Genomic DNA, 41,163 nt, shown 5'->3' on the forward strand with positions numbered 1-41,163 from the left:
GTAGACATGAGTCCTGGACGATCGATATTTTTGATACGACCCACAATGAAGAATCCTGCAGCCAACAAGGCACCTGTATTCCCAGCTGAGAGGACAGCGTCTGCCTCTCCTTCTTTGACTGCCTTAGCCGCTAATACCATACTGGCATTTTTCTTCTTACGAATAGCTTTTGTAGGTTCATCATCAAAATCAATCTTCTCATCCGTATGGATAATGCTGACACGTTCTGTCCCTGTTAGATATTGCTTGATTTTGCTTTCGTCTCCATAGAGTTGAACCTCAATATCTGAAAAGTTAGCCAGGGCTTGATTGACACCCTCAACGATAGCTTGAGGTGCATAATCGCCCCCCATAGCATCTACTGCGATTTTTTTCATTTGTCTTCCTCTTTTAGTAATTGTCCCCAGTCTGCTAGGGAATCAATAAATTTCTTTGATTTTAGGTGAATTCCAACATACTCTTCGTAGATTTGGTCTATAAACTTGCGCAAGTCTTGCTTGATTTCGGGCTTGAGCGAAATGGTCTCTAAGGTCTCAAAATCAATGGCTTGAAATTGATTGAGTAGATAAGGGATATTGGGATTGAGATGGCAACGTCTCTCATCTTCATGATAATGCTCTGGGCAGAGGCAGGCTCCATATTTGAAAGAAAAGTCAAAAGCCTGACCGATCCGATGGCAAAAGACACACTCATTAAAATTGAGACTAATTCCAAATCGGGTCAAGATTTGAATTTCAAAAATATTGGTCAAAACCTGATAATCCAAACCCTCTTCCATCAACTCCAAAGTCTTTTGCAAAAAAGTAAACAAGGGAGCATCCTGCTGGTTATCCTGCAAACTAGCATCTGCAAGAGCAGCAACATAGGTCGCATAAGCCATGACAAAGAGATCACTATTAATCTTAGGAAAGGTCATCACCTCATGGTAGTCCTCGATATAGCTGAGCCCATCATCATTGATTCGTAAGAGAAATCGCGCCAACACCAAGGGCTGAATAACCGGAGCTAGTTTGGACTGACCAGCGTGTTTGACGAAAAACATGCGCTTGCCAGCCTGCTCGGTAAAAATCTTGACTAACTTGTCATCCTCACGAAAATTACGATTGTAGAGCACCAAGCCTTGACTCGTGATAGACTGAATCATGCTTCTCTCATGTACTCCTCAAGTCGTTTCATGGCTTCTTTGATAGTCTCCATGCTAGCTGCATAAGATAGGCGAACATGGCCTTCTCCGTAGCGTCCAAAGGCGGCACCAGGGATAAAGGCAACAGCCTTCTTCTGAGCAAAATCCTTCAGAAAAGTAAAGGAATCTTGATTGTAGCCAGCAGGAATCTTAGCAAAGATATAGAAGGCACCGTCTGGTTTAATAATCTCAAAACCAAGAGCAGTCATTTTCTCGATAATATAATCACGACGCTGGATGTATTCCTTCTTCATAGGCTCCGCATCGTTTTTACCCGCCGTCAAAGCTTCTACCGCAGCATGTTGCGCCATAGTATTTGCGGCAGTAACCAAGTACTGGTGACTCTTGATTAACTGAGCTGTAAAGGCTGCAGGAGCAAAGATAAAGCCTAAACGCCAACCTGTCATAGCATGAGACTTAGATAAACCATTGATAATAATAGCCTGGTCTCTCAGCATAGTTCCCAAAGATACATGGGCTTCGCCTGTATAGGTTAATTCTGAGTAAACCTCATCACAGACAACGAAAATCTCATACTTGCGTAAAACGTCCGCCAAGGCTTCCAACTGCTCCCGACTATAGGTAATTCCTGTCGGATTGGCTGGATAGTTGAGAATGACCGCCTTGAGCTTGTCGCCTTGCTCCAAAATGGCCTTTTCCAACATCTCAGGAGTCAAGACAAAACCATTTTCAATTGTATCAATCTCGACAACCTCTGCCCCAACTAGATTGACAATTGGCTCATAACCTGGATAGGCAGGAGCTGGCAAGAGCACCTTATCTCCTTCTTCCAAAATAGCTGTCAAAGTAGCAGATAAAGCCTCTGTCGCCCCAATTGTAACCAAGATTTCATTTTCAGGATTGTAATCTAGCTGGTATTTTTCTTTTACAAAATCACTGGCTGCCTGACGTAATGTTAACAGACCACTCATCCCTGTATAGTAGGATTGGTTCTGGTCGATGGCTCGCTTAGCCGCTTCCTTAACATGATCTGGCGTTGTAAAATCAGGTTCTCCCAAGGTCAAACGCAAGACCCCAGGAATCTCCGAAATAGCCTGGTCAAACTGACGAATCAACGAAACTTGAATCTTATCTAATTGTTTATTAAAGCGCTTAGTTAAGTCCATAGATATCCCCCTTGCTTACAGAACATAGTACTATTATACTACAAAAGCTCCCTGACCGCAAAATCCATCTGAACCCCGCATTTTTCACTTTCTGTTTTACTTTTCTTCTCGACAGGACTATAATAATAAGTGCTTATTTTCGGAGGTTTATATGTCATTTTTATCAAAAAATGGAGCAGGAATCTTGGCCTGCCTTCTCATTTCTATCGTATCTTGGTTCCTGGGAGGATTTTTCCCCGTCGTGGGTGCACCTGTCTTTGCAATTTTTGCTGGAATGCTCCTCCACCCCTGGCTCTCACCCTACAAACAACTAGATGCAGGTTTGACCTTTAGTTCAAAGAAATTGCTCCAGTATGCCGTTATCTTACTCGGTTTTGGTCTCAATATCTCGCAAGTCTTCGCAGTTGGACAATCTTCACTCCCCGTCATCCTTTCCACCATTTCGATTTCCTTGATTGTTGCCTACCTCTTCCAGCGTTTCTTTGCGCTAGACACAAAACTGGCTACCTTGATTGGAGTGGGGTCTTCTATCTGTGGTGGCTCTGCCATTGCTGCGACAGCGCCCGTTATCCATGCCAAGGAAAAAGAAGTTGCCCAAGCCATCTCCGTTATCTTTTTCTTCAATGTCTTAGCAGCACTTATCTTTCCAACGCTAGGAACATGGCTTCACCTATCCAATGAAGGTTTTGCCCTCTTTGCGGGTACTGCGGTCAACGATACTTCTTCTGTAACGGCCACAGCTAGCGCCTGGGACAGTCTTTACCAAACCAATACCCTTGAGTCCGCAACCATTGTTAAACTCACGCGCACCTTAGCGATCATTCCCATCACTCTCTTTCTCTCCTACTGGCAAAGTCGCCAGCAAGAAAATAAACAAGGCGTACAACTGAAAAAAGTTTTCCCACTTTTTATCCTTTATTTTATCCTGGCCTCCCTCTTAACGACTCTCCTTACCTCTTTCGGTGTGCCCAGTAGCTTCTTTACCCCTCTCAAACAACTCTCTAAATTCTTTATCATCATGGCCATGAGTGCCATCGGTCTCAAAACCAATCTGATTGCCATGGTTAGATCCAGTGGTAAATCTATCGTCCTCGGAGCCCTTTGCTGGATTGCCATCATCCTCACCAGTCTTGGCATGCAAGCATTGATTGGTACTTTATAACACAAAAAAGGTAGCCCATGGCTACCTTTTTATTGCTCAAGAATTAAGCGAGTATGTTCTCTCTTGATACAGCGATTCATCACAATGTCATCGCATCCCCCAGCACGCAGGATTTCTTCCGCTTCTAGATTTTCTAGCCCTAGTTGTGCCCAAAAAATCCTGGCATCAGCCTTGAGAAAATCACGCGCCACATCTGGTAAAAACTCGCTACGTCGGTAAACATTGACAATATCCACAGGAAAAGGAATCTCAGCTAGGCTTGCATAGGCCTTTTCTCCCAAGATTTCACCACCTGCAGCTTTGGGATTGACTGGAATGATTTTGTAGCCTCGAGCCTGCATTTCCTTAGTCACTCGATTGCTAGTTGTTTCTTCACGATCGGACAAGCCTACTACCGCTAACGTTTTACTGGTTGCAAGATATTGACGGACCACACCATCACTTGGATTGATAAATTCTTGGCTCATAGAAATCCTCCTTTTTCATCAGTATAGCATATTTTACTAATATTGACTATATTTTACAATTCATCATATAAAAAACTTCTTAAATCTGTTTAAAGGATTTAAGAAGTTAAAAAATTATTTCTTTTTATTTTAGTTTATCTTGTTGCTTTATATGCAAGTTGATCACCATGTTGCTTCACAAACTCATTGATCTCTGAATCAGGAATTTGGCGAAGGTAAAGATTGGCACGAATAGTATCATCCTCTTCACGACAAGTTGAGAGGACAAGATACTTATCTGTAGCAGATACTTTTACATTTGGTTTCTTAACCTCTGCTGTATCATAAATTGTAGTTAACTGCTTTTCAAAATCTTTATCATCTTCAAAACTGGTACGATAGAAGGCTGTTTCTTCTGGTACAATAATCATCGCAACAGCTTCGTAGTAATACTTTCTATCGGGTGTTTCTATAACAACATAGGGGTGCTCATTAAAATATTCTTGACGACTATAGTAGTTCACATCGTTAAACATACGATGATCACCAACCTTACTACCTCTAGCATGACCAAATAGCCAAGTTAAATGATCACTAAAATCTTTCTTATTATCAGCATCCATGAAAACCGCACCTAAATAAGGCACCTGTTCACCTTCAAAGGTCTTATTTAGATAAGTCTCATTGTCCTTTGTTTGAACAACAGGCTCGTCTAACTGTGTACCAGGAGCATAAACATAAGCAATTGTTTCAGAATTAGTTGCAGTTAAGCCCTTAAATCTATTTGAAAGATATTCTTTTTCTTCTGCACTAACAACATAGGCCGGTTTCGATGCTTCCTGAGTAACTTCTGGTTCGTTAGTTGTTCCCTTTGGAGTTGTATAACTATTAAATACAAAATAGCCACCTATTGCAACAAGCGCTACTGTAAGCACGGAGAGAATAATTTTCCAAATGGATGCTTTGGTTTTTTTAGAACGTTTACTCATTTTTTCCCCTTCAACTATTCTACTATTATCAAAAAAATCACTGAAACAAAGTTTCAGTGATAGGATACTTCACCAAATAAATGAATTATTTAGCAGCGTGTGTTTTTGGAAGAGCTTTTTGACCAGCTTTTGCATCTACACCAGCTTTTTTAGCTGCTTCAGCAGATTTTTTAGCTTGATCAGCTACACCTGGTTTACCTTCTTCAGGTTTAGCTGATGGCTTATCAGCTGCTGCTTGACCAGGTGCTGCTTGACCAGGTGCTGCTTGATCAGCTGCTGCTTTACCATGTTCTTTCTCGTAACGAGCATTCTTTTGTTCTGGAGTTTCGTTCAAGATGTAGTAATTACCTTCAGCTTTCTTCGCTGAATTTTGAACTTCTTGGAATTTTTGTACGTACTCATTACGTACATTCAAGAATGCAGTATTGTAAGCTGCCTCATAAGCTGCTTTCTTTTCACCATAAAGGTGTGATCCGCCTTCGACAGCATCAAATTCTTTTTTAGCTGCTACAACTGCTGGATCAGCTGCTGCTTGAGCTTTGATTTCTGCTGCATGATTGTTAAGGTACTCTTCAACTGTACGAGCACTTACAAATTCAGATTGGTTTTCATATGCTTCACGTGAATCATATGCTCCAGGAGTGTTAGCTCCACCATTGATATCTGCAAACGCTGGGGCTGCTGCAGAAAATACTGCAAGAGCTACTACTGATGACAATAAAACTTTTTTCATTGTTTTATCTCCTCTTTAATTTCTTATTTAATTTATAAGGTCTTGCCTTATTACCTAAAGTATATCATATATATTGTGATTGTCAAGTATTTTTTTAATTTTTTTTAAAAAAATCTAATAAAGCAAGTAAGAATTTCGTTACATAAAATAAGAAAGCGTTTTTAATCTATGTCAACTAATAGATTATACGCAAAAAACGAACAATATATCCCGGAACTTCTTTAGATCTATGCATTTATTAAATCTCTGTTTAGAATCTCTTAAAATATATTATAAAATAAAGTTTTCATTATTATTAGATTCTCTACCATTATAACTCACATATTTTCAGTTGTAAGTTTTAAATCTTTTTCTCAATACAAAACAGGGGAGAAAGAGGACGTTTTTCTTGGATACGAATAATAGCATCTCCCAGAAGATGAGCAATCGAAATTTGTTCAATCTTATCAATCAAACGCTCTTCTGGTAGGTAGATAGTATCCAAAACAACCAATTTCTTAATAGCTGATTTTTGGATATTGTCCATAGCTGGCCCAGAAAGAACTGGGTGCGTACAGCTTGCGTAAACTTCAACAGCACCTGCTTCAGCAAGAGCGTCCGCTGCATGACAAATAGTTCCAGCTGTATCGATCATATCGTCAATCAAGATACAAGTCTTACCTTCTACCTTACCAATGATGTTCATCACTTCACTGGTATTCATCTTGTCTACACTACGGCGTTTATCAATAATCGCAATCGGAGTTTTCAAAAACTCCGCCAATTTACGAGCACGAGTCACCCCACCATGGTCTGGGCTGACAACCACATAGTCAGAGCCAACCATGCCACGGCGTTCAAAATAGTCCGCAATCAATGGAGCACCCATCAAGTGATCTACGGGAATATCAAAGAATCCCTGAATCTGTGCAGCGTGCAAATCAATCGTCAACAAACGATCCACACCAGCCACTTCTAGCATATTTGCCACAAGTTTTGCAGTGATTGGCTCACGCGCTCTCGCTTTTCTATCCTGACGTGCGTAACCATAGTAAGGCATGACAACGTTGACAGATTCTGCACTAGCCCGCTTCAAGGCATCTACCATGATCAAAATTTCGAGCAGATTGTCATTTACAGGTGAGCTCGTTGATTGTAAGATAAAGACGTGTTTTCCACGGATTGATTCTTCGATGTTGACCTGAATCTCTCCATCTGAAAATTGGCGAACAGTCGATTTCCCCAACTCTATCCCAATCTCTTGTGCCACACGCTCTGCCAATTCTCTATTAGAAGAAAGGGCAAACAGCTTTAAATCAGAAAAAGACATGATTTCCTCCGGTATTTATGTATCACTTGTTTTTCACAACATTTTCCATCTACCATTGTAGCGCTTTTCCCTTTATTTTTCAATCAAAAATAAAACAAGAGCAAACATTTATACCCTTGTTTTTTTGCTACTTTATATTAGCTACATTAAAATTAAAATTGCTACATTTGAAGTAGCAATCTTATGCTAGGATTAGAAATTCTGCGAGATAAAGTTAGTATACTTCTCTCATACTCCCTGTATCCACATCATAGACAGCACCTGAAATAACCACATCATCAGGAATCAGTGGAGATTCTCGAAGCAATTGCATATCCTCTCTCACACTCTCTTCAACATCCTGGAATGGTAAAAAATCTTGATCAAACACATCAACCCCGAGTTCGTGCTTCAAATGCTCTTGAAAAGCCTCATTTTGAAAGGTCTGAGCTCCACAGTCTGTATGGTGAAGCACCACAATTTCACGTGTGCCCATTTGTTGCTGAGAGATCACCAGAGAACGAATCATGTCCTCAGTTACTCGACCACCCGCATTCCGCAAGATATGAGCATCCCCAAGGGCCAAACCAAGAGCATGGGCAACGTGTAGACGCGAGTCCATGCAGGTCACGATCGCTACTCTGGTTTTGGGTTTAAGTGGCAAATTTAACTGCCCATGTAGGGCAACATAAGCCTGATTGGCTTTCATAAACTGTTCAAAATACGACACGTTTTCCCCCTTAAAAATTTGATAATCAAATATTTCTCCTATCTTATCATTTTTAAGAGGATTTGTCACGGATTATGCAAAGACCTTTTTCAAAACTTCCTGAATAGTCGTCACACCAATGACCTCAATTTCCTTGGGTGGAGTGATTCCTGTCAAGGAATTCTTGGGTACATAAATCTTGGTAAAGCCCAATTTTGCCGCTTCATTGATACGTTGTTCGATACGATTCACGCGTCGAATTTCTCCGGTCAAGCCCAGTTCACCCACAAAACATTCCTGAGGATTGGTTGGCTTGTCTTTATAGCTCGAAGCAATAGCAACCGCAACTGCTAAATCAATGGCAGGTTCATCCAATTTGACACCACCAGCAGATTTGAGATAGGCATCCTGATTTTGCAAGAGAAGCCCTGCACGTTTTTCCAAAACAGCCATAATCAAACTAGCACGATTGAAATCAAGCCCTGTCGTCGTGCGCTTGGCATTCCCAAACATAGTCGGTGTCACCAAGGCTTGCACTTCAGCAAGAATTGGACGTGTCCCTTCCATAGTTACCACGATGGATGAACCAGTCGCCCCGTCCAAACGCTCTTCTAGGAAAACTTGACTCGGATTGAGCACCTCAACCAACCCACCTGACTGCATCTCAAAGATGCCAATCTCATTAGTGGAACCAAAGCGGTTTTTGACTGCTCTCAAGATGCGGAAGGTATGGTGGCGTTCCCCTTCAAAGTAAAGCACTGTATCTACCATATGCTCCAACATACGCGGGCCGGCCAGAGTACCTTCCTTTGTCACATGCCCTACGATAAAGATAGCGATGTTATTGGTCTTAGCCAACTGCATGAGCTCAGCTGTCACCTCACGCACCTGAGAAACAGACCCCTGTACCCCTGAAATCTCAGGAGACATAATAGTCTGGATAGAGTCGATAATAAGAAAGTCTGGTTGGATGCGCTCCACCTCTGCACGAACACTCTGCATATTGGTCTCTGCATAGAGATAAAACTCGCTATCAATATCCCCCAAGCGCTCTGCCCGTAGCTTAATCTGTTGGGCAGACTCCTCCCCACTGACGTATAGAACCGTACCCACTTGAGATAACTGGGTTGAAACTTGTAGGAGAAGAGTTGATTTTCCGATTCCAGGATCTCCCCCAATTAGGACGAGACTTCCTGGAACCACTCCGCCTCCAAGGACACGGTTGAATTCCTCCATCTCCGTCTTGGTTCGATTGACATTGATTGAAGTTACCTCAGCCAGTTTCATAGGCTTGGTTTTATCACCTGCCAAGGACACACGCGCATTCTTGACCTCTGCAATCTCTACCTCTTCTACAAAAGAAGACCAAGATCCACAGTTGGGACAGCGCCCTAGATACTTAGGTGAATTATACCCACAATTTTGACATACAAATGTCGCTTTTTTCTTAGCTATAATAATTCTCCTTTTACGGTTACTCCGAAAGAATGCCACTTATACAATGTATTTTGAAATTTATTCTGGTTGGCAACTCCGACAGCAGACAAATCGACAGAAACCTGATAATTCTCCTTGACAGCTGCCAAGACGGAAGCCTTGACACAGAAATTGCCATCTACCCCTATAAACTCTAAGCTCTTAGCACCATTTCCCTCTAAAAAATCTTTTAAATCTGGATTAGTAAAGCAAGAAGCTCGACACTTCTCAAAGATACGAGAAGATACAACTAACAAGTTGGTCGCAAATTTCTTCTTTCTATCTTTTCTCTCCCAGAAAAAACGATTGAGAATATAGATAACTCGGTCGCTGGGATAAGTAGCAATTTTGTCATTTACAGCTGCAGTCAGTTCTTCATGATATACTTTTCCTACAGCAACATAATCTGACTGCATGTCTACAACTAATAAATAGTCTGCCATTTTATCCCTCTATTTCCCTGTCGATCCAAATCCACCTGTTCGAACACCATCCGCCTCATCTCCATCTGCAATTAAGAAAGGCGCAAAGACAGCCTGAACTACACGTTCGCCAACTTCAAGAACAACTTCCTGGTGAGTAATATTTTTCATCTGAGCAAAGATATGTCCTTCATTCCCTGGATTGCCATAATAGTCTCCGTCAATGACACCCACAGAGTTAATCAAGACCAAGCCCTTTTTACGAGGATTTGAAGAACGGTCATAGAGATAGAGCACTTCTGTCGGTTGCATATAAGCCTTGACCCCAGTTGGAACGAGGACAATCTCCCCTGGAGCAATCACTGTTCGTTCGGCAACCTTTAAATCATAGCCAGCTGCATGAGCTGTCTCACGCTTAGGCAACAAATTTTCATCTGTAAAACTCGAAACCAATTCAAAACCACGAATTTTCATATTTTTCTCTTTTCTATTATCATTTATTCTAGGCTATTTTATCTTATTTATTCGAAAAAAGCACGAAAAAAGAGCACACAATTCACACTCGCTTAGGGCTGCTGGATTCCTCCCCTGACCCGCTTCACGCAGAACTGTTGCTCCACTGTTTATTATACCACATTCCCCTCTGTTTTTAAAGAGAAATTATTTTTTCCGTCGATTTCGGAAAAAATCCTGCATAATTGCTGCACACTCACTCTCCAAAACTCCCGTTTCAACCTCTACACGATGATTGAGACGCTCATCTGTCAAAATATCGTACAAGCTTCCAGCTGCACCAAATTTCTGATTCTTAGCCCCGTAGACTACCTTTGGAATACGGGCAAGCCCGATTGCCCCACTACACATCACACAGGGCTCAATGGTCACAAAAAGGGTACAATCCAGCAGACGCCAACTTTCTTCACTCGCGTTCGCATTCTCTATGGCCATGATTTCTGCATGCATAACCGCCCGTTGCAACTCTTCGCGTGCATTATGCCCCCTACCAATGATTTCTCCATCCTTGACAATCACACAGCCAATTGGAATTTCATCGTGTTCTAGAGCAATTTCTGCCTCCTTCAAGGCCTCTCTCATGAAGTTTTCTTTTTCTTCAACTGTATAATGCATCAATTTTTCCTTTTCCTACTTGTCGATTCTATTATTATATCATGATTCCCAAGACAAAAAAAGCCACCCAATGGGGTGACTTAATAGGGAGATTATTATGAAAAAGAAAAGTTTAGGATTTTGCTACAACAAGTTAGGAGGTCTTCTTGTAACTGTCTATAGTATACCCAACCTGTCTTAAACTAATCTTAAAAATCTCCTATGACCAAACACTTTCTAAAATATTAGTTTGTTCACGACCGGGACCTACTGAGAAAGTTGAGATACGAACACCAACCAACTCGCTTACACGACGAACATAGTTACGTGCATTCTCAGGAAGGTCTTCTAAATTACGGACTCCAGTGATGTCTTCTGACCAACCTGGCAATTCCTCGTAGATTGGCTTGCAACGTTTCAACTGCTCAAGACTAGCAGGATAGTAATCAATACGTTGACCATCAAGATCATAGGCCACACAGATTTTCACAGTATCCAAACCACTCAAAACATCGATAGAGTTCAATGAAAGATTGGTAATCCCAGATACACGGCGGCTGTGACGCATCACAACTGAGTCAAACCAACCCACACGACGTGGACGGCCAGTTGTTGTACCGTATTCATGACCTACTTCACGAATGCGATCCCCTACTTCATCAAATAATTCAGTTGGGAAAGGTCCATCTCCTACACGACTTGTGTAGGCTTTACATACACCTACAACCTTGTCAATCTTACTTGGACCAACACCAGACCCAATTGTCACACCACCAGCGACAGGGTTTGACGACGTAACAAATGGATACGTACCTTGGTCAATATCCAACATAACACCTTGCGCACCTTCAAAAAGCACACGTTTGCCATTATCAAGCGCATCATTTAAGATAACAGACGTATCTGTCACATACTGCTTGATTTGTTGGCCGTACTCATAGTACTCTTCAAAAACATCATCAATTGAAATAGGAGTACTGTCATACAATTTTTCAAACAGACGATTCTTTTCCGCAAGATTGCGTTCCAAACGTTCACGGAAAATATCCTTATCCAAAAGATCAGCAATACGAATCCCAACACGAGCAGCTTTATCCATATAGGCTGGACCAATACCCTTGATAGTTGTCCCAATTTTATTGTCGCCCTTAGCTTCTTCTTGTAGACGGTCTAATTCAATATGATATGGCAAAATGACATGCGCACGATCCGAAATGCGTAAATTATCTGTTGTCACACCTTCATCATGAAGATAGGTCAATTCTTTTACTAGAGATTTAGGGTTTACAACCATCCCGTTCCCAATAACAGAAATCTTTTCGGGGAAGAAAATACCTGATGGAATCAAGTGTAACTTAAATTTCTTGCCATCAATCACAATTGTGTGACCAGCATTGTCACCACCTTGATAACGAGCAATCACTTCTGCATTAGCTGAAAGAAAATCTGTAATTTTCCCTTTACCTTCATCACCCCACTGGGTACCAACAACAACAACTGAAGTCATAGTAAAACTTTGTCTGAGCCGTGTGGCTCTTCCTTTCTCATATACATGGCAGGAGTCTCACCTGCAATTATATCTTACAATTTATTATAAGAAAAAAACACTATTTTATCAAGAAGAAACACTAGAAAAGATTTGGAATTTCTGTAAATTATAAAAATCCTAACCTTAAATTTTAAATAAAATCCTTAAATTCACAAATTCAATGCTGATTATTGTTCGTGATAAATGATATATATGAAACTCACTAGTTTAGAGTAGTGCCTTCTAGCAAGAATTTATCTAAATACAAGCGATAGGCCGTCTGAAAATGATATAAATAAAAGTCTTTAACACTTGTAATTCTAAATCTTATCAAGTAATAAAGTAAAAAACGAAGATGAAGTGATTCCCACTCAGCACGACTCTGACCTAAAGAAGCATATTCTTGTTCAACTAATTTCAAAAAGACAAATGCTCTATCATAAAAATTTTGAAGCATATAAAAAATCCCTTTCTTATTATTAACACTAGTCTAACAAAAATAAGAACTAAAAAAGCTTCAAATCCTATAAAAGTAGAATTTAAAGCTAAACGGACTAAAAATAAAATATAGAGGCATTTATAGATGAAAAAATTAAGTTTTGAATTTTGAGAAGTTTACTTTATTTATAAAATAAAAAACGTTCGATTGAACGTTTCTAATAGTACTCCGCCAGTAGGACTCGAACCTACGACATCATGATTAACAGTCATGCGCTACTACCAACTGAGCTATGGCGGATAAAAGCTAAGCGACTTCCATATCTCACAGGGGGCAACCCCCAACTACTTCCGGCGTTCTAGGGCTTAACTGCTGTGTTCGGCATGGGTACAGGTGTATCTCCTAGGCTATCGTCACTTAACTCTGAGTAATACCTACTCAAAATTGAATATCTATCAAATCTCAAGAAAACCTCACACTTCGTATCCTCAGTTACTTTGGATAAGTCCTCGAGCTATTAGTATTAGTCCGCTACATGTGTCGCCACACTTCCACTTCTAACCTATCTACCTGATCTTCTCTCAGGGCTCTTACTGATATATAATCATGGGAAATCTCATCTTGAGGTGGGTTTCACACTTAGATGCTTTCAGCGTTTATCCCTTCCCTACATAGCTACCCAGCGATGCCTTTGGCAAGACAACTGGTACACCAGCGGTAAGTCCACTCTGGTCCTCTCGTACTAGGAGCAGATCCTTTCAAATTTCCTACGCCCGCGACGGATAGGGACCGAACTGTCTCACGACGTTCTGAACCCAGCTCGCGTGCCGCTTTAATGGGCGAACAGCCCAACCCTTGGGACCGACTACAGCCCCAGGATGCGACGAGCCGACATCGAGGTGCCAAACCTCCCCGTCGATGTGAACTCTTGGGGGAGATAAGCCTGTTATCCCCAGGGTAGCTTTTATCCGTTGAGCGATGGCCCTTCCATACGGAACCACCGGATCACTAAGCCCGACTTTCGTCCCTGCTCGAGTTGTTGCTCTCGCAGTCAAGCTCCCTTATACCTTTACACTCTGCGAATGATTTCCAACCATTCTGAGGGAACCTTTGGGCGCCTCCGTTACCTTTTAGGAGGCGACCGCCCCAGTCAAACTGCCCGTCAGACACTGTCTCCGATAGGGATCACCTATCCGGGTTAGAGTGGCCATAACACAAGGGTAGTATCCCAACAACGTCTCCTTCGAAACTGGCGTCCCGATCTCTTAGACTCCTACCTATCCTGTACATGTGGTACAGACACTCAATATCAAACTGCAGTAAAGCTCCATGGGGTCTTTCCGTCCTGTCGCGGGTAACCTGCATCTTCACAGGTACTAAAATTTCACCGAGTCTCTCGTTGAGACAGTGCCCAAATCATTACGCCTTTCGTGCGGGTCGGAACTTACCCGACAAGGAATTTCGCTACCTTAGGACCGTTATAGTTACGGCCGCCGTTTACTGGGGCTTCAATTCATACCTTCGGATTACTCCTAAGCACTCCTCTTAACCTTCCAGCACCGGGCAGGCGTCACCCCCTATACATCATCTTACGATTTAGCAGAGAGCTGTGTTTTTGATAAACAGTTGCTTGGGCCTATTCACTGCGGCTGACATATGTCAGCACCCCTTCTCCCGAAGTTACGGGGTCATTTTGCCGAGTTCCTTAACGAGAGTTCTCTCGCTCACCTGAGGCTACTCGCCTCGACTACCTGTGTCGGTTTGCGGTACGGGTAGAGTATGTTTAAACGCTAGAAGCTTTTCTTGGCAGTGTGACGTCACTAACTTCGCTACTAAACTTCGCTCCCCATTACAGCTCAATGTTATAGATATAAGCATTTGACTCATATCACACCTCACTGCTTAGACAGACACTTCCATTCGTCTGCTTTAGTTAGCCTACTGCGTCCCTCCATCACTACATACTCTAGTACAGGAATATCAACCTGTTGTCCATCGGATACACCTTTCGGTCTCTCCTTAGGTCCCGACTAACCCAGGGCGGACGAGCCTTCCCCTGGAAACCTTAGTCTTACGGTGGACAGGATTCTCACCTGTCTTTCGCTACTCATACCGGCATTCTCACTTCTATGCGTTCCAGCGCTCCTCACGGTACACCTTCTCCACACATAGAACGCTCTCCTACCATACCTATAAAGGTATCCACAGCTTCGGTAAATTGTTTTAGCCCCGGTACATTTTCGGCGCAGGGTCACTCGACTAGTGAGCTATTACGCACTCTTTGAATGAATAGCTGCTTCTAAGCTAACATCCTAGTTGTCTGTGCAACCCCACATCCTTTTCCACTTAACAATTATTTTGGGACCTTAGCTGGTGGTCTGGGCTGTTTCCCTTTCGACTACGGATCTTAGCACTCGCAGTCTGACTGCCGACCATAATTCTTTGGCATTCGGAGTTTATCTGAGATTGGTAATCCGGGATGGACCCCTCACCCAAACAGTGCTCTACCTCCAAGAATCTCTAATGTCGACGCTAGCCCTAAAGCTATTTCGGAGAGAACCAGCTATCTCCAAGTTCGTTTGGAATTTCTCCGCTACCCACAAGTCATCCAAGCACTTTTCAACGTGCCCTGGTTCGGTCCTCCAGTGCGTCTTACCGCACCTTCAACCTGCTCATGGGTAGGTCACATGGTTTCGGGTCTACGACATGATACTAATGCGCCCTATTCAGACTCGGTTTCCCTACGGCTCCGTCTCTTCAACTTAACCTCGCATCATATCGTAACTCGCCGGTTCATTCTACAAAAGGCACGCTCTCACCCATTAACGGGCTCGAACTTGTTGTAGGCACACGGTTTCAGGTTCTATTTCACTCCCCTCCCGGGGTGCTTTTCACCTTTCCCTCACGGTACTGGTTCACTATCGGTCACTAGGGAGTATTTAGGGTTGGGAGATGGTCCTCCCAGATTCCGACGGGATTTCTCGTGTCCCGCCGTACTCAGGATACTGCTAGGTACAAAGACTATTTTAAATACGAGGCTCTTACTCTCTTTGGCTGATCTTCCCAAATCATTCTTCTATAATCTTTGAGTCCACTTTGCAGTCCTACAACCCCGAAGAGTAAACTCTTCGGTTTGCCCTCCTGCCGTTTCGCTCGCCGCTACTAAGGCAATCGCTTTTGCTTTCTCTTCCTGCAGCTACTTAGATGTTTCAGTTCACTGCGTCTTCCTCCTCACATCCTTAACAGATGTGGGTAACAGGTAGTACCTGTTGGGTTCCCCCATTCGGAAATCCCTGGATCATCGCTTACTTACAGCTACCCAAGGCATATCGTCGTTTGTCACGTCCTTCTTCGGCTCCTAGTGCCAAGGCATCCACCGTGCGCCCTTATTAACTTAACCTTATTTTCTGACCTTTCAGTCATAAACTCTTTTAATACTACAGCGTTTCGGTTTATTTTCTTGTTACTATTTGATATAGATATTCAATTTTCAATGTGCATTACTTGGTGATCTCTCACCAATGGAGCCTAGCGGGATCGAACCGCTGACCTCCTGCGTGCAAAGCAGGCGCTCTCCCAGCTGAGCTAAGGCCCCACAAGACCTCTCAAGACTAAACAAGACCAATGTGCAGTTCCTTATCCTTAGAAAGGAGGTGATCCAGCCGCACCTTCCGATACGGCTACCTTGTTACGACTTCACCCCAATCATCTATCCCACCTTAGGCGGCTGGCTCCTAAAAGGTTACCTCACCGACTTCGGGTGTTACAAACTCTCGTGGTGTGACGGGCGGTGTGTACAAGGCCCGGGAACGTATTCACCGCGGCGTGCTGATCCGCGATTACTAGCGATTCCGACTTCATGTAGGCGAGTTGCAGCCTACAATCCGAACTGAGACTGGCTTTAAGAGATTAGCTTGCCGTCACCGGCTTGCGACTCGTTGTACCAGCCATTGTAGCACGTGTGTAGCCCAGGTCATAAGGGGCATGATGATTTGACGTCATCCCCACCTTCCTCCGGTTTATTACCGGCAGTCTCGCTAGAGTGCCCAACTGAATGATGGCAACTAACAATAGGGGTTGCGCTCGTTGCGGGACTTAACCCAACATCTCACGACACGAGCTGACGACAACCATGCACCACCTGTCACCTCTGTCCCGAAGGAAAACTCTATCTCTAGAGCGGTCAGAGGGATGTCAAGACCTGGTAAGGTTCTTCGCGTTGCTTCGAATTAAACCACATGCTCCACCGCTTGTGCGGGCCCCCGTCAATTCCTTTGAGTTTCAACCTTGCGGTCGTACTCCCCAGGCGGAGTGCTTAATGCGTTAGCTGCGGCACTAAACCCCGGAAAGGGTCTAACACCTAGCACTCATCGTTTACGGCGTGGACTACCAGGGTATCTAATCCTGTTTGCTCCCCACGCTTTCGAGCCTCAGCGTCAGTTACAAGCCAGAGAGCCGCTTTCGCCACCGGTGTTCCTCCATATATCTACGCATTTCACCGCTACACATGGAATTCCACTCTCCCCTCTTGCACTCAAGTTAAACAGTTTCCAAAGCGTACTATGGTTAAGCCACAGCCTTTAACTTCAGACTTATCTAACCGCCTGCGCTCGCTTTACGCCCAATAAATCCGGACAACGCTCGGGACCTACGTATTACCGCGGCTGCTGGCACGTAGTTAGCCGTCCCTTTCTGGTAAGATACCGTCACAGTGTGAACTTTCCACTCTCACACTCGTTCTTCTCTTACAACAGAGCTTTACGATCCGAAAACCTTCTTCACTCACGCGGCGTTGCTCGGTCAGACTTCCGTCCATTGCCGAAGATTCCCTACTGCTGCCTCCCGTAGGAGTCTGGGCCGTGTCTCAGTCCCAGTGTGGCCGATCACCCTCTCAGGTCGGCTATGTATCGTCGCCTTGGTGAGCCGTTACCCCACCAACTAGCTAATACAACGCAGGTCCATCTGGTAGTGATGCATTTGCACCTTTCAATCGATTATCATGCGATAATCCATTTTATGCGGTATTAGCTATCGTTTCCAATAGTTATCCCCCGCTACCAGGCAGGTTACCTACGCGTTACTCACCCGTTCGCAACTCATCCGCTCGGTGCAAGCACCAAGCTTCAGCGTTCTACTTGCATGTATTAGGCACGCCGCCAGCGTTCGTCCTGAGCCAGGATCAAACTCTCATTAAAAGTTTGAGTTCTCACTCATTTCTGTCACTGACAGATTTATTGTTTTTTTCATTGTTCAGTACTACAACATTAGTTGTAGTGCCCTGCACATTGGTTCGTCTTGTTCAGTTTTCAAAGGTCTTTGTCACTCAATCTCTCTCAAGCGACAACTATATTAGTATATCACAGCTAACTCTCTCTGTCAACAGTTTTTTGAAACTTTTTTGAACTTTTTTCATCAAGTGTTCCATCCGCAATATACCATAGTCCGTACGGGATTCGAACCCGTGTTACCGCCGTGAAAAGGCGGTGTCTTAACCCCTTGACCAACGGACCTGAGCTTTTCAACTCTTTCTATTATACCTACTTTCCCTACTTTGTCAAGAACTTTTTGAGAATAGCTTCATTTTTTTATTTTAGCATCTATCTTTTATAACCGGATACCTTATTTTACACTCTTCTTAATCAACTTCACGACTGCTTCTGTCCGTGCAGTGTGGGGAAACATATCAACTGACTGGATATACTGGAGATCATAAACTTTTACCAGTTTAACCAAATCTCGCGCCAAGGTCGAAACATTGCAAGAAACATAAACCATTTTTTCCGGTACATAGGTTAGGATGGCATCTAATAACTTGTCATCTAATCCCGTTCGAGGAGGGTCGACTATCAAGACATTCGCTCGGTAGCCATCACTTTAGAACAAAAAAATAGAGGTCGAACCTCTCTAAATTTAGGCTCTATAATTTCTGTAGTGGGTAAAACCACTGTAGGAATTATGGAGTCTATTTTGTTGTAGAAAAAAGGCCCATAAGACCTATAATGAAAAAGTGACCAAACCCTCATTAGAAAGAATCTTATGGAACAATTAAATTTTATCACAAACATACTTGGAATTAATGACAAAAATATTATTATCTTAGATTATCTTGATACTGGAACGAATAAAGAAGTCATTGCTAAGCTCGATTATCCTGCCTCTAAATGTCTCAACTGTCAAGGACAAATGGCTAAATATGACTTTCAAATAGAATCCAAAATCCCCTACCTCGAATGTGCTGGCTACAAGACTCTCATTCGATTGAGAAAACGCCGTTTCCGCTGTAAAGACTGTGGAAAAATAGCCGTCTCAGAGACTTCCTTAGTCAAGAAGAATCACCAGATCGCAACCATCGTCAAACAGAAAATCACTCAAAAATTGATTGAGAAAGTCCCTATGACAGCTATCTCCGAAAGTTTATCTGTCTCCACTTCGACAGTCATTCGTCAGTTACATAAATTCAAATTTAAGACTGATCTTAACCACCTTCCAGAACACATGAGTTGGGATGTGGAAACAGTCAGGGAAGTGACTGTTTCAATCGGGAGATGAAGATGAGCTTCATTGCGCAAGATTTTGATAATCTCAATATCATCGCTGTTCTTGAGAGAAGAACACAAGCTGTTATCCGAAATCTCTTTCTTCGCTATGAGCGAGCCGTTCGCTGTCAGGTAAAAATCATTACGATGGATATGTTTAGCCCTTACTATGACTTAGCTAGACAACTTCGCTTTCGAATTTCTAGGCTCAGGCTGAAACAGTCTCCCAGACTGTTTCACTCCCAAACGCTAAAATCGTTCTCGATTGCTTTCATATTATCCAGCATCTCAGTCGAGCAATGAATCGCGTACGCATCCAAATTATGAATCAGTTTGATAGAAGACCGCACGAATATAAAGCACTGAAACGTTACTGGAAACTCATTCAACAGGATAACTATACGCTGAGCAGTAAACGATTTTATCGTCCAACATTTCAGTCGCATTTAACCAATAAAGAGATTCTCGAAAAACTTCTCTCTTACTCTCAAGATCTTAGAGATCGCTATGAACTCTATCAGCTTTTACTCTTTCATTTTCAAGAGAAGCACGATGACTATTTCTTCGAATTGATCACAGGGTCCATTTCTTCTGTCAATCCAATCTTCCAGACCATTTTTAGGACCTTTTTGAGAGATCAGGATAAGATCATTAATGCACTTGTACTTCCCTACTCAAACGCAAAACTTGAGGCCACAGATATCCTCATCAAAGTCATTAAGCGAAATGCTTTTGGCTTCCGGAACTTTGAAAATTTTAAAACGAGAATTCTCATTGCTTTTAATATCAAAAAGGAGAGAACCAATTTGGTCCTCTCCAGGTTGTGACTTTTTATCAACCCACTACAGTTGACAAAGAGCCGATAAAAAATAGTCCAGAACAAATGTTCTGGACTATTTCCTTTCCAATTACTTCCTAAGAACTAACTGAAAATTAACTCTCTTTTAGAGATTATTTATTTTTACGGCTTACAAAGTACAATCCACCAGTCACTGCTATCAAAGCAAGTCCTGCAACTACTGCTGCGTTAGATGCTTTTTCACCAGTATTAGGAAGTTGAGGTTTTGGACCTGGTTTTCCTGGTTCATTTGGTTTACCTGGTGTTGGTTTTTCTGGAGTATGTATATTTGTAACATTCATGCCATCTTCTTTTGCTGTGTACCCATTCACAGTACCAACTTCTTTGACAGTGTACTCGATTGGTTTACCATTTGCGTAACGATCAAGGTCTGTAAACTCGAAGGCCCACTCGTTGTCTGATAGAGCAGTTGCCTTTGTAACAGTTACAGTCTTACCAGTTTCTTTACCGTTGGCAAGAAGTGCTACAGTAATTGAGTCTGGACGAATACCGTCTTTGTTATTAGCATCATCCCAGATCTTCTTACCTTTTACAGTAATTTTCTCTGGTGTATGTTCGTTAGTAATCGTATACTTACCGTCTTTTTCTGGAGTAATTGTTGTTTCGTATGATGCAACAGCCACTTCTTTGACAGTGTACTTGATTTCTTGACCATTCTCATACTTAGGAAGTTTCTTAGATTCGAACTTCCAGCCAGTTTTTTCTGATACTTCAATCTCTTGAACGACTTCTTTATCGTTTTTAAGAATTTGAACTTTCACAGATGTTGTACGTTTGCCGTCTTGGTTGTTGTTATCTTTCCAAACCTTAGTTCCTGAAAGGATAACTGTATCTGGATTGTGAGTGTTAGTCACTACTTGACCAGTTACAGAGGCTTCATAACCAGCTGGTACATCCACTTCCTTGATTGAGTAAGTGATTTCTTTACCAGCTTCGTATTGTGGAATATTTGTGAAGGATGCTACCCAAGTGTTGGCATCTGTCTTATCCTTAGCTGTCAAGGTCAATTTCTTACCTTCAACGGCTACTGGATCAGCATCTCCTACTTTTTTATAAAGTTGAACCGTTACTGACTCAGGACGTTTACCGTCTTGGTTGTTCGCATCGTTCCATACTTTTGTTACTTTGTAGTCGATTGCTTTAGGAGCATATTTGTTTGTGATGGTAAAGTCTGTAATCGTAGATTCGTATTCTGCTACGGCTTCTTCCGTTACAGTGTATTTGATTTCTTTACCATCTTTATATTTTGCTAATTTCGTGAATTCGACAGTCCAAGTTCCGTCTGCGGCTGCTTGAACTTCTTTCGAATCAACTTTCTGACCGTCTGCTAAAAGATTGATTGTAATCTTAGTTGGACGTTTGCCGTCTTGGTTATTCGCGTCATCCCAGTTCTTAGTTGCTTTAATGTCAACTGTTTCTGGTGAATAGCTATTTGTGATTGTGAATCCTGATGCAGCGTCACCAGTAACCTTAGAAGTGTAACCAGGAACAGTTACTTCTACTACAGTGTACTGGATAGGTGTACCGCCCTTATCAGCATCAAGATCTGTGAAGCTTCCAGCCCAACCGTTTGCGGCATTAAGTTCAAGTGTTTTACCAGTATCTTGACCATCTGCAAGCAATTTAACTGTGACAGAAGTTGGACGTTTACCATCTTGGTTGTCCTTATCATCCCATGCTTTCTTCACAGAAACTTGAGTTTTGGCTGGTGTGTATTTGTTTGTAAATACAAGATCTTTTGCTTCTTTTGAAGCTGTTGCTTTCAATTCAGTTGCGCTTACTTTTTCAACCGTTACTTCAACTTCTTGAACTGTCTTATCGTAAGTGATGCCTGTTTCAGTTCCAGCAACTTCTGAGATAGTGTACTTGTGAGTTCCCACTTGGCTCTCATCATATGAGATTGGTGAGAAGGTCACTGTTCCGTCGGCAGCGTTTGTCACTGTTTCAACAACAGTTCCGTCTTCTTTCTTCAATTCGAAACTGTATTTACCAGCTTCAAGATTTTTACCTTCAAGAACTTTCTTAGCTCCAAGAGTTACACTTGTAGCTCCTGCTGGAGTGTATTTGTTTGTAAATACAAGATCGTTCGCTTCTTTTGAAGCAGTTGCTTTCAATTCAGTCGCGCTTACTTTCTCAACCGTTACTTCAACTTCTTGAACTGTCTTATCGTAAGTGATCCCTGTTTCAGTTCCAGCAACTTCTGAGATGGTGTACTTGTGAGTTCCCACTTGACTCTCATCATATGAGATTGGTGAGAAGGCCACTGTTCCGTCGGCAGCGTTTGTAACTGTTTCAAGCTCTTTGTCGCCTTCTTTCAGAACAAAGCTGTATTTACCAGCTTCAAGATCTTTACCTTCAAGAACTTTCTTAGCTCCAAGAGTTACACTTGTAGCCCCTGCTGGAGTGTAAGTGTTCTCGAATGCTTTTTCATCGTCGTAAGTAACAGTTGCTTCAAGGGCACCTTTACCATTGTCCGCTACAGTAACTGTAGCAGTGATTGTTTTTGTGTCGTACGTGATGCCTGTAGCAGTTCCAGTTTTTTCAGCAATCTTGTAAGTGAAAGTTCCAGCTTTATCGAATTCCAAGGCTGAGAACTTAACGTTTCCATCTTTGTCATTCTTGACTGTTTCTTTCACGTTACCATCTTGGTCTGTCAAAGTAAATTCAAACTCATCGGCTTTCAACTCACGACCAGTAAGTGTTTTCTTAACTGCAAGAGTAGCTGAAGTTTTTGAAGCTCCGTAGCTGTTGTTAAATTCTTTGTCCGCTGGGTATGTTACGTTAGCAGTAAGATTTCCTTCACCATCGTCTGTAACTTCTACTATGACTTTAACTTCGAGACTATCGTATGTTACACCGTCAATAGTTTGTCCAGCATTTGTTTCAACGATAGTGTACTTGTATGTACCAGCTTTAGTGTATTCGATTGGTGCAAATACGACCTTACCATCAGCAGTGTTCTTCACTTTTTGAACTTCTGAGCCATCTTCGTCATTCTTCAAGACAAACTCAAACTCATCAGCTTTCAAGGTACGACCTAAAAGGGCTTTTGTCACTTCAAGACTAGCTGAAGTTTTCTTAGTTGTGTATGTGTTGTTAAAGGTTTGGTTATTATCCTTATAACTAGTTTTGGCTTTAAGTTGGCCAGAACCGTCATCCGTTACTTCAATAGTTGCAGTAACTTGATGTGTGTCATAGGAAATACCACCTAGATTCCCTTTTGTTTCGCTAATAGTGTAAACATAAGTACCCGTCTTAGTAAACTCTAAAGCTCTGAAGTTTACTTGGCCATCGGCTGTGTTTTTCACCGTTTCAACAGTCTTGCCGGCTTTGTCTTTCAAGACAAATTCAAACTCGCCTGCCTTTAGCTCGCGACCAGTCAGCTTCTTAGTTACAGAAAGAGGAACGTTCACTGGCTTGGCTGTATATTTATTTTTAAAGACAAGCGCTTCTGGACTTCTAGTGATGGTTGCTGTTAGTTTACGTCCAAACGCTTTCTCAACTTTGATTTTGACTTTAAATTCTGTCTTGTCATAAGTTACTCCAGCTTCTTTTTCGTTATCTGCTGGAATGACCTCACGGACAACATAGTCGTGTTCTCCGACTTCATCTTCATTAAAGGTAAGAGGAGTGAAGGTGATACTACCATCCTGCTTATTGGTAACTGTCTCTACTTCCTGCTCAGTGCCATTTGTAACTTTGAAAAGTTTAAACTGATACTTATTCGCCTCAAGTGGCTTCCCTTCTAATACTTTCTCAGCAACAAGTGGAACTTGAATAGGGTCAGCAGGAATATATGTATTGGTGATAGTGAAGCCAGTGTTGGCATCACCTGCGATCTCACTCTTAAAGTCTTCTACTGGAACTTCTTTTACAGTGTAGTGGATCTTACCGCCATCTGCATTATACTTCGGCAAATCTGTGAACTCACCTGACCAGTTGGTTGCGGCAGTTAACTCAACTTTTTTCTCACTCTCTTTACCATCAATAACTAGTTTAACTATTACCGAATTTTTCTCAGGTCCATTCCACTTTTTATTAACTTTTACTGTAACTTTTTCTGTATTCGTATTTGTAACGATAAAGCCTTTATCTACATCCCCAGTTATCTTACTATCATAGTTGTTAACTTTTACTTCAGCTAAAGAATATTTGTACTCATGACCGTCCTCAAGGCTGTACTTCAACAATTTGTCAAAAGTATATGACCAGCCTGTAGTTTTATCTAAGGTTACCGTGTGATCTGCATCATTCACTACCTTGCCGTCAACCAAAATGTTAAAAGTTGCGGACTCAGCTGCTGGACCAATCCACTTTTTCTCAATCGAAATCTTCTTATAAGCCTTTAGAACCCAAATACCAATAAAGTGTACATCTGCACCATCAATGGTCTTTTCTTTTTCTGTGTACCCCTTGAAAACCCATGTTCCTTCTGGAACGGTGACTTCCGTTTGCTTGGGCTGATCTGGTGTTACGGTTGTCCCATTTGGAATTTTTGATACTTTAGGTGGTGTTAGATCAGTTACCTCTTTAGGTAGAGACATTCCTGGAGTTCCGCTTTGGAACTCATGTGTTTTATTGTAAAGGAGAGTTGTTTTGACCTTATTAGAAGGGACTAGGACATTATCAACTTTCAATGTTACGGTATTTTCGATAACACCCGATGTTTTCTGCTCTACTTTTTCATTTGTTACCGTATTATATGTAACTTTTATCGTATCAGCTCCACTTGCTCGCTGAAGATACTTTTCTGCCATTTTAACAGTAACGGTCTGTCCTGATACAGTAACAGTGTAATCCGTATGTTCCGTCAAAACCTTGCCATCTGCTTCGACTTTAAGGTCTTGATAGGTTAGTCGTTCATCAAATGTATCAATCAAATCTAAGCTGTCAAGTGAGCCAATAACATCTTTTCCGGGTGTCGGTACCTTGAAAGTTCCTGTATAAGTGATCTTCTGTCCTTTTTTAGCTGGAGCTTGTGTGGGGTCAACCGTTTTAACTGGTGCCGGAATCTTTCCTTCTACAAAAAGTCCAAATACTGCTGAGCAGTAGGCAGTTGACTGGTAGCCAAATTCTAAACTATTGTTAACCGAACGAACAGCTAGACCACCAACATTGTAGGAAGCATCGCCGTCTGTTCCTTTAGTAGCTCGCCAAATTGTTTTGTCGCCACTTACTTCTTTTTTGAGAGCATTTGCGGTATTCATTACCGTCTTATCTACTTGGGATGTATAGTTTTTAATATAGAATGATTCTGTCCCGTCAACAGTCACATCCACATCAGATGGGACCATTACAAGCTTCAAATCCGTATTTGATCCGTCTGAATATTTCAGCTCGGCCGTTACATCTGCGTCAATCCAATAGGCATGGTCAATTATATCATTATGGGCTGCATCCACATATGGGATATTTCCAAGTTCAAATGCCCCATTTTCCCAAATCTCTGAAACATTAAAAAACTGGACATTTTTCTTAGTAGGATCCTTCAGTGATGCTTCACCTAGTGTTGTATTATTATAATGAACTGTCACACGATTAATGGTTAGATAAGCATCAACCTTTTTTCCATAAACCTCACCAACATTTGAAAATTTTAATTTTAAAGGTTGTTCAAATACTTGAGTGCTTTTATTGGTTTTATCAACTTTGAGGGTAAAATTCTCCATAGGTTTATGATAAATCTGACCACTTAAAGATTGGTAGTAAGGATTATTCAATCGTGCTTGATTAACAGCATTCGATTTTGAAATTACCTCCATATTATTCACATTTAAGTTAAATTTATATGTATCTAAATGTGCAAGGTCAGTATTATCTTTAATTTCTTGCACAGCAAAAAAACTTTTAATCGGTAATAAAAGGAATGTTAGAATAAGACATAGCATTCCAATAATAATCTTTTTATATTTAGTTTTGAATTTCATTGTCACTCCTAAAATATTTACAGCAAAAAATGATACCTAAGATTATTGTAACAGTAAAAATAATTTTAAGCAATAAGTTTGTTACTAAAAAGGTTAATCTTTTCAAATTTTATTAAATAAAAATATATCTACAGCATTTTTGCTAATTTAGCTTTGGATACAGATTAATAATCCTCTCAACATCCCGTATGTTTGACCTAGTTCTTGATAATCTCTAAAAGCTGTTACGCCCTTCAAATGTCTCCTGATAGTTCTAATATTTTTCAGCACGTACTGAAAAATCATCCTTGACTTTACGAAGGACTTTCTTGAGTTTCCGACGCTGGGTTTTACGTTCATCCTTTCCTTTAACGGGTGTCTCCTCCATGTCTTGGTTCAGTTTTTCCAATTCTTCTTCAAGGACTTGAGCGAACTCGGTCAACTGTTCTGAGGTAATCGATTCTTTTTCATCCAGCGCAATCGCCTGATGGATCAGGGGAGTGATTTCTTCTTGAAAATAGGCCTGTATCTGTTCTTGAAGTTTGGCGGAAAACTTGTCCGTTGCCTTTTTCCACACGAAACTATACTTGTTGGCGTTGGCTTCAATCTTCGTCCCGTCAATAAACAAGCAATCTAAGGTCACTAACTCTTCCATTTTTAAACGAAGATTGAGGTCGATGAACAGATCACGAATGAGTTCTTCCATCCCTTCAGCGATACGAAAACGATTGATAGTACGATAGCTGACAACCAACTGTCCTGTTAGGTACTGCATAGCGAGATTTTCAATCATCATTTTTTCAATTTTTCGACCAGAGAAGATCCCTTGTGAATAGGCAAATAGAAGAGTAGACACAAGCATTTTAGGGTGATAAGACGGGCGACCAAAGGCATGATAGAAGGTTTGGAAGTGACTATCCTCCAAGGTATTCACCACTTTTTCAATCGTAAAGACAAGATGGTCTTGTGGCAAGAAAGAACTGATTTCTAGTGGTAAAGTTGTTTGATTTGTGTTATAGTGAACATGCATGGGATAGCCTTTCTAAATGGTTTATTAAGCAATTCTATTTTACCAAGGCTATCGCAACCATGCAAAAAAGCAACGGGAAATCTGAACTGCACCCCAAAAGTTAGACAGAAAAAATCTAACTTTTGGGGTGTTTTTACTATGAAATTAACTTATGATGATAAAGTTCAGATCTATGAACTTAGAAAACAAGGATATAGCTTAGAGCAGCTTTCAAATAAATTTGGGATAAACAATTCTAATCTTAGGTACATGATTAAATTGATTGATCGTTACGGAATAGAGTTCGTTAAAAAGGGGAAGAATCGATACTATTCCCCAGAATTAAAACAAGAAATGATTGATAAAGTTTTACATGAAAACTGGTCTCAAGATAGAGTTTCTCTCAAATATGCTCTCCCAAATCGTGGTATGCTTCCAAATTGGCTGGCGCAATACAAGAAAAACGGGTATACTATTGTTGAGAAAATAAGAGGGAGACCAGCTAAAATGGGACGTAAACGAAAGAAAACTTGGGAAGAAATGACAGAATTAGAACGACTCCAGGAGGAGAATGAACGCTTACGGACTGAGGTGGCCTACCTAAAAAAGTTAAAAGAGTTAGAGGAAAGGGACGAAGCCCTAGAGCGAGAAAGGCAGAAACAGTTAGAGAAATGGCTTCAGGAGGATTTCGACTAGATTTACTTCTTGAAACAGCACGTTTAGCTCGCCCAACTTACTATTATCAGTTGAAACAACTGGATGGGGTTGATAAAGATAAAGAGCTTAAAACCGAAATTCAGACTATTTATAATGACCATAAAGGAAATTATGGCTATCGCCGAGTTACTCTCGAACTCAGAAATCGTGGTTTTGTAGTGAATCATAAGAAAGTTCAACGTCTGATGACGGTCCTTGGTCTAACGGCTCGAATTCGTCGTAAACGGAAGTATTCTTCCTACCGAGGAGAGATTGGCAAGAAAGCAGATAATCTCATTCAACGCAAATTTGAAGCAACCAAACCAATGGAAAAGTGCTATACAGATGTAACGGAGTTTGCCATTCCAAATAGCACACAGAAACTCTATTTATCCCCTGTTTTAGATGGCTTTAACAGTGAAATTATTGCTTATCATCTTTCTACTTCGCCCAACTTAGAACAAGTGAAGAGTATGTTAGAACAGGCATTCACAGAGAAATACTATGAAAATACCATTTTACACAGCGACCAGGGCTGGCAATACCAACATGATTCTTATCATCGGTTCCTAGAGAGTAAGGGAATTCAAGCCTCCATGTCACGCAAGGGCAACAGCCCAGACAACGGCATGATGGAGTCGTTCTTTGGTATTTTGAAGTCGGAGATGTTTTACAGTTATGAGGAGTCGTTTCAGTCGCTTAAGCAATTGGAACAAGCCATTGTAGACTATATTGATTATTACAACAACAAACGAATTAAGGTAAAACTAAAAGGACTTAGTCCTGTGCAGTACAGAACTAAATCCTTTCAATAATTATTTGTCCAACTTTTTGGGGCCAGTACAATCCGTTGCTTTTTTTGGAGATAAGGGACTATTGTCCCAGTTTCAGGTTGTAACTTTTTATCAACCCACTACAGTTGACAAAGAGCCTAAATTTATTTTTCTTCACTCATCTTTGATTTTACTTCATCATAAGATAGGGCGTGAGATTCCTCTTCTACAGTCTCAGGCATTTTTCCTGTTTCGTAAAGAGATTTAATTTGAGTACTATCCAATGTTTCGTATTTCAACAATGCTTCTGCAATCAACTTATGAGTTTCACGATTTGATTGAATAATTTCAGCTGCTTTATTCCGTGCTTCATTTAATAATGAACGAACTTCCTCATCAATCTCATAAGCTGTTTGTTCTGAAATTGATTTTTGAGGACTTTGTGCACCAAACATAGCATGATTACCCTCATACTGAACTGGGCCTAGTTTTTCACTCATACCGTATTCAGTGACCATTGCACGCGCCATCTGAGTAGCCTGTTCAAAGTCATTTGAAGCTCCTGTCGTTTGGACATTAAAGATAATTTCCTCAGCAACACGACCACCCATCAATCCTGCTAATTGCTCTTTCATATCTTCTTTAGATAGAAGCATTTGATCTTCCTTAGGAAGTGCAATCATGTAACCACCTGCACGGCCACGTGGTACGATAGTCACTTTATGAACAACACGGGCATTCGATAAAACTAGACCAACAATGGTATGTCCAGCCTCATGGTAGGCAACCAATTCACGTTCTTTTTGTGAAACTGTCTTATCTTTCTTAGAAGGTCCAGCAATAACCCTATCTTCTGCTTCATCAATATCTGAAGCATCAATAACTGACTTGTTGCGACGGGCTGCAACCAAGGCTGCCTCGTTTAGAACGTTTTCCAAGTCAGCACCAACAAAACCTGGAGTTTGTTGGGCAACTAATTTCAAATCAACATCTTCTGCTAGAGGTTTGTTTTTAGCGTGAACTTTCAAGATTGCTTCACGACCTTTAACATCAGGGCGACCAACCAAGACTTTTCTATCAAAACGTCCTGGGCGGAGAAGAGCTGGATCAAGAACATCTGAACGGTTTGTCGCAGCGATAACGATAATTCCTTCATTACCCTCAAAACCATCCATTTCAATTAAGAGCTGGTTCAAGGTTTGCTCACGTTCATCATTTCCTCCACCGAGACCAACTCCACGTTGGCGACCAACAGCATCAATTTCATCGATAAAGATAATGGCTGGTGCTGCTTTTTTAGCATCCTCAAAAAGAGAACGAACACGACTTGCGCCAACTCCGACAAACATTTCTACAAAGTCAGATCCTGAAATGCTAAAGAATGGAACGCCTGCTTCTCCGGCAACCGCCTTAGCAAGCAAAGTCTTACCTGTTCCCGGAGGTCCCTCTAAAAGAACACCCGCAGGAATACGCGCACCAAGTTTGGTAAATCTTTTTGGATCTTTTAGGAATTCAACAACTTCTACTAATTCTTGTTTTTCTTCCTCAGCACCTGCAACATCTGAGAATCGTACCTTGATATCTTCTTTGTTAGCAGCCTTGGCCTTGCTACGTCCAAAACTCATTGGATTTCGGCCACTATTTCCTCCCATATTTCCCATCATAGAGAATAGGAAGAATAAGAGAATAGCAAACGGCACAACAGAGACAAGGATATTGATCCACATACCGCTTGAACTCTCATGTTTGACTGTTACTTCTGCCTGATGTTCAGAAGCAAGTTTTTGCAATTCTGAAACTGTTGAATCAGACGGAAGAATAGTACTTGAGAATCTTTCTACTGTTGTAGCAGTAGGAGTGAAAAATTGAATTCCTGTTTCTTCCTTACTAGTCTTAGGATTTTTATAAACACCAGACACTTCAATGATGCTACCATTTGGCTGATAGGTTAATTCTTTTACATTGTCTGCAGTAATTTCTTTTACCAGTTCTGTATAGTTAATTTTTTCGCTTCGCCCAGCAGTATTTCCAGAGTAAAAATACTGGAATCCTGTCACTAGGAAGAAGATAATTAACAAGTAGAGAAATGGGTTTCTAACTAAACCATTATTTTGTTTTTTCATTAAAGATAAATCTTTCTAATTTGAATAAACTTCTTCTTTCAATACTCCAACATAAGGAAGGTTACGATAATTTTCTTTATAATCTAGACCATAACCTACCACAAACTCATTTGGAATAGTAAAGCAAGTATAATCCGCTTCAATTTCAACAACACGTCCCTCTGGTTTGTCCAACAAAGTCGCGATTTTAACAGAAGCTGCTTCTCTTGCAATAAACATATCTCGCAGATTTTTCAAAGTTTGACCTGTATCGATGATATCTTCTACAAATAGAATATGTCTTCCTTTGATATCTTGAGTTACGTCTTGCTTGATATTGATGACACCACTACTTGCAGTTCCACCATGGTAGCTAGATACCATCATAAAGTCTATCTCAATATGTGTATCAATATGTTTGACCAACTCAGCCATAAAAGGAATCGATCCTTTCAAAATTCCAACAAGAATTGGATTTTTTCCATCATAGTCTTTGGTTAATTGTTTACCTAGCTTTTTAGCTGCTTCTATAATTTCATCATGTGAAATGAGGATTTTTTTAATATCGTGTTCTAACATCTTTTTACCTATCTATTTTTTCTATATAAAGTACAGTGTTCATTATATCATTTTTCGTGTTTTTACTCAAATCACTGGTCGCAATTCCCAAAATTGAGACAATTTCTCCAAATTGCTCAATAATAGGAGTTGTTTTTCGTTTTTCAATAGGGATTTTCAAATCTATATACAAACGCCTCAGTTTCTTTCGATGACCATTCAGCCTAATAACATCACCAGGTTTTCGATATCTAATGTGTACAGATGTTTCTCGTGAAACCGTTACTCTTTGAACAGACTTCCCTTCAATAGGAATACCAAAAGAAAATAGATACCCCATATATCGAACTTGATTTTGATAGTGTAACACAAGTTCATCTTCCTTTTCATCAGCCTGAGGACTGATTTTGCAAACTCTAAACTTTTGATACTCTTTTATCAATTCATAACCATTTTTCAATGGATGACGATACTGGCTTTTCCTTGCTAAAATCTGTCGAACTTCATCAAACTGAGACTTCGTAAGATTTAAGTCTGGGAATTGATTGAGATAGTTCTGGAGCAAGACCCCTTGAGTTTGTTCTGAGTATGAAAAGAGCTCATTCAAATCTTCTACATCAATCTGTTCAGAAAGCTCCGTTATGGTTGCTTGGTAATCTGAAACTTCCATTCCAAAATCTAAAAGGGCGGATTTAAGACGAGGATTTTCTTTTTCAAGTTCTGGTAAATACCTATTCCGAATACGATTGCGAAAATAGCTGTTCTCACGATTTGTTTGATCTTCGAAATGAAAAATTGGTGGGAAGTCTGTTTTATGAAAATGCAACAAGGGACGGATGATTTCAATATCATCAACTACTTGACTTTCTTTTATCCCTGTTAAATGGCGTAACCGACTTCCTCGAATCAAGCGCATCAAAATCGTTTCAACTTGATCATCTGCATGGTGGGCAGTGACCAAGGCAGTTGCTCCAACCTCTTTCATGATTTTCCTAAAAAAATCATAACGAAACTCTCGAGCACGCGCTTCTGAAAAGTCTCCTGAAAAGCTTGTGATATAAATAGGAAGTTCAGCTGCATCAGCTAACTTCCTTAGTTCATTTTCCTCCCAGTCAGACTCACTTCTCTGCTTGTGATTGACATGTGCTACAATCAGCTCAATTTCCAACTCTTTTTGGTAAGTAGACAATAGATGAAATAAAAACATTGAATCCAGTCCGCCAGATAAAGCTAACACGACTTTAGAATGTTTTTTGAAATACTCTTTTCGGAGAAAATGATTTAAAAAATCCCGTTTCCTCATTTTAGAACCTCATAGACATCCTTGGCTATCTTAGCAATAGTGTCATAATCAGAATTTTTGGTGAAAATAGAAAGAACGAAAGGAGAATCAGTATAGACAATGGCAGTGTCATGTTTAAACTCATCCGCATCTCCGATTTTATGAGCCACCTTAACCGAAACACCTTTTGCAATTCTTTGATTGTCAAAATCAGTCTTACTGAGAGATTCTAAGACAAAACCATTCTGATTATAAATAGCTTCCATAACTTTTCCAGCCATTTTTGAAGAAGTCAATTTATCATTCACATCCCAATCTTCACCCATAATAGTAGACATTTTTTCTTTAAAAACGCCGTCAGATTGATTGGTCACATAATAACCTAAAATATTATGAGCAACATTATCAGACTCTTTTGTTATTTTGGTAATTAACTGTTGGAGACTGTAATCTTTGTTGTCTTCTTTTTTAGGTAAACTACCACTACCTTCTGGTTTATAGGATCCAGGGAAGCTATTTACTTCTGGGATATACTTGAAACTGCTGTCCAGCGTATAGTCGCCTTGATTTATCTTATCTTGAGCATAATAAAGGTAGGCCAATTTCAAGATGCTAGCTGCATAGAGTTTGTTGTCTTCATTCACCCCAGCCTCTTTACCTGTACTCAGCTGTTTAACATAAATAGAGTAATTTTCATTCTGATAGTTGTTTGATAAGATTTCTTGAACCTTCTGGATGCGATTGTCCTCTTCTGAGACGAACTCTTTTGATACCCACCCAACTTGATCAATATGAAGAAATTCTTGTCCCTCAGCAAAGAGGGTTCTATCCACTGTTACGTGTTGATAAGGAGAGAGGATAGAAGAAATTTCTTTAACGTCATAAGGGCTGCTATAAATAACAAACCCTGGTTCCAACCATACTTGTCTATTTTGAGTTTGAACATGACTTTGATCATAGACTAAACGCTTATCTGCAAGGATAAACTGATGATTGTCTAATTTAAAAACAGGAATACCTTGTTTATTCAAACGCCATTCTACTATTTTAAAGGCGATTTCAGGAGTTAATTTACCAGACTCCTTGACAAGGTCCTCATTAGCATAGAGAGTTGTTTCTCCATATACCTTAGGGGATTCCAAAATTTCTTTATAGTAGAATCCATAGTTAGACTCAATTAGATAATAAATTTCTTGTGAAGAGTAAGGAAGCTGTTTTTCTGTGCTAACTACTCTTGAAATGATAATAAAAGCAGGTAGCAATAGAACTACTAAGAACTTACGCATTCTTTCCTTCCCTTTCTTCTTGTAATCGTAATAAATGATTTTTAGTTGCTAATTCCTCTAGTTTTTCATCTGATAAACTTAAAAACTGCTCAACAACTTTTAATATATTTTCCATGACATTACCTCGGAAGCAAATCAGGAATTGTGTAAATCGCTTCTCGTTTCTTTGAGTAATAGTACTTGGCGCGTGCATATTTTGCCACATAGTCTTCGTCTTTCAACTTTGAAGCAAAAGCGGATTCCTTATCCTTTTCATCACTGAGAGTTTGGTATTGCTCTTTCAACTCTGTCAATTGCTGACGACGTTGCAGTAACTGATTATAACTTTGGGCCAGATTGTAGGTTGGTAAAATAAACAATAAAATCATCAAAATCAGAACCCAACCCATAAAGCGATTCCTCTTTTGTCTTTCCTTCATCAGGTAACGACGACGTTGGTGTTCATTTTGAATAAAAGGATTGTTCATCTGTACAATATTTTTAGACATTTTCTTCTACCCGTGTTTCACTGAGAATTTCATACATGCCTGCTGCATCTTCTTTTTTTGTACTATCTTTCATCTCCAGTACTTTTACAAGCAACAATTTACTTCCAAAGCGAATTTCAACTTGGTCATCAACTTTCAAATCTGTTGAACTTTTGGCCAAGATTCCATTTACCTTGATTCTACCTTTATCCGCTACTTCCTTTGCTACGGTACGACGCTTAATAATTCGTGATACTTTTAAATACTTGTCTAATCTCATTTTTATTACCTCAAATTATTATTGTACCATTTTTATCCTTTTTATAGAAGAAAAACGTCAAATAGAATTAGCTTCCTTTGATTCTTTTATCTCTAGCAAACTTTCTCCAAAAATCATCAGACCTTCTAAAATTTCATAATCCTTCTTGTTTCGGACATCAAATACGACTTCCATTAATCCTCTATTCTCCGCTATAGTTGCTTTTAAGTTCGTTGCAGATAGGGATTTAAAGTAATCTTGAGCCAAAAATAATCGTTGAGTGACTTTTTCAAATTGAACTGTAATCTTATTCTCTTTTCTTTCTACGCGTTCAACAAAGACCTTATCCAAGTATGATTTGACCAAACCAATCTCTAAAAGATAGGCCACCACATCTGGATATTCTCCAAAGCGGTCCATCAACTCTTCTTGTAATTCTTCATAGTTGACACGACTGTCAATCTGACGAATTTTCTTGTAAATTTCAATTTTATGTCGTTGGTCAGAAATATAAGTATCAGGAAGATAGGCATCGATTTGTAAAATCAACTCGGCATTTCCTTTAGTTCTCGTGTTCTCATTTCCATTGCGTTTAGCAATAGCTTCCTCTAGTAACTGAGAATACAATTCAAAACCAACAGAATCAATGAAGCCCGATTGAGATTTTCCTAAGAGGTTTCCTGCTCCACGAATTGAAAGATCACGCATAGCAATCTTAAATCCAGATCCCAATTCTGTAAATCCTTTGATTGCTTCTAATCTCTTTTCAGAGACTTCACTGATTGATTTTTCTGGACGATACATAAGATAGGCATAGGCAATGCGATTGCTTCGACCAACTCTCCCTCTTAATTGATACAAAGTTGACAAACCCATATGGTCTGCATTTTCAATAAATAAGGTGTTAGCATTTGGAATATCAACGCCAGTCTCAATGATTGTGGTAGTCACCAAAATATCATACTGACCTTCAATAAAGTCCAACAAAGTGTTTTCTAACTGAATTTCGCTCATTTGTCCGTGAACATACCCAATCGAAGCTTCTGGAATCAACTCTTGTAATTCTGAAACCTTCCGATCAATAGTGTCAACTTTATTGTAAAGATAGTAAACTTGACCACCACGCTCCATTTCACGTAAGACAGCATCACGAATCACACTATCATTCTTTTCCAAAACATAGGTTTGCACTGGATACCGATTGGTCGGAGGTGTTTCAATAACAGACAAATCTCGGATTCCCAACATAGACATATGAAGGGTTCGAGGGATTGGTGTTGCTGTCAAGGTTAGGACATCCACTTGTTTCTTCAGTTCTTTCAATGTTTCCTTATGCTTGACACCAAATCGTTGCTCTTCATCAATAATCATCAAGCCTAAATCTGAAAATACAACATCTTTTGACAAAACACGATGTGTTCCAATCAAAATATCGATTTGACCATTCTTTAATTTTTCAAGTGTCTCCGCCTGCTCTTTTTTACTTCTAAAGCGACTCAATACATCAATATTAACAGCAAAATTTTGGAATCTTTCCTTAAAATTCGTATAGTGTTGTTGCGCTAAAACCGTCGTCGGGACTAGAACGACAACTTGTTTATGATCATTGACCGCCTTAAAGGCTGCACGCATTGCAACTTCAGTCTTCCCAAAACCAACATCTCCAACCAAAAGTCGATCCATGGGGTGAGAATCCTGCATATCTTTCTTGATTTCCTCAATACTGCGAAGTTGATCATCCGTTTCAACATAAGGAAAAGCATCATCAAAAGCATGTTGCTCATCATCATCAGCTGAGAAAGCAAATCCCTTCAACTGACTACGCTCAGAATAAAGTTTGATTAAATCGTCAGCTATATCCTCTACCTGGTTCTTAACTTTTTGCTTGGCCTTTTTGAAATGACCATCATTTAATTTATTAAGTTTTGGAGCTTTCCCATCACTTGAAACATATTTGGACAGTAATTGAATCTGCTCAACTGGGATGGAGATTTGATCCCCATTTTGATATTGAACACTGACATAATCACGGTGAATCCCTTTGATTTCAATTGTCTCAATTCCTAAATATTGACCAATTCCATGGATATGGTGAACAACGTAGTCCCCTTTTTCAAGTTCATTATAATCTTTTAATCGCTCTGCATTTGAAGCATGTTGTCTTCTAAACCGACGTTTTAATTTCTTTTGAAAAATCTCATGTTCAGTAATCAAGAGAATTTTTTCATCTACAAAATGAAAACCATGTCTTAGATTACCCTCAATCAAGTTTACAGATTCTTTACAGATACTTGACTTATCTCTGGAATCCAATTTAATCTGGTATTCCTCTAAAACATCCTCCAATGTTTTACTTCCCATTGAATTGCTAGACTGCAGAACAATAGTGTAGTTCATTTTTTTATATCGCTCAATTTCTTCTTTAAGAAAAGAAAATTGATTGAAAAACTCTTGCATAGGATATTGATTAAATTGATAAATGTGATCAAACTTGAGATTTCCTAATCCTTTTTGTAGATTGGAGAAAAAGGTAACTGGACTTTGTTTTTTATAGGTTTGCTCTGTATCTGCAAAATACTGCATATCAGAAAATGCTTTACCGTTCTGTAAATCTTCTGTAAAGTATTGAGCTAATTCTCTTTCAAAGACTTCATACTGATTCATCAATTTCTGGTAATCATCAAAGAATACTGGTGTATCTTTTTCAATATAATCAAATATTGTCCATGTTTTATCGTAACATAAAGATAAAAACTTCCGACTATCTGAATGCACCTGTCTTTGATGAAAACTTGACAAAATCTCTTCCAAGTATGATTTTAAAATCGGTGATAAGGTCTTTGAAATTTGCTTTTCTAAAGCTGACTGACCTCGTGTATAATCCCTTTCTCTTAAAAGTATATCACTATCTGGAAAGATGGTGAGTTCTGTTTGATTTTCTTTTGATAATTGTGTTTCTACTTCAAAAGTTCGAATTCCATCTACTTCATCCCCAAAAAACTCAATTCGGAAAGGTTCTAACTGAGACATCTCAAAAATATCTAAAATATCCCCTCGAATACTAAACTCACCTTGAGTTTGTACTTGCGTAACTTTGCAATAGCCTATTTCCTTTAATTTGTGAAGAAGGCCATGTTGGTCATATTCTTCACCAACTGAGATTTTTACAATACTATCTTTGAATATATTGGGAGAAGGTAAAATCAATCGACTTGCTGCGATATTACAAACTAAAATCCCTTTCTTAGATGAATCAGTTAAAAAACGCAAGGCTTCAACCCGCGAAATGATTTTTTCTTGTGAAGACATCAAAAACTCTACCATAGGAGAATCATCTACCAAAAATGGATAGACAAGTTCCTCTCCTAAGATAGAAAGAAGATCACTGATAATTCGTTCTGCTTCTCCATAAGTCGATGTCAGTAACACAATCTTTTTTTCTTTTTTTAGACTACTTGCAATTGCAAGAGCCTTGGTAGAAGTTGACAGACCTAACATTAGTTGCCTTTTCTTATCTATCAGATTTTGATGCCATTTTTTTATCTGATCATTTTCTGAGAATAAATCTAATAAAGTCACCATTTAGCCGTTATACCTCTGCATTGTTTTCTCAAAGTTTTTCTCTTGTAAATAGTAATTTACAGCATCGTCAACCTTGTCAACTGACTGTAAAATACCTACATAGTCATCCTGATCAAATTTACTTAAAACATGATGAACAACAGACATGCCTTTTTTAGGTCTGCCAATACCTATTTTAACACGGTTAAAAACCTGAGTACCTATATGTTTAATAATAGATTTAATCCCATTATGGCCACCTGCTGAGCCCTTTGCTCTTAAACGAATTCTTCCAACTTCCATGTCAAGGTCGTCGTAAATAACGAGTAAATCTTCAATATCCAAACCATAGTAGGTTAATAAAGCATGAACTGCTTTTCCACTTTCATTCATAAAAGTCGTTGGTTTAACAAGATAAATTTTTTCGCCATTAAGAAAAAAAGATGCTAGGTCAGCTTGAAATATCTTATCGTGTGTAAAAGTGACATTTTGTTTTTTAGCTAATTGGTCAATCAACATAAAACCAACATTGTGCTTGGTTTCAAAATATTTATCCCCTGGATTTCCTAATCCTACAAGTAATTTGGTCATTTATTTTTCCTTTCAAAAGCCAAAAGGGTTGGAATTTTTTTCCAACCTAGTTGACACTATTTGTTAAATGTTATTAGACATTAAAGCGGAATTCCATGATATCGCCATCTTGAACGACATATTCTTTTCCTTCTTCACGCAAACGCCCAGCTTCTTTTACAGCCTTTTCAGATCCATATTTCACTAGATCCTCATATGACATTGTTACTGCACGAATAAACCCTTTTTCAAAGTCTGAGTGGATAATACCAGCTGCTTGAGGAGCTTTCATCCCTCGCTTAAAGGTCCAAGCACGGACTTCTTTTTCACCAGCTGTGAAGTAAGTTCCAAGCCCAAGCAAGTGATAAGCTGCACGAGTCAACTTGTCAACGCCTGATTCAGTCAAACCAAGTGCTTCAAGAAACTCTTGCTTATCTTCCTCATCTAACTCAGAAATTTCTTCCTCAGCACGCGCGGAAATAACTACTACTTCAGCATTCTCTGTCGCTGCGAATTCACGAATTTGCTTCACATATTCGATAGAATCTGGATCTGAAACTACATCCTCATCCACATTAGCAACATAAAGAACTGGTTTAGTGGTCAAAAGGAAGAGACCTTTGACAACTTTTTGTTCTTCATCTGTAAATTCGATGGTGCGAGCTGATTTTCCATCTTCAAGGACTGGTTTAATCTTTTGAAGAACATTAAACTCTGCCACGGATTCCTTATCTTTTTGCGTACGTGCCATCTTTTCTACACGCGCATAGCGTTTATTAACTGATTCTAAGTCAGCAAGAATCAACTCCAGGTTAATAGTATCAATATCTGCGAGTGGATCCACAAAGGCATCTTCACGTCCTTGTTCACGCATGACATTTTCATCATCAAATGCACGCACAACATGAACAATCGCATCTACTTCACGGATGTTGGCTAAAAATTTATTCCCTAGACCTTCTCCTTTTGATGCACCTTTTACAATCCCTGCAATATCTGTAAATTCAAATGTTGTTGGGACTGTCTTTTTAGGAGTAATCATTTCAGTTAGTTTTTGTAGGCGTTCATCTGGAACTTCTACCATCCCAACATTTGGATCAATAGTCGCAAATGGGTAGTTTGCGGCCTCTGCTCCTGCTTTTGTAATTGCATTAAAAAGGGTTGATTTTCCAACGTTTGGCAAACCAACGATACCTGCTGTTAAAGCCATAGTTTCTCATTCTCCGTTCTCATTTCAATCCCTAACATTATAACACAAAAAGGGAAAACTTGCTAACTCTCTAACTAAAGGTTCTTAGTCAATAATCTTATTCATTTTTCGTTCAAAATCATGGCGACTCATCATGACAAGGTGGTCGCAATTGCTACATTTGATTTTGATATCTGCCCCTACACGTGTAATTTCCCAACGATTGGCTTTTTTTCCTGTTGACTTTATTGTGCAAGCATGTGGTTTTTTCATCTCAACAAAATTTCCAACTTGATACATACTACTCTCCTTTTCTTTTTCGATTATATCATAAAAGAGGCGAGCTAGGCTCAACCTCTTTCACTTAATTTGTACGAACTGGTGTGATGAGTTGCATGAAGTCTTCGTCAGTATCTGCTGGCACAAGAGTAAATGGACGAACTGCTGAGATAAAGCTAATAGTCACTTTTTCGCTATTTAAAGCCTTGAGGGAATCAATCAAGTAAGTCGGGTTGAAACTAATGGTCAAATCATCACCAGTCACCTGATCAGTATCGATTTCTTCGTTTACTTTACCAACTTCAGGAGAATGAACATGGGCGCTAACAACACCACCTCTAATTTCAAGCTTCACAGTACCATTTTGAGTCGCACTTGATAAGAGACGTGCGCGTTCCATTGATTGACGCAAATTAACAACATCAAAAGTAATTATCGTGTTAAAGTCAGTTGGAATCAAACGATCTGTATCAGGATAGTTTCCTTCTAGGAGACGAGTGTAGAAGCTTATATTTTCGCTTCTAAAGAGGATTTGATTGTTGGAAAAGAAAATCTCCACTGTTTCAATATCATCCGTAAATACAGCTGAAAATTCACGTAGAGAGCGACCAGGAATCACCACATCGAAATCATCACCATTTTTTTCAAGAGTCAATTTTTTCTGGCTAAGGCGATGAGAATCTGTCGCAACTGTTTTTAGTTCTTTATTTTGGCTCAATACGAAGTGGACACCTGTTAAGATTGGGCGACTTTCTTGCGTACTTGCAGCAAAAGCTGTTTCATTGATAATTTTCTTGAGTAGTTTTGTTTCAAGGACCAAAGGAGTACTTGCTGAAATTTCTTGGATTCGTGGGTACTGTTCGCTATCTTTTCCTTTTAGGGTGATTTCTGATTTGCCACTTGTTAAGACAATTTGTTTTTGTTCAGTCTCTTTGAAATCAAGCGTTACATCTGGAAGACTGGAGACAACATTGATAAAGAAAGAGGCTTCAAGAAGAATCGAACCTAAGGAAGTTATCAAAAGACCAGCATCTTCATTTTTTTGAGAAATGAAATTTTCAATGGAAATTTGTCCATTTGATCCAACTAAAGTAATTCCTTCGTTGGTAACATCAATTTTGATTGTTGATAAAATTGGAATAGCATTTTTGGAGCTAATTGCGCGTTTTGTGGTATTTAAGGCTTGTAAAAATAAATTTTTATTAATTGAAAAATGAATCAT

Annotated in this window: 28 protein-coding genes, 3 tRNA genes, 3 rRNA genes, 1 other RNA gene and 5 pseudogenes (1 of these 40 running past the window's edge); 3 read left to right on the top strand and 37 right to left on the bottom strand. The window is 39.9% G+C overall.

Annotation, left to right across the window (positions count from 1 at the left end):
* The 3 genes in view from plsX to STO1_RS09495 are tightly spaced (each overlapping or abutting the next) and all read right to left on the bottom strand, a layout consistent with a single transcriptional unit that may run on beyond the window.
* Positions 1-377: the beginning of a phosphate acyltransferase PlsX gene (plsX, locus tag STO1_RS09485; RefSeq protein ID WP_096422949.1), read on the bottom strand. 616 nt of this gene lie to the left of the window's left edge; only the first 377 of its 993 coding nucleotides appear in the window; it begins with the start codon at positions 375-377; its stop codon lies off the left edge, out of view.
* On the bottom strand, positions 374-1,144 hold the full coding sequence (recO, locus tag STO1_RS09490; protein ID WP_096422951.1) for a DNA repair protein RecO: 771 nt from the start codon (positions 1,142-1,144) through the stop codon (positions 374-376). The genes plsX and recO overlap by 4 nt, the downstream gene beginning before the upstream one ends.
* Positions 1,141-2,310 (bottom strand): pyridoxal phosphate-dependent aminotransferase, encoded by a 1,170-nt coding sequence (locus tag STO1_RS09495; protein WP_096422953.1) that lies wholly within the window; start codon positions 2,308-2,310, stop codon positions 1,141-1,143. Before STO1_RS09495 ends, recO begins: the two co-directional genes overlap by 4 nt.
* Positions 2,311-2,461: 151 nt before the next feature.
* Between STO1_RS09495 and STO1_RS09500 the strand changes: the two genes are divergently transcribed.
* Entirely contained in the window at positions 2,462-3,472 is a 1,011-nt protein-coding gene (locus STO1_RS09500) for a YeiH family protein (RefSeq protein WP_096422955.1), read from the top strand.
* A gap of 29 nt (positions 3,473-3,501) precedes the next feature.
* Here STO1_RS09500 and STO1_RS09505 read toward each other — a convergent pair whose 3' ends face one another.
* The 19 genes and pseudogenes from STO1_RS09505 to STO1_RS09595 form a co-directional block, all read right to left on the bottom strand.
* Positions 3,502-3,939 carry a CoA-binding protein gene (locus STO1_RS09505; RefSeq protein WP_061588468.1) on the bottom strand — a complete coding sequence of 146 codons (438 nt, stop codon included), beginning with the start codon at positions 3,937-3,939 and terminating at the stop codon, positions 3,502-3,504.
* A gap of 134 nt (positions 3,940-4,073) precedes the next feature.
* Positions 4,074-4,907 carry a class B sortase, LPKTxAVK-specific gene (srtB, locus tag STO1_RS09510; protein WP_096422956.1) on the bottom strand — a complete coding sequence of 278 codons (834 nt, stop codon included), beginning with the start codon at positions 4,905-4,907 and terminating at the stop codon, positions 4,074-4,076.
* A gap of 85 nt (positions 4,908-4,992) precedes the next feature.
* On the bottom strand, positions 4,993-5,640 hold the full coding sequence (gene abpA / locus STO1_RS09515) for an amylase-binding adhesin AbpA (protein ID WP_061588466.1): 648 nt from the start codon (positions 5,638-5,640) through the stop codon (positions 4,993-4,995).
* A gap of 340 nt (positions 5,641-5,980) precedes the next feature.
* A complete protein-coding gene (locus tag STO1_RS09520; protein WP_061588465.1) occupies positions 5,981-6,949 on the bottom strand; it encodes a ribose-phosphate diphosphokinase in 969 nt (322 codons plus the stop codon).
* A 214-nt stretch (positions 6,950-7,163) separates the two neighbouring features.
* A complete protein-coding gene (locus tag STO1_RS09525) occupies positions 7,164-7,658 on the bottom strand; it encodes a beta-class carbonic anhydrase (protein WP_172843656.1) in 495 nt (164 codons plus the stop codon).
* Between the two features lie 72 nt (positions 7,659-7,730).
* Complete coding sequence (radA, locus tag STO1_RS09530; protein WP_081102821.1) at positions 7,731-9,092, bottom strand: DNA repair protein RadA; 1,362 nt, start codon at positions 9,090-9,092, stop codon at positions 7,731-7,733.
* The gene (locus tag STO1_RS09535; RefSeq protein WP_061588464.1) at positions 9,089-9,556 is read right to left on the bottom strand and encodes a cysteine hydrolase family protein; all 468 of its coding nucleotides are present in this window, start codon (positions 9,554-9,556) and stop codon (positions 9,089-9,091) included. Before STO1_RS09535 ends, radA begins: the two co-directional genes overlap by 4 nt.
* A gap of 9 nt (positions 9,557-9,565) precedes the next feature.
* The gene (locus STO1_RS09540; protein WP_061588463.1) at positions 9,566-10,009 is read right to left on the bottom strand and encodes a dUTP diphosphatase; all 444 of its coding nucleotides are present in this window, start codon (positions 10,007-10,009) and stop codon (positions 9,566-9,568) included.
* Positions 10,010-10,063: 54 nt separating this feature from the next.
* An RNA gene (gene ffs / locus STO1_RS09545) (signal recognition particle sRNA small type) lies at positions 10,064-10,163 on the bottom strand.
* Positions 10,164-10,195: 32 nt separating this feature from the next.
* Positions 10,196-10,663: a tRNA adenosine(34) deaminase TadA gene (gene tadA / locus STO1_RS09550; protein WP_061588462.1), complete on the bottom strand. Its 468-nt coding sequence runs from the start codon at positions 10,661-10,663 to the stop codon at positions 10,196-10,198.
* A gap of 199 nt (positions 10,664-10,862) precedes the next feature.
* Entirely contained in the window at positions 10,863-12,149 is a 1,287-nt protein-coding gene (locus tag STO1_RS09555; protein ID WP_045616593.1) for an adenylosuccinate synthase, read from the bottom strand.
* A 244-nt stretch (positions 12,150-12,393) separates the two neighbouring features.
* Positions 12,394-12,627: a sigma(X)-activator ComW gene (comW, locus tag STO1_RS09945; RefSeq protein ID WP_045616591.1), complete on the bottom strand. Its 234-nt coding sequence runs from the start codon at positions 12,625-12,627 to the stop codon at positions 12,394-12,396.
* Between the two features lie 208 nt (positions 12,628-12,835).
* A tRNA-Asn gene (locus STO1_RS09565) sits at positions 12,836-12,909 on the bottom strand.
* A gap of 5 nt (positions 12,910-12,914) precedes the next feature.
* Positions 12,915-13,030, bottom strand: a 5S ribosomal RNA gene (gene rrf, locus STO1_RS09570).
* Between the two features lie 76 nt (positions 13,031-13,106).
* Positions 13,107-16,009 (bottom strand): 23S ribosomal RNA (locus STO1_RS09575).
* 122 nt (positions 16,010-16,131) lie between these two features.
* Positions 16,132-16,204, bottom strand: a tRNA-Ala gene (locus STO1_RS09580).
* A gap of 51 nt (positions 16,205-16,255) precedes the next feature.
* A 16S ribosomal RNA gene (locus STO1_RS09585) occupies positions 16,256-17,804 on the bottom strand.
* Together the 16S, 23S and 5S rRNA genes with 3 tRNA genes alongside form the textbook arrangement of a ribosomal RNA operon.
* A 243-nt stretch (positions 17,805-18,047) precedes the next feature.
* Positions 18,048-18,119 (bottom strand) — tRNA-Glu (locus STO1_RS09590).
* Between the two features lie 109 nt (positions 18,120-18,228).
* Positions 18,229-18,480, bottom strand: a pseudogene (locus STO1_RS09595) (23S rRNA (uracil-5-)-methyltransferase RumA); the annotation flags it as partial.
* Between the two features lie 165 nt (positions 18,481-18,645).
* Between STO1_RS09595 and STO1_RS09600 the strand changes: the two are divergent.
* A pseudogene (locus STO1_RS09600) lies at positions 18,646-19,972 on the top strand (ISL3 family transposase).
* A gap of 124 nt (positions 19,973-20,096) precedes the next feature.
* On the opposite strand, the pseudogene STO1_RS10030 reads toward STO1_RS09600, so the two are convergent.
* The 3 pseudogenes from STO1_RS10030 to STO1_RS09610 form a co-directional block, all read right to left on the bottom strand.
* Positions 20,097-22,685, bottom strand: a pseudogene (locus STO1_RS10030) (Cna B-type domain-containing protein); the annotation flags it as partial.
* A gap of 120 nt (positions 22,686-22,805) precedes the next feature.
* Positions 22,806-25,931 (bottom strand): annotated as a pseudogene (locus STO1_RS10035) (Sgo0707 family adhesin); the annotation flags it as partial.
* A 256-nt stretch (positions 25,932-26,187) separates the two neighbouring features.
* Positions 26,188-26,940 (bottom strand): annotated as a pseudogene (locus STO1_RS09610) (transposase); the annotation flags it as partial.
* A 138-nt stretch (positions 26,941-27,078) separates the two neighbouring features.
* Between STO1_RS09610 and STO1_RS09615 the strand changes: the two are divergent.
* Positions 27,079-28,430, top strand: a protein-coding gene (locus STO1_RS09615) for an IS3 family transposase (protein ID WP_096423016.1) whose coding sequence is annotated in 2 segments (ribosomal slippage) — positions 27,079-27,520 and positions 27,520-28,430 — 1,353 coding nt in all. Because the reading frame shifts where the segments join, the coding sequence is not laid out codon by codon here.
* A gap of 122 nt (positions 28,431-28,552) precedes the next feature.
* Here the strand turns inward: STO1_RS09615 and ftsH are convergent.
* From ftsH to dnaN, 12 genes are all read right to left on the bottom strand, one after another.
* On the bottom strand, positions 28,553-30,511 hold the full coding sequence (gene ftsH, locus STO1_RS09620; RefSeq protein WP_007520986.1) for an ATP-dependent zinc metalloprotease FtsH: 1,959 nt from the start codon (positions 30,509-30,511) through the stop codon (positions 28,553-28,555).
* A gap of 15 nt (positions 30,512-30,526) precedes the next feature.
* The gene (gene hpt, locus STO1_RS09625; protein WP_096422962.1) at positions 30,527-31,069 is read right to left on the bottom strand and encodes a hypoxanthine phosphoribosyltransferase; all 543 of its coding nucleotides are present in this window, start codon (positions 31,067-31,069) and stop codon (positions 30,527-30,529) included.
* Positions 31,070-31,073: 4 nt separating this feature from the next.
* On the bottom strand, positions 31,074-32,351 hold the full coding sequence (gene tilS, locus STO1_RS09630) for a tRNA lysidine(34) synthetase TilS (RefSeq protein ID WP_096422964.1): 1,278 nt from the start codon (positions 32,349-32,351) through the stop codon (positions 31,074-31,076).
* Complete coding sequence (locus STO1_RS09635; protein ID WP_096422966.1) at positions 32,348-33,616, bottom strand: serine hydrolase; 1,269 nt, start codon at positions 33,614-33,616, stop codon at positions 32,348-32,350. Before STO1_RS09635 ends, tilS begins: the two co-directional genes overlap by 4 nt.
* Positions 33,609-33,731, bottom strand: a complete 123-nt coding sequence (locus STO1_RS09970) for an SP_0009 family protein (RefSeq protein ID WP_007520981.1) — start codon at positions 33,729-33,731, stop codon at positions 33,609-33,611. The genes STO1_RS09635 and STO1_RS09970 overlap by 8 nt, the downstream gene beginning before the upstream one ends.
* Before the next feature lie 4 nt (positions 33,732-33,735).
* A complete protein-coding gene (locus tag STO1_RS09640; RefSeq protein WP_007520980.1) occupies positions 33,736-34,104 on the bottom strand; it encodes a septum formation initiator family protein in 369 nt (122 codons plus the stop codon).
* A complete protein-coding gene (locus tag STO1_RS09645) occupies positions 34,097-34,363 on the bottom strand; it encodes an RNA-binding S4 domain-containing protein (protein ID WP_007520979.1) in 267 nt (88 codons plus the stop codon). The genes STO1_RS09640 and STO1_RS09645 overlap by 8 nt, the downstream gene beginning before the upstream one ends.
* Before the next feature lie 57 nt (positions 34,364-34,420).
* Positions 34,421-37,924: a transcription-repair coupling factor gene (mfd, locus tag STO1_RS09650; RefSeq protein WP_096422968.1), complete on the bottom strand. Its 3,504-nt coding sequence runs from the start codon at positions 37,922-37,924 to the stop codon at positions 34,421-34,423.
* Positions 37,925-38,494, bottom strand: a complete 570-nt coding sequence (pth, locus tag STO1_RS09655; RefSeq protein WP_007520977.1) for an aminoacyl-tRNA hydrolase — start codon at positions 38,492-38,494, stop codon at positions 37,925-37,927. It lies immediately after the preceding gene.
* A gap of 73 nt (positions 38,495-38,567) precedes the next feature.
* Complete coding sequence (gene ychF / locus STO1_RS09660; protein ID WP_007520975.1) at positions 38,568-39,683, bottom strand: redox-regulated ATPase YchF; 1,116 nt, start codon at positions 39,681-39,683, stop codon at positions 38,568-38,570.
* An 84-nt stretch (positions 39,684-39,767) separates the two neighbouring features.
* Complete coding sequence (locus tag STO1_RS09665; protein ID WP_000285183.1) at positions 39,768-39,962, bottom strand: DUF951 domain-containing protein; 195 nt, start codon at positions 39,960-39,962, stop codon at positions 39,768-39,770.
* Between the two features lie 64 nt (positions 39,963-40,026).
* Positions 40,027-41,163, bottom strand: coding sequence for a DNA polymerase III subunit beta (gene dnaN / locus STO1_RS09670; protein WP_096422970.1), 1,137 nt, complete (start codon positions 41,161-41,163; stop codon positions 40,027-40,029).

This window comes from Streptococcus oralis subsp. tigurinus, assembly GCF_002356415.1.
Classification (GTDB): Bacteria; Bacillota; Bacilli; order Lactobacillales; family Streptococcaceae; genus Streptococcus; species Streptococcus oralis_F.

What these genes read in the sequence shown, in the direction of transcription:
- recO (WP_096422951.1), bottom strand. Translation starts at nt 1,144, where the DNA reads ATGATTCAGTCTATCACGAGTCAAGGCTTGGTGCTCTACAATCGTAAT.
- STO1_RS09495 (WP_096422953.1), bottom strand. Translation starts at nt 2,310, where the DNA reads ATGGACTTAACTAAGCGCTTTAATAAACAATTAGATAAGATTCAAGTT.
- STO1_RS09500 (WP_096422955.1), top strand. Translation starts at nt 2,462, where the DNA reads ATGTCATTTTTATCAAAAAATGGAGCAGGAATCTTGGCCTGCCTTCTC.
- STO1_RS09505 (WP_061588468.1), bottom strand. Translation starts at nt 3,939, where the DNA reads ATGAGCCAAGAATTTATCAATCCAAGTGATGGTGTGGTCCGTCAATAT.
- srtB (WP_096422956.1), bottom strand. Translation starts at nt 4,907, where the DNA reads ATGAGTAAACGTTCTAAAAAAACCAAAGCATCCATTTGGAAAATTATT.
- abpA (WP_061588466.1), bottom strand. Translation starts at nt 5,640, where the DNA reads ATGAAAAAAGTTTTATTGTCATCAGTAGTAGCTCTTGCAGTATTTTCT.
- STO1_RS09520 (WP_061588465.1), bottom strand. Translation starts at nt 6,949, where the DNA reads ATGTCTTTTTCTGATTTAAAGCTGTTTGCCCTTTCTTCTAATAGAGAA.
- STO1_RS09535 (WP_061588464.1), bottom strand. Translation starts at nt 9,556, where the DNA reads ATGGCAGACTATTTATTAGTTGTAGACATGCAGTCAGATTATGTTGCT.
- STO1_RS09540 (WP_061588463.1), bottom strand. Translation starts at nt 10,009, where the DNA reads ATGAAAATTCGTGGTTTTGAATTGGTTTCGAGTTTTACAGATGAAAAT.
- tadA (WP_061588462.1), bottom strand. Translation starts at nt 10,663, where the DNA reads ATGCATTATACAGTTGAAGAAAAAGAAAACTTCATGAGAGAGGCCTTG.
- STO1_RS09555 (WP_045616593.1), bottom strand. Translation starts at nt 12,149, where the DNA reads ATGACTTCAGTTGTTGTTGTTGGTACCCAGTGGGGTGATGAAGGTAAA.
- comW (WP_045616591.1), bottom strand. Translation starts at nt 12,627, where the DNA reads ATGCTTCAAAATTTTTATGATAGAGCATTTGTCTTTTTGAAATTAGTT.
- ftsH (WP_007520986.1), bottom strand. Translation starts at nt 30,511, where the DNA reads ATGAAAAAACAAAATAATGGTTTAGTTAGAAACCCATTTCTCTACTTG.
- hpt (WP_096422962.1), bottom strand. Translation starts at nt 31,069, where the DNA reads ATGTTAGAACACGATATTAAAAAAATCCTCATTTCACATGATGAAATT.
- tilS (WP_096422964.1), bottom strand. Translation starts at nt 32,351, where the DNA reads ATGAGGAAACGGGATTTTTTAAATCATTTTCTCCGAAAAGAGTATTTC.
- STO1_RS09635 (WP_096422966.1), bottom strand. Translation starts at nt 33,616, where the DNA reads ATGCGTAAGTTCTTAGTAGTTCTATTGCTACCTGCTTTTATTATCATT.
- STO1_RS09970 (WP_007520981.1), bottom strand. Translation starts at nt 33,731, where the DNA reads ATGGAAAATATATTAAAAGTTGTTGAGCAGTTTTTAAGTTTATCAGAT.
- STO1_RS09640 (WP_007520980.1), bottom strand. Translation starts at nt 34,104, where the DNA reads ATGTCTAAAAATATTGTACAGATGAACAATCCTTTTATTCAAAATGAA.
- STO1_RS09645 (WP_007520979.1), bottom strand. Translation starts at nt 34,363, where the DNA reads ATGAGATTAGACAAGTATTTAAAAGTATCACGAATTATTAAGCGTCGT.
- mfd (WP_096422968.1), bottom strand. Translation starts at nt 37,924, where the DNA reads ATGGTGACTTTATTAGATTTATTCTCAGAAAATGATCAGATAAAAAAA.
- pth (WP_007520977.1), bottom strand. Translation starts at nt 38,494, where the DNA reads ATGACCAAATTACTTGTAGGATTAGGAAATCCAGGGGATAAATATTTT.
- ychF (WP_007520975.1), bottom strand. Translation starts at nt 39,683, where the DNA reads ATGGCTTTAACAGCAGGTATCGTTGGTTTGCCAAACGTTGGAAAATCA.
- STO1_RS09665 (WP_000285183.1), bottom strand. Translation starts at nt 39,962, where the DNA reads ATGTATCAAGTTGGAAATTTTGTTGAGATGAAAAAACCACATGCTTGC.
- dnaN (WP_096422970.1), bottom strand. Translation starts at nt 41,163, where the DNA reads ATGATTCATTTTTCAATTAATAAAAATTTATTTTTACAAGCCTTAAAT.